This is a genomic window from Microbacterium sp. 2MCAF23, assembly GCF_052115565.1.
Classification (GTDB): Bacteria; Actinomycetota; Actinomycetes; order Actinomycetales; family Microbacteriaceae; genus Microbacterium.
Genome location: NZ_JBFRGY010000008.1, coordinates 1 through 56,993, shown reverse-complemented (window position 1 = coordinate 56,993; position 56,993 = coordinate 1). Strand labels below are relative to the sequence as shown.

The window sequence follows — 56,993 nt, the reverse complement described above, 5'->3', positions numbered from 1 at the left end:
CCCCGAGCACCGACACGGGACACAGCACATGCAAGACGAGTTGAGGCTCCGCGAGAGCATCATCCGTGAACCTGGCACTCCTGCACAGTTGTGGGACTTTCTTGTCGCCGACGAGCTCAAGTCCTTGACGGACGAGATCAACGAGATCGCGGCGGAGCTGGATGTCGACCCGAACCTGTTCTTCTCCTCGGGCCTCCTCGGCAGGACGGGGCCCGAGTCGGTGCATGCGTTTATCGCAGCGTTGCCGTCCGCGTTCACGTGGGCGACACTGCGCTACCGGAAGCACCGCGACCTGACTCATCCTTGGGAGCAGCACGACTGGACGGACGTCTCGGCCCTCTCCGTAGCCGCTCCATACTGTGACGTGGTGATCACCGAACGCCGCTGGGCGCACATGATCGAGGCGACCGGCCTCGCGAAGCGACACGGGACGAGAGCGGGGCACGGGATCGCTGCACTTGAAGCCGTGCTCGCCACGCTCACATAAGTGCCTCGGTCCCGCCGCCCGCCTGGTGCTTCACACCTCTGCGTACCGTGGGGTCGTGTACGAATCGTGGGCGTCCAGTGAGGCCAACCGCAAGACCATGCAGGGAAACCGCGGGCGCGACACCACGGCCGAGTTGGCCGTGCGCAGGCTCGTGCACGGGGCTGGGCTGCGCTATCGAGTGAGCGCTCGTCCGGAGCGGAACCTCCGCAGGACAACGGATCTGCTCTTCACACGAGGGCGAGTCGGCGCGCCGACGCGGGACACTCGTTATGTCGGCCGCTCCTTCTATTGTTGTTGAGAACCCACCGTGGTGTCAGCGGTGAACCACGCCCTCCTGCTATGTGACTTGGCGCCACTCAGCTGGATGCAGAACTGAACTAGATCTTGGAATCTGAAGGAGAACGCCCACCCATGGCAGGCCAGCCTCCCACCTTCCGATTCGTCGACCTGTTCGCTGGGCTCGGTGGTTTTCACGTGGCACTACGGGGGCTCGGGGGCGAGGGCGTGTTCGCTGCGGAGTGGGAGTCGGGACTGAACGCTCTCTACGAGACCAATTTCGGCATTGCGCCGTGGTCGGACGTGAACGAGCTGGACACGGATGAGGTGATCGCCGAGCACGTTCCCGACCATGAGGTTCTCACCGCAGGTTTCCCATGCCAGCCGTTCTCCAAGTCAGGTAAGCAGCAGGGCTTCGAGCACACTCTGCAAGGTCATTTGTTCTTCAAGGTGCACGATATCCTGCGCGTGAAGAGGCCAGGTCGCTTCATTCTGGAGAACGTCCCGAATATCCTCAGCCACGATGGTGGTGAGACGAAGGCGACCATCATTAAGATGCTCGTCGATCTTGGATACGAGGTCGACATCCGGCGGTTGTCGCCACACCAGTTCGGCATCCCGCAGGTGCGCGAGCGGGCGTACTTTGTCGGAGCACTGATCTCCGAGGGCGGGCTAATCGGGTTCGAGTGGCCAGACGAGAGCAAGGAAGAGACCACCATTGCCACCGCTCTTGACCCCGAGGCGCCGCCCGTTCGCGAGGTGCCCGAGAGGACGCAGGACGCGATCGACATGTGGCGGGACTTCCTGCTTCGTGCGCCGAAGGACATCAAGCTCCCATCCTTCCCGATCTGGTCGATGGAGTTCCGCGCGAGTTACCCCTATGAGGAGATGACACCGCCGCGGGCGTGGTCCCTGCGGCGACCAGGAAAGCTCGATGAGTTCACGGGATCGTTCGGATTCCCGCTCGAAGGACTGAACATTGCCGGGCAGAAGCTGCTGATACCAAGCCACTCCCGGCGTGACGGGGACGTTGAGTTTCCTGGCTGGAAGCGGGCCTTCATTCGGCAGAATCGTGGGTTCTACTCGGACAACCGCAGATGGATCGACCCGTGGCTTGATGAGTGGCGGCCATGGGAGTTCCCGTCCAGCTTCCAGAAGTTCGAATGGAACGCGCAGGGCGGCGTGCGGGACATCGACGAGTACGTCATACAGGTCCGAGCTTCCGGCGTCCGTGTGAAGCGGCCCACGACCGCGCCGGCTCTGATCGCGATGACGCAGACGCAAGTACCGATCTTAGGAGCGAAGATCTCCGGCACCGGCGCTCGGCGCTACATGACCCCGGCAGAATGCGCGAGGTTGCAGAGCCTCGGCGGCATCACCCTTCCTGCAAGCGACGTTGCTGCGTACAAAGCGCTCGGCAACGCCGTCAACGCGAAGGTCGTCCGCAAGATCGCAGAGCCGCTCCTCAAGGCGCTGACCTCGCGCGAGACACCATCTGACATCACAAGGCCCGGAATCACCGTCGCTCGTGAGGCTGCCTAACGGCAGTTCCAGACAGCATTGAGAAGGAAGCGCCACGAATGAGTCTGAACGTCGCAGAGGCCGCCGAGGACGGACCCGAGGAGAGCCCGCGCGTGCAGGCGCAGGATCGCATCGCGGAAGCACTTGCGGAGCTGTCGGACGTGACCGACACCCCGGAAGGAGTGCAGGCTTGCGCCAGCTTCTCATCTGCCGACGTGGACTTCGGGTCCGACGCCTGGATATCGCGATTGGCCGACGTGCAAGGGTGGCTGCACTTCGATGACGATCTTTCCGATGCCGACCTCGCGGCGTTCGTCCTCAGCCTCGCAGCCAACCTCAGCTTTGTCCCGCCGGCTCAAGGGATCGAGGAGGCCGGCGGGGCCACGCGGCTGACCAGCGAGGCGTTGGAGCGCCTCGCTGCGCGAGCCGAGGCAGCGACCCGACTCAAGGACGAGTTCATAGCAGAGCTCAACTCCGACGGTGTTACTCAATCGTCCGCTACCGCCTCCTGGGCAGATCGCTGGGAAGCCGAGGGGGGTGACGAGGAAGCCATCTCCCCGGAGCCCGTCACGGCCAAGGCCGACGTGTGGCACATCTTCCAACTGACGAAGAAGAAGCTGAACCTCACGCCTTCCTACCAGCGAGGGGACGTGTGGCGCACGGGGGATCGACAGAAGCTGATCGAGTCGATCCTCCGCGGGATTCCCCTGCCTTCGATCATCCTGCTTCGGAAGGGCGGCGCTGCTCCCGATGATGTTGTGGACGGCAAGCAGCGCCTGACCGCGATTCTGCGCTTTGTGGGCAAGCATCCCGAAGCGCTCGCGAGGGTCGTTGAGGCTGACAAGGCGAAGCCTGAAGCCGGGTTTCGCGACAAGTTCGAGAACGACTACCCCAAATTCCGCTTGGCCTGGAAGAGGTATATGGGCGAACCGCTCACGGCAAAGCTTGAAGACGACTACTACTTCCCATTCCGGCTGCGAAACGACAAGAACGGGGTGCTCGTCGGCAAAGACTTGGAGCCTCTACGCGGGAAGTACTACACCCAGATCAAGGGACACACCATCCACGTCGCCGACCAGGAGGTGACTGTCGAGGAACTCTTCGAAGGCGCCCCCGACTACAAGGTGCCCGTTATCGAGTACACGAAGGCGAGTCAGCGGCAGATTCACGAGGTCTTCAACCTCTACAACAAACAAGGCATGCACCTGAACGCCGAGGAGATCCGCAACGCAGTGTTCCATGATGTTGAACTGACGCGCGCGATCCTCGTCGCGGCTGGTGACGCCAGCAGCCGTGCCAACATCGCAGAGATCGCCCCGTCGCTCCTCGACGTTCCGGGCGTCGGTGAGCTCGGCAAAACGCTGGCAGACTACGGGTTCGGTGAGGCTCGCTACCGTCGAACGAAGGTGCTCGGATGGATAATCGCGACGCTCGTGAACGACTCGGGAGGCAAGCTTCTTCCCTCTACCGCACGCCACACTGACGACCTCCTCAAGCGCGTGCAGGACGACGGCTCACATGCGTTGCGGGCCTCCTCTCGTCTCTCCGACCTTTTCGGACTCGTGACGACGGCTACCAGTCTGCACGCGGCTTACGACGAGCTCTGGCCGGACAAGTTTCGCGGCGATGGGAAAAGCAGCCGATGGCAGGACTTGCAGTTGGTCGGGTCGCTCGTCGGCGTCGCGATTGCCACCGCCGGTGCGCCGGAAGATATCGAGGAACGTCTCGAGACCAACGCCGCGACGATCCGGCAAGCGGCGCTGAACGAGTGGACGCGTCCCGAGAAGACTCAGACCCGCACCCAGTGGGACTTCATCGCTCGCATCGCCGCCGGCGTTGTTGAGAAGCTCGGGATAGACATCGAGTCAGCCTCCGAAGCGATCCGTGCACGGTTCGGCTCATCAGGCGTTGAGTCATTGCTCGCATCGCGTATCCCACCGAAGGGTGCGTGACCGATCAACGTGGAACGGGTGCACTTCGATGCGCCGTCTGGCGCGGAAGAGACATGGTGGAGCCGGTACTCTGACGAGCTTGGGCAGATGACCTCGACCGCGCGAGGAGTGCTTCAGACCGATTGCGCCTACATCGTCGAGCGAGGAATGCTCGGTGCGGAGCCGCCGGACGCCGCAACGTGGCCCGAGAGCCGGACGCGTACGGGGCTGGTCATGGGCTCAGTGCAGTCCGGCAAGACAGCCTCGATGTTCGGCGTGACCGCGCTGGCGCTCGACCAAGGTATCGACATCGTGGTGATCCTTGCGGGGACACGCCTGTCGCTGTGGCGTCAAACCTACGAACGCATGGTCGAACAGCTCGATGCGGGGGAGGACGGAGTCGCGAAAGCGCGCCGGCGGCTGCTCTGTCCGCCTCCGGGAGTCGTGCTTTCCGGGGCGCCCGCGACACTGAACAGCACCTATCGACTCCCTTCCGCGCAGGTGAGACGCAAGCTGTCGCAGAGACAGCCGATGATCGTCGTCGCGATGAAGCAGACCGATCATCTCTACGCGCTCGGACGCGAGCTGCGTCAGAGCGTGTTCGGCGAGGTCGCGCGACTAGACCGTGCCGTGCACATGCTCGTCCTCGACGATGAAGCGGATGACGGCTCTGTGCTCGACGCCGTCGTAGAGCAATCCCAAGGACCCCTTTCGCCTGCCCTCAAACAGATTCCCCGCGCGATCGCCGACCTATGGGAGCCGCGATCGAGCGGAGCGCCGGACAACTTCTTCGCCACCTACGTCGGGTACACGGCGACCCCGCAGGCGAACCTGCTGCAAGAGGACCACAATCCGCTCGCCCCGCGAGACTTCGTGATCTCGCTTCGGACGCCGCTCGATGTCGGCCAGCCCGCAGACCTCGGCGACCTGGACGCCCCGCGCTCGTCGACATACCCAGAACCGAACGGCGTCGACAACTACTACACGGGCGGCGAGGTCTACTACGACCGCGGCGCCGGGGCCGGCCTCTGTCGTGAGCTATCGGAACGAGCCGACGACGATCTCGCAGATTCCATCCGCGCCTTCCTTGTCGCCGGTGCGATCAGGTTGCACTGGGCCTCGACTACTGGCCCCATAATGATGGGGCCACACTCGATCAGAGGCGCCGACTTCCCCCGGAGAGATGATGTGAAAGTGGCTTCGCCGCCCACCCACTCGATGCTGCTCCACCCCTCCGCAGACATCGGCGCTCACTTCGCAGCCGCGGAGGATGTGCTCATTTGGGCTGGCGTGCCAGACCGCACCACGGCGCGCAGTCTGATCGAGTCCGGCAATGCACTCCTCCCGCACAGCCTCATTGTGAAGATGCGCGGTGAGGAGCCCCTCTGGGAGGCATGGATCGACCGCTACCGATCATCGTCGAGCGCGATCGCTACCGAGTTCAACGTGATGAACCCTCGACCCATCCCCGACTGGCCGACCGTGTTCCACATCCTGGAGACCGAGGTCATCCCGGGCACGCGCGTGTCCGTCGTCAACAGCGACCCCAGCGCGGACGACCGGCCCGAGTACAGGCCAGTCTTCGACGAGACCACCCGGCGTTGGCGCGCGGCCCCGGACCTCTCGACGATCTTCGTCTCCGGCAACGTGATGGCGCGCGGGCTGACACTGGAGGGGATGACAACGGCGCTTTTCCGACGCAGCTCGGCTAACCCCGTGGCCGACACCCAGATGCAGATGCAGCGATGGTTCGGCTACCGCGGAGAGTACATCGAGTTGTGCCGCATGTTCGCCACACGGCAGCAGATCGACCTGTTCGGCGCCTACCACGATGTCGACGAGGCGCTCCGTGAAGGCATCGCGGCGAAGATGGCTGGCGCCGCGCCTTCCCCGGTCGTCCTGCATGGCATGGGTTTTCTGGCCACCGGAAAGATCGCCAGTATCGGCCGCGTGCCGCTGTGTCCGAGCGCAAAGCCGTTCATCACGCTGATCAACGACGGTCAGCAGCCCGATCCGAACGCTCAGCTTGTCGCTGAGGTCTTCTCCGGCCCCTCCTCTGACGTGTCGGTCGGGCGCACCGTGCGCGGACGTGCGCTTGACGGCACATTGTCGCTCTCAGATGCTGCCGACCTGCTCGACGGCCTCTCGTTTGACTCCTATGCCCCTGGCGACGAAAGCCGCCTGGCAGAGTTGTGGCAGCAAGTCCAGACCCGCGTGGACGCAACCCTGCCGCTGCCCGCTGGGACGCAGTTCTACAACGCCCCAAGCCCCATCGACGGGACACCCTCGGACGCCCGCTTCGAATGCCCGTATGCCATCGCCGCGTACCTCCGCTTGTGGGAGGCGTGCCTCACCCGTGCCGTCAGAGGCCTTTTCGTCACAGGAGTCCCGTCCGGCCGATGGGCGATGGCCGACCTGCGTGCCAAGACGCTGCATCAGCCCCGGTTCTCTGTTGGTATCCGATACGGTGACGGCGACAGAATCACCGAAGGACCGCTCTCCGGTCTCGGCTTCAGCATCCGTGCCACCCAGAAAGGCCTGAACGCTCAGGGGAACCTTGATACGACCTGGGGCACGAACGACCCGAACGCGGGCCCACTCGACTACCGCGGCGACGAGTTCTTCGACTACTACCATCGCGGCGAAGCCCTTCCCGCAACGGCTGGGACGATATCCTGGCGCCCACAAGGGTCGCACGGGCAGATTCTCTTCTACGTCAACAAGCGGCCGGGCCAACCGCATCCTGCAGTCGCTGTCGGAGTGTGCATCCCCGCTGGCGGTCCGGAGCAGTTCGCCGCGACGCGAGCCGGCTCGCTGATCGCAGTGTGAGGAAGACGCGATGACCAATTACGAAGATGCGCGGCAGCGGATCGAACGCATCCCGGTGTCCCCGGAGGCCGGGTCACGGAACGTCGAATGGATCACCCTGGCCGAGATCATCGGGGTGGCTCGTGACACCGAGGGCAAGGTGGAACTCCTCCTTCGCGGCGCCGAGCTCGTGCCGGTCTCCAGAACCGTCAAGGACGCTTCCGAGCATCGAACGATCTACAAGGACGACGGGACGACATTCGAAGCCACGCGCCTGGTCTTCCCCGCACTAACGCACTTCGACCAGGTAGCGGCGTTCATCTGCATCGAACTCCTGCGGAACGAGCAGATAGCGATCTCCCGCGTGCGTTCGCCCTCACCGAGCCGATCATCGAGCTCGCCATCAAGAACCTCACGATCTCAAGCCAGGCGCTCCTCGGACTTGCAGGCGAGCTGCTTCTCTTGGAGGCGCTATGCCGCCGAGCCGATGACGCTCGCGTGGCAGAGATCATCGCTGGTTGGCGCGGCTGGCAGCGATCCTCACGCGACTTCGTCCTTGGCGGCACGGGGATCGAGGTCAAGACCACGACAGGCAACGCTTCATCACACCTCGTTGAGGGCGTGCATCAGGTCGAACGCGACGAGGAAGGCGACGAACACCGACTGTTCCTGCTGAGCATCGGTCTCCAGCGAGCCGAGAGCGACGCGAGCAACAGCTTCACAGTCCCCAGCCTCGTTGAGCGCATCACCATGCGCATGGCCGATACCGGAGCATCGTCTCCGGTTATCGAGCGTTTCATCGCCCACGTTGCCGAGTATGGCGCGAGCTCGTGGATCGGTTACAACCACACCACGCAAGCAGCCGATCCGACGTACTCGATCCCGTTTCTTACGACCTTCTTCCGCGCCTACGACATGGATGACACTGCGATCGGTGTCCTGCGTCGTCACGACGTTGCCGCGTTTCGACACGTCGCGGACGATTCGGTGAGATTTCGGGTGAACCTCTCCGCTAATGGTCCGATCAGCGCCGGGAACCCCGTCGAGGGGGCAAATCAGGTGGCCAAGATGATACTTGGGCTCTGACATGCATGCCTACCACGAGATGCCAGCGCCCCTCTATATGCTCCGAATGTGACCCTTCCCGAGTTCTCCCCACCACCAAAGGTGGCTTTGGTCGCGCCGCTACGGCGTGGGACCTCCGGGTCAGCGGCGTTTCTCGGATTGGCATCGGACGGCCAGCAATACTGGGTCAAGCCGCCGAGCAACCCGCAAGGCTCCCGGACACTGGTCGCTGAAGCGGTCGCCTACGGCATCGGGAGACTCATCGGGGCTCCAGTTCCTGCCAACTCGCTCATCGAGATCCCGGGAGCCTTCAACTGGGAGTATGCAGAGGGGCATCGTCTGCGCGGGGGTACCGGGCATGGCTCGTTGAACGTCGAGGACGTGGTCGTCGCCGAGGAATGGGGCACCTATTCGCGGCTGGACGACAACCGGCGCCGACAGGCTCACATTCTCGCCTTATGGGACCTCTGCATGGGCGACGACCCGCAGTGGCTGCACCAGACCACAGAGGAGTACAGCATCTGGTCGTTCGACCATGGCTTTTGGCTCGCTGGCGAGTCCGACTGGACGATCGACGCCTTGAAGAAGATCGCCACGACGCCGTGGCAGTTCGACCTGGACCCGGGCGTTGCGTCCGCGAGCGGACTGCGTGAAGCGGCCGACCGGATCGACGGTCTCAGCCTGGCGATGATCCAGGCTGTCGCCAGGAGCGTTCCGTTAGAGTGGGAGACCACACCGCAGGAACTGTCGGAGCTGGCGTCCATACTGTTCCTACGCACAGAGGGCGTGGCCGAGCGACTGCGCGTTGCCGCTAACCAGAGCCGACACTCCTAGGGAGGTGCCTCGTGAGCTACCAGTACTGGATCATTCGATTCGTCCCGAACATCGCACGGGGCGAGTTCACCAACGTCGGTCTCGTCTGCGGCCGAGACGGCGGCGACTGGGCTGTCGGCTTCGACCCGCGGTACGTCCGAAATCACGGCAACCTCAGTTCCGACCTGCGCGAACTCACCAACTGGATCACGTGGTTCCGCCGTACCGTCGAGCACCATGGCAGCGTAGGGTTCGGCGAGCAGTCGGTCAGTAGCGGCTGGATCGCGCAACTGCGCTCTCGTCAAGCCAACTCCGTCCAGTTCTCCGAGCCTGCCCCCATCGATGTCGAGTCGGCACGTGCAGGGGTGGAGATGCTTTTCCCGCACCTCGTGGAGCGCGAGCCCATCCGCAGACGCAGGGGCCTGACACGGCAATCCCTCCGCGCGGACGTGCGAGACGCTCTCGTTTTCGAAGGCGGTCTGGCGATCGGCCAGGACTTGTTTGTTCAGCCGAAGGTGCGGATCGGGAAGCAACGGGGGAGCTTCGACCTCTTGCGCTCCGATCGGCAGACCAACACTTTGACCAATGTGTGGGCGTTCAACGTCGCGTCGCTTGAACCGCTCGATCGTGAGATCCAGTCCTGGAACTACCTGGTGAGCCGGCTGCGCACCGATGGAGCGAACTTGCAAATCAGCGGTTCGCGTACCGCGACGCTGCCAGCGGACGCCCCTATCGACGTCGTCTACGACCCGCCGACCTCCGACCGCGAACGGCAGTGGCGCTCTGACATCTTCGAGGCCGCACAAGAGGCGTGGCAGTTGAACAACATCACGGCTCACTCCGTGGACGAGTTCCATGCGCGCGTCGCGGTGCTCGCCGGCCGGTAACTGTAGGCCCTCGGAAGCCCCGGAAGTGAAAGCAATCACGCGACCAACAGCCCGCGAGCCCGGCAATGTGACTGACGGAGCGCATTCGTGACTGCTCCTTGCATCCGTTCGTGGTGAGCGAGATGAGATCAATCGTGGTCGTGGACGGTGGCTTCGCTCTCGCCGGGTATCACGACGGGGACGAGAGTGAGGTGGACCAGCTGCGCACGGTCGTGCTGCGCAGCCATGTGCGCGGCCCGCAGTTCGCCCGCGCCCGAGCTCACTTCAGCGACGAACCGCTCGTGGCTGGTGATCGTCGTCCACGCCTTCACGATCGTGGCAGAGATGTCCACGCGGTCTCGGATGAACAGCACCAACGCGACCCGGGTGGCACGCCACACCGTGTAGCGATCGAGGAGCTGACTCAGTGCCTTCGCGAACTGGCTGCGGCCGGCCCAGAACTTGCACTCCCCGATGAACGCTTCTCGGCCATCCCACGTCATGTGGATGTCCGTCTTGCCAGCACCGACGAACGTCTCCCCGGTCACCTGCCCCGCCCAATTCGCATTGAGAACGAATAACAGCACGTCCCGGATGGACTCCTCGTCAGCGCCCGCCAACTTGTTCGCAGTGGCGGGCAGCCGTTCCAGAGCGTTGCCGAACGCCGCGATCTGGGCGATCAGTGCATCGGCGACACTCTCGGCGAGCCCATGCCTGCTGCCCTCGTCTCGTGCCAAGACCTCAATCCGGCTCATCGTGAGGGCGCGGGGATGCATCGGGATGTCAACGGCAAGGGATCCATCCACGCGATTGAGGGGGATTGCCAGCGCCTGGCTCACCGAATGAAGTGCCCGGTACCTGTACAACCGGGGTGCCAGAATCTCGCCGACAGCCGCGCGAACGGCAGCACGGTGCGCCTCTAGGTCCGCTTGCGAGTCTGCTATCGCCTGCCCGAGCGCATTGAACCACGCGTCCCGAAAGCTCGCGATCTCGGTACTCAACGTGGCAGCGTCCTTGACGTTACCGGCGAGCTCGAGGTGGATCTCCATCCACCATTCCCCGACCGAAGACTCGTCCCAGTCTGAAGCCCCCGTGCCGTGTCCACCGTGCGAGACACCCTTCAGGGCCTGCGCGGCCCCGAGCACTCTCATCTCTGCGGTGATTCGCAGAACTGGGGCCGCGTCGGGATTGGAATCGTCGGGGTACTCGTGTGTCTTGAACGCGAACGAGTCCCACACCGGCTCGACGAAGCCGGCAGCATGCCGCTCGACGATGGTGTCCACGAGTTGCCCGAGCTCGACACTCAGCAGCGCATCGTTCCCGACGTTGCGCGCGGCTTCCTTCGCCCGCTCCAACCGTTCGTCATACCGAGTCTCATACCCCGAGATCGGATTCTTGCGCTGATACATGTACCCATTCTGGAACCTGCCGGTGTCGAGCAAGGACGCCAACCCCCGGAGCGGGCCGAACCCTTGCCCGCTGCTAGCGTTCGGTATGGCTAAAGGGAACACGGATCTGGACGATCGAGAAGTGCGCGCCGCGCAGTCAATGCGGGCTGTGTATGGCGCGGACTGGATGGTCGTGCCGAGGGATGTCAAGGGTGCAGCCCCGGGGACGCACGACTTCGATCTCACCGATGGTTTGACGACTGTTGCGGTGGAGGTCTCCACGATCGCCGACGGTGCCGTTGTCGGCGACTCCGCTGGGTGGTCGCAGCACTTCCCGGACGCGGCGTGGAACATCGATGGGCTTGATCAGGGATGGGTGATCACCGTACAGGCGAGCGGGAACGCGCGAAAGACGAAGCAGTTGCTGGGGGCGTGGCTCACCGATCTCGAGAGTCGGAACGAGCACGCGGTGTGGAGTGACAGCTGGCAGCAGCATGCTTTCACGCCCCAAGGGCATTGTCCGCCGGGGTTTGCCACGCTCCATGGCATGGCTAGTGTCGGCGTTACCTCCGCACACGTCGAGGCATCACTGCCCGCCGGTGTGTGCACGCTCCTCATCGTCGACGATGGCTTCACCTGGAGCCCGTCAGATGACGACTACATCTCGGATTTTGTATCAGAGCAGCTCGCTGGCCCGCATGCGTCGGACGTCGAGAAGGTCGGTCGCGCGACCGCCGACCGCCGCGCAGTGTTCCTCTGGCTCCATGCACAGAGTCACTTCGATGTCGTTCGCCGGCTGGACAACGACCTTTTCGGCGGCACTCTCACCGGCACCGGGCCCCTCGACGAGGTCTGGATCGGCCGACACTTCGTCGACGAGAGCGTCAGCCTATGGGTTTGGCGTGCGAGCGGGGGATGGGCTCAATTCCATCTCGCCGCCACCGACCTCGTCGACATCGGCGCCGCATCGGAGGGGCACTATCGGGACCCGGGCGGGGACGCCAATGGCGTCCCCGATGGCGAGGTCCAGCCCCCGTAACTCTTGCCGAAGAACGCGAAGCCCAGCTGCGGCGGCAGCCCCTTCGGGCCGGGCTTCTTCTTCCACGAGAAGTGGACCAATCAGGTGACCAACATCCTGCAAACATGGCAACTCCCGAGGTTCTCTGACATCCCGTGAAAACGGAAAACCCTGGGTCAACGGCGGCAAATGGCACATACAGGGCACCTGGGGGTCAAGGGGTCGCAGGTTCAAATCCTGTCAGCCCGACAAAAGACGAGAGGCTCGATCCGTGAGGATCGGGCCTCTCGTCGTCTCCTGAACGACGTGGTCGCTCGCGGTGCTGTCCTCGTGCGACCCGTCGGAGGCGGCGTCCCGTCTCTGAGACGACGATCGCCGGCGTCGACCGAGATGTGGACCTGTGCGGTCGTTTCGCCGCCGCTTGGGGGCGCGCTGCGTCAACACAAGAGGAGGGCGCGGCCGGAGCCGCACCCTCCCGGGACGGACGCCGCGTCCTGGTCGTCGTCACGCCTTCCGGTCGAGCGTTGCTCTCGGGTGGAGGCCTTCCTGGCCGAACACACGGTGGGCGAAGCGTCGGGCGATCTCCTCATAGAGCGCGGTGTCGGGGTGCAGGGAGTCGGGAAGAGGGTGACGGTCCACATCTGCCGGGCCGTAGAGGGTGAGCCCGTCCAGGTAGGAGATGTTCTCGCCCGCTTGGCGACGGACCTCGACGACATGCTCGATGTGCCGGCGGGACTCCGCAAGAGTCAGCGCGCCCCTGCCGATGTCGGCGGGGTCGCCCGCGGTGAAGCAGCGGATGCCTCCGTCATCGAAGAACTCCACGTCGCTGGGTCCCGGGATCTCGTCGCTGCCAGGCCACAGGATCGATGAGCACAGGACGATCGGGGTGTTCGGATGACCGGCCCGGATCCGATCGATGAAGCCGTGCAGCGCAGGGGCGAAGGTGCGCTGATCCATCGATCGCGCGCCCACGATGTTGACGCCCACCTTCAGCGAGATGATGTCCGCGGGCGCGGCGGCGATGGCGTCCGCGACGAACGGGTCGAGCATGCACTGGCCGCCGAAGCCCAGGTTGATGACGTCGAGGTCGGTGAGCTCCGCAGCGAAGACCGGCCAGACGCTTGTGGGCAGATCGGCCTCCGCGCAATGACTGATCGAGCTTCCGTGATGCAGCCAGACCGGGCGATCACTCGGGGGAGCGGGCAGCACGGGGGAATCCCCGACGATGTCGACGAGGTCGACGGTCATGCCTTGGGGGAGGAACACCGTCACGACCTTCGGCCCGGCGGGAAGGGGCGCGAGCTCGACGGTCGAGGTCTCGCTGTGTGCGATCACGGTGGCTTCGTCGGCAGCAGGCGAGATGTGCATCGTCTGCGTATCGGGCGCCTGAGCGACCGCCACCGTCGTCCCCTCGACCTGTGCGACGAAGACGTCGCCCGGACGTTCGGCCTCGCCGATCCGGATCCGCGTGCAGCGGACGCCGAGCGTCAACCGTGTGGCTTCCGTATGGACCCGCAGCCGCACTCCGCTCGCGTTCGACGCCATGGCGCGCAGGATCTCTCCGGCCGGAGGGAAGTGGCTCCACTGGCTCACAGGTATCCGCACCGGGCGGACGCCGTCCGCGGTTTCGATGAGATCGAGGTGGCCCTCCACGCGCACGGTCCCGCTCGGAAGCGAGACGGTCGTTCCATGGCCTGCGCTGGTCATCTCGTCTCCGTCCGGTGGGTGTTCGCCTCGATGAACTCGGTCGTCCGCGAGAGCACGATCTCCCGCTGGGGCACCTGTGCCCAGCCGTGGTCCGCTCCGTCCACGACGATGAGGTCGGCCTGGTCGCCGTAGATCTCGAGGTAGCGCTCTGCGTACGCAACGGGGACGAAGTCCTCCGCGCCGTGGAGCAGGCGCACGGGCCCGGTGTAACCGGAGGCGCGACCGTAGACATCGAAGGACACCGCATCGTCACGCATCGCCGGGCCCAGTCGCATGCCGAGGAAGTCGAAGTACCCGTCGGTGTCGAGCGCGTCGAGCGACCGGCCCTGCAGTGTGCCGCCGCGGATCTCGTCCGCGAACACTGCCGCCGTGGACCACATCGTCAGGGAACGCAACGGCAGTTCGGTCTCTGCGGCCAGGACCGAGGCGATCACCGCGCCGAGGCTCATTCCGACGAGATGGAGGTTGTCGGAATCGACCGTGTCGAGGCCGGCGATCGTTGCCAGGGCCTGGTGCGCGTGGCGGACGTCCAGCGACACGGAGGTGTCGTAGAACTCGCCGTCGCTCTCGCCGTGGCCTGCGCGGTCATAGGCGATGGAAGCGACTCCGACGGCTGCGAGGCGCCTCGCGAGCGCGACGAACGCCGACGAGAACTCCATGTGCGATGCCCCGAAGCCGTGAAAGAGGATCGCGGTGGGGAACGGGCCAGGACCCGCCGGCAGATACTGCGCTCCGCGGAGGGTGATTCCGTCGACCTGGGTCTGGAACGGGGCGATCGTCGTCATGCGGACTCCTTCTGGACGGGCTGCTGGTGCCGGCGGGTCATGCTGTCGTCGCCTCTGTCCTGACCGCCGACGTGACGAGCTCGGACTCGAGGTCGAACTCGTTGCGCGTGTTCCTTCGGAATCCGAGCCACCCGATGAGGAACCCGGCTCCTGCGAGCACCGACACCCCGATGTACAGCATGCTCGGGTTGAGCAGGACGAGCGTCGGCGTCACGACATTGAGTGCGGCGGTGGCGAACCGGGAGACCGCGTAGATCGTGCCCTGCGCGGTGGCGCGGAGCATCGTCGGGAACGACTCCTGCGTCCAGACCTTCATGATCGTCTCGAAGCAGAACGCTCCGAAGAACACGGTCGCGACGGTGGCGATGATGATCGACGGGAGGGTGAAGTTCAGGATGACCGGAAGCAGGTTCGCGGCGACCACGCCGATCGCCCCGATCACGTAGTACGACATCCGCAGCCTGGTGTCCACCACGGCCATGAACCACAGCGCGCCGACGACGGCGGCGGGCATGGCGAGGATCGTCCAGGAGTTGTACTCGGCGATCGAGGAGTGGGAGACGTTGACGGCGACGAAGGTGCCGAAGCTGCCGGCCACGCTCGTCGCCATCGCGGCGAGCGTGTAGTAACCGACCAGCGTCAGGAACGGGCGGCGGTAGGCGGCGCGCCCGAAGTCACGGAGACGTCCGCGCTCGGCGCGCACCGTGTGGACGCCCGCGCGGCGCTCGTCCCGTGCGACGAGCCATGCCGTCGACTCGGGGATGGTGAGCCGCAGCCCCAGCACGACGAGGGCGATCGCCGCGAAGACGCCGAAGACGATCAGTCCGCCGCGAGGCCCGGCTGCGCCGAAATTGATCGCGAGGAGCACCGCCAGAAGGATCCCGAACCCGCCGAGCAGATTGGAGAAGACCAGGATCTTGCCGCGATTGCGATCCTGAGCCGCTTCGGCGATCGTCGCGAGGGCAACGGGCAGGTCGGCGCCCACGCCGATCCCGATCAGGGCGATGCCGATCACGAGCATCGGCAGACCGAGGCCGAGCAGCGGTGCGGCGGCGCCGAGCACGATGACGGCCATCGTCAGCAGGAAGACCGTGCGCCGCCCCCAGCGGTCGCCGAGCCGGCCGCCGAGGAGGGAGCCGATCGCGACGCCTGCCGTCAGGATGCCGGTGAGCAGGCCCACGTCGTTCGGCGTGAGTCCCGGCTGTCCGGGAGCGGGCGCCTGGAAGAGGACCAGAGCGATCGGGATCCCCGTCGTCACGCCGGTGTCGACGAATGTGGCCATGCCGCAGACGAATCCGACCCACCATGCGCTCAGGGAGCCTCTGTCGGATCTTGATGTGAACATGCGATTACTCCTTCGTAGCCGGGCGGCGGTCTCGCTCCTCGCAGATCCGCGTCACGTCATAGTGCTATACGGGTATAGCACCTGTCAATTCTTGATCAAGCGCGGCGCGTGAGGAGGTCAGCCGAGCCGAGAAGGAGCCGAGACGGATGCCCCCCGGACAAGGGGCATCGGCACGCGGACAGGAAGAGAGGGCCGAGCATCTTGCAGCAGCATCTCAGCCGCGATCCTGCCGAGTTCCTCATAGGGCAGCGCCACAGATGTCAACCGGGGGAGCACTGCCTGGGTCAACGGGCTGCCATCGAAGCCGATGACCGAGACGTCGTGCGGAACCCGCAGCCCTGCATCCGAGAGCGCGTGATAGGCGCCGACGGCGAGGGCGTCATTGGCGCAGATCAGCGCGGTCGGGACTCTGCCGGCGCTGAGGGTGCGCGTCACGGCCGCACGTCCGTTCTCGACGTCCCAATCGGTCTCGATCGGCATCGTGCCGGCGAGGGCGGTCCCGGCCTTGCGCAGCCTCGTCTCTATTCCGTCCAGCCGCTCGGTGAGCGCGAGCGGGCTCCAGCCGTTCCACACCGCGGCTCCGGTGAATCCCGGGGGGAAGGATCCGACGAACCAGATCGCGTCGCGATGGCCGGCGTCGAGAAGTACGGATGCCGCCGTCTCACCCGCAGCGCGCTCGTCCGGGATCACCGCGGCGACGTCGGAGGATACGCAGTTCAGCAACACGAGCGGCGCGTTCCGGGTGAGCGGGGGAAGGTCGACGTGCCGGGTGAACATCGATGCGTACAGGAACCCGTCGACGTCCCGGTCCAGGAGGTTCTGCAGGAGTTTGGCCTCGACCTCCGGGTCGCCCTGCGTGTCGACGGTGTAGAGCAGGGTGTTCGCGGCGCGCAGAGTCTGCAGCGCCCCGCGCACCATCGCATTCGCGAACGATGTCGTGCCGATGAAATCCGAGATGAGAGCGACCGTGCCGGACTTCCCGGTGCGGAGTGTCTTCGCCGTGGTGTTGGGGCTGTAGCCGAGCTCTTCGGCCGCGAGCCTGACGCGCGCCGACGTCTCCTCGGAGATGCGCAGATCCGTTCGGCCGTTGAGGGCGAAGGAGGCCGCCGATCTCGACACGCCGGCGCGGCGGGCCACCTCGGTCAGCGTGACGCGCCGCGTACCGCCCTGGCCGTGACCGCTTGAGACCATGTGCCCCTCCTCGTCTCTTCAGGATAGGGCTGAGCCGAGTGAGGAGCGGTCGTCGCCCCTTCCGCCGTCCCCGCCGCGGTGGGACCATGGATCATGGCGACGGATGCCGGCGATGGCGCCGCCGACGCGGCACTGGCGCGCCGGCTGCAGATCCTCGCGACCGAGCACTGGGGGCTTCTCGCCGCGCGCAGCACGGCGCAGAGCGAAGTGCTCACCCGGATCACGATCTACCTGACGCTCGTCTCCGCGGGGCTGGTCACGATCGGACTCCTCGGCCAGGCGTCGCACTTCGCGGACTGGTTCCCTGCGGCCGCTCTCGTGATCCTCGGCTTCCTCGCCGCCGTCGGGCTGCTGACGCTGATGCGGGTGCTCGTGGTCTCGGAGGAGGACTTCATGTACGTCACAGCGATGAACCGGATCCGTGCCGGCTACGCGGACGTGGATCCGGCCGCCGCCGCCTACTTCCTCGCATCGACGCACGACGACGAACTCGGCATGCGGGTGACCTACTCGTTCTTCCGGCATCGCAGCGGAATCGAGCAGATCCTGGGCTCATCGTTGATGCTGAGCGTGCTCGTGAACGCGACCGTGACCGGGATGTTCGTCGGGGGCGTGTGCACGACGCTCGGCGCACCCACGGCTGTCGCGGTCGTGGCCGGCGTGCTGATCGGGCTCTGCGTGGTGGCGCTGGCCGTCTGGTACGCCGGCTTCCGCTACGTCTCGGCCTGGCGCCAGTACGCCCCGCTCAGCCCGAGCGAGGCGCCGCCTCCGCACTGGGGTCCAGGGATCCCGGACCGCCTGCCCGGCGGGTACCCGCGAGGTGCGGCATCCCCACAGCGGGAATGAGCCTCGCCGGCCACGGACGGACGGCGTCAATCCGGTGTTCCGCGTGGGCGCAACGGGCATAGTGTTCTCGCATGACCGACGTCGCACTGATCACAGGAACCTCCTCTGGCATGGGGCTGCATGCCGCGATCGAACTCGCGCGCAGGGGGCTGCATGTGGTGGCGACGATGCGCGATGTGGGCCGCGCCGGGGAGCTGCAGGATGCGGCGGCGGCGGCCGCCGGCGTCGACGTCGAGGTGCGCGCGCTCGACGTCGTGGATCACGCTGCTGCTGCGAGGCTCGTCGCCGAGATCGAGGCCGAACACGGCGGGATCCACGTGCTGGTGAACAACGCCGGCCGGGGCAGCGTCGCCACCGCCGAGCAACTGAGCATGCAGCAGGTGCAGGACCAGCTCGACGTCAACTACCTGGCCCCGGTGAACCTCACCAAGCTGGTGCTGCCGGGCATGCGCGAGCGTGGCAGCGGGCGCATCCTCACCGTCACGAGCGTGGGCGGCACCGTCGGGCAACCGTTCGCCGACGCGTACTGCGGCGCGAAGTTCGCGGTCGAGGGGTTCATGCAGTCCCTCGCCGTGGTCGCCGAGCGCTTCGGCGTCCGCGTCAGTGTCATCGAGCCCGCGGCCGTCGCCAGCTCTTTTGTCGCGAACGTCGTCCGGTCCGACGAAGGCGGACCCTACGCATCTCTTCTCGCGGCCTACATCGCGCGCTCTTCGGGTGCGTTCGCGAATGCGCAGACCGCAGAATCGGCCGGTGCCGTGATCGCCGCGGCCGTGATGTCGGACGAGTATCGCTTCCGCTGGCAGAGCTCGGAGGGGGCGACCGCGTTCGTCGGCGTCTCGCTCGCCGACCTCGACGGCGAACGTGTGCTGGGCTTCACCCGCCCCTGGATCGCGGCCGGCTGACCCGCTGGGTTGACCCGCCGGGCTGACCCGCTGGGACGGTTCGGCCTGCCGCGGCTTTATTGGTCGCGCGGCGGTGCGGGCGAGCCTCACTGGCGCAGGACTCGATAGGGTGGCGCGGTGATGAGCGCTCAGGATCAGGGTGACGCGGTGCGGATCGCGAATCCCGCGGGCCCGCCGTGGCGCGAGCCCGGCATGCCCGCACTGCTGGCGATGACGACGTTCGCCTTCGCGGGATTCGCGGTGATGCTGCCGGTCGCGCCCCTGCACATGGTCGCACTCGGAGGTGACGAGTTCCTCGCAGGACTCGTCAACGCAGTGCTCATGGCGGCCACGATCCTCACCCAGCTCGTTGTGGAGCGGATGCGGTCCTGGATCGGGTGGCGGATCAGTCTCGCGCTCGCGTGTCTGCTGCTCGGACTGCCGGCGCTCGGCGAGATCGTCGCGACGACGCCGGGGCAGGTCCTCGTCCTCGCCGCCGTGCGCGGGATCGGGTTCGGCATCGTCACGGTGAGCGGATCCTCTGCGGTCGGCACACTGTTCCCGCCCGAGCGACGCGGACGCGCGATCGGCGCCTACGGGCTCGCGGTCGCCGGCGCCCAGCTCGTGCTCACCCCGGTCGCACCGTGGATCGCGGACGAGGCGGGCCTGCCGGTCGCCTTGGCGGTCGCGGCGCTGCCGCTCGTCGGGATCCCGTTCGCTATCGCCGCCGGCGCCGCGATCGCGAAGCATGCACGGGCGGTGGCAACGGCCGACATCCAGGACGCAGAACGACCGAGCCCGGCGCCGCACGAGAGCCGGAGCGAGGACCGTCGGGCACTGGTGCGGCTCGTACCGCCCATCCTCGCGTTGACCGCCGTCACCTGTGCGGGCGGGGCGATCACCACGTTCACGCCGCAGTTCGTGCCCGATGCGGTGCTCACCGTCGTTTCCCTGTTCCTCTACACCGCGGCCGCGACGTTCGCGCGCTGGTTCGTCGGGGGTCTCGCCGACCGGTACGGCGCAGATCGCTTCATCCTTCCGGGACTCGCGATCGCGGCGCTGGGGCTCGCCGCCATCGCGGCTGCGATCTCCGGCATCGTCGGGCTCGCCGGCCCGATCCTGCTCATCGTCGGCGCGGTCCTCGTGGGCACGTCGTTCGGCATCATGCAGAACGTGACCCTGGTTCGGGCGTTCGAGCTCGCCGGAGAGCATGCGAGAGGGGTCGCCAGCACCGCGTGGAACGTCGCGTTCGACGCCGGCACCGGCGTCGGCGCACTCGCGATCGGCGCTCTGGCCGCTGGAGCCTCGTTCACGCTCTCCTTCGTCGCGTTGACCGCCGTGTGCGTGGTGGCCGGATTCGCTGTGCTGCTCGCAGGCCGGCGCCCGGCGAGGGACGCGGTCGGCGCGAGCGACTGAACCGCGGACGCGAACTCACAGCAGCTGCATAGCTTCGCGGGACCAAAACCGCCGCGATCGTGGTTCTTCCTTATGACGCCGCAGCCAGCGGCGCCAGAGGAGGAGCATCACGATGAATCCCACCGACTACCGCAGGACCGATGAGGCGCTGAACGCGCTCACCGCGCACCAGTACGCGGTGACGCAGGAGGGCGGCACCGAGCCGCCGTTCCGCAACGCCTACTGGAACAACCATGATCCGGGCGTCTACGTCGACGTCGTCTCGGGACAGCCGCTGTTCTCGTCGACGGACAAGTTCGACAGTGGGACGGGCTGGCCGAGCTTCACTCGGCCGATCGATGCGGACGCCGTCACCACCAAGACCGACCGCACCTTCGGCATGGTGCGCACCGAGGCGATCTCGGCCGCAGCCGGCAGCCACCTCGGCCACGTGTTCGATGACGGCCCGCGCGATGCGGGCGGGCTGAGATACTGCATGAACTCGGCATCTCTCCGGTTCATCCCCGCCGCCGAGCTCGAGGAGCAGGGCTACGGCGCGTACCGTGGACTGTTCGAGACCACCCCGCAGACCCCAGAGGAGAACGCATCATGACCAGCGGACCCGCCGATACCGGATCCATCGCCCGCGTCCCGGGCGCCGAGACCGCCGTGCTCGCCGGCGGCTGCTTCTGGGGCATGGAGGATCTCATCCGCCGCCAGCCCGGAGTGCTCAGCACGCGCGTCGGCTACACCGGCGGCAGCAACGAGCACGCCACCTACCGCAACCACCCGGGGCATGCCGAGGCGGTGGAGATCGTCTTCGACCCGTCGAAGACCACGTACCGCGACATCCTCGCGTTCTTCTTCCAGATCCACGATCCGTCGACCCTGAACCGCCAGGGCAACGACATCGGCACGAGCTACCGATCGGCGATCTTCCCGCTCAGCCCTGAGCAGGAGCGGGTCGCCCGTGACACGATCGCCGACGTCGACGCCTCCGGCCTGTGGCCGGCCAAGGCCGTGACGACGATCGAGCCCGAGGGCCCGTTCTGGGAGGCCGAGCCCGAGCACCAGGACTACCTGGTGCGGTACCCCGACGGCTACACGTGCCACTTCCCGCGCGCCGGCTGGGTGCTGCCGCGTCGGGACGAGGCCGTCGCGCAGTAAGCGCCACCCCACTCTACGGGCCCGTCGGATCGCTCCGGCGGGCCCGAAGTCGTCTGAGCGACTGCGGCCGTGGCGAGGATCCGGTCTGTCCGAAGGATCCGGTCCGGTTCAGCCGGAACGACCGTCGCGTTCGGCCCGGGCGCGAAGGAGCCGATCCTGCCAGTCCGCGGGGACGCGCTCGGCCGGGCCCGGTGCGGATTGGTCCTCGGGGTAGCTCCGCGGCGGGGCGAGTTCCGGACCGTCGACCATCTGCGACGTGCGATAGTCCCAGAACCAGTCCTCGCCGGGCTCGTAGCTCTGGATGAAGCGGTGGCCGGTCCCGGTCGCATGCGCGGTGGCGTGCTGGCCGAGGGAGTCATCGCAGCAGCCCACGTGCCCGCACTGCACGCAACGACGCAGGTGGAACCACCACCCTCCGTCCCGCTCGCATTCCACGCAGCCTGGGCCTGATGGCGGCCGCCGTGTGTCGATTCCCTGGATCATGTCCCACCTCCGGGTGCGGATCAGCGGATGAGGTTGCCTTCGGCGTCGCGCGGGCGCACCGGGTGCTCGCTGAGGATGGAGAGCCGATTGAACATGTTGATGGTCAGCGCGACCCATTCCGCGGCCGCGAAGACGTCATCGCCCAGCAGCCCGCGGGCGGCGGCGAGATCGGCCTCCGCCTCCTCGCCGAGCGGCATCCGGGTCGCAGCCTCGGCGATCGCCAGCATGGCCTTCTCCCGCTTGGTGAAGAGGTCGGATTCGCGCCAGGCGGGCAGCACATCGAGCTTCTGCTGGGTGATGCCGGCGCCGCGCGCCTCTCGTGCGTGCAGGTCGAGGCAGAACGCGCACGCGTTGATCTGCGACGCGCGCACCTTGATGAACTCGGCCTCGGCGGTGCTGAGCCCGTGCGCTGCCGTCGCTCTCGCGACGGCGTCCGAGTACTCGGACGCGGCCTTCCACGCATCGGGGATCGCCTTGTCCAGGTAGGGGCGCATGCTGTTCCTCTCGGGCGTTCTGTTCGACGAGTTCACCGTATCGTGCAGCGCGACCTCTGCCCCACGGCGCCGGCGACGCCGCCGGTGCCCCGGCTACTCGTAGCGGAGCGACTCGACGGGATCCTGGCGCGCAGCCCGTGCCGCGGGGAGCGTGCCGGCGAGGAAAGCGATCACCATCACCAGCAGGATCACCGACACGATGGATCTCGCGTCGAACGCCACGAGCTGCAGTCCGGACAGATCCGACAGGAGCGTGCGCCCCAGGATCCGGCTCACAACGCTGCCGACCAGCATCCCGCCGAGGACGCCCAGCGCGCTGCCGAGGAAGCCGATGAACGTCGCCTCCAGGCTGAAGAGCCCGAACACGCGACCCGAACCCATGCCCATCGCCTTCATCAGGCCGATCTCGCGGGTCCGTTCCTGCACCGACATGTAGAGGGTGTTGATGATGCCGAAGCTCGCGGCGAGCAGCGCGATGATCGCGAAGGCGTTCAGGACCAGCACGATCCCGTCGATCACCGCCTTGAAAGTGCCGAGCTGTTGCGCGACCGTCGTCGAACTGAAGCCGGCTGTTGTGAGACGCTGCTGCAGTGCAGTCACCTGCGCGGGGGAGGACGAGGGTGCGAACCAGGCCCTGGCCTGTGTGTAACGGTTCTGCTGATCCGCGTGCACGCCCGTCTGCTGGGCGTCGTAGAGCGCGCCGGTCAGCGCATCATTCGGCAGCATGCTCGCGGCGCCCCCGGTCAGGCTGAACGTCGATTCGGAGACGCCGGAGGCCGTCGCCTCGATCGTGTGCCGGGTGCGGGTCGCATCGGTCACCGCGAGCGTCACGGTCTTGCCGACGGCGTCGGCGGCGCTCGAGAAGCCGAGCGGAGTGACGAAGTCGGTGGGCAGCGCGAGCTGCAGATCGCTGCTCGCATCACTCGGCGCAGAACCGGCTGCGAGCTTCACGGTCTGCCCGGCGACGAGACCGCCGGCGCTGATCACGTACTTCTTGCCGTCACCGAACTGCACGTAGTCGACCGAGACCGCGCGGACCGGCTTCACCGCGGTCACGCCCTTCACGCTCGCGAGTGCGTCCAGGTCACTCTGCGTCAGCACGGCGACGGTGCTGACGCCACCCCTCCCGCCACCCGTCGTCGCCGTGTTCGGGTCGTACTCCCTCGGGGCCGTGCTGCCGGGTGCGGTGCCGGCGTCGACCTTCTTGGTGACCGTCAGCACATCGCTCGCACCGAAGCCGGAGACGGTGTCGTCGATGTACTTGTTGATGCCGGTGCCGAGGCCGTTGGTGATGGTCAGAGTGAACGCGCCCACGAAGATCGCGAGGATCGTGAGCGTGGTGCGCGTCTTCGAGCGGAAGGTGCTCGAGATCGCGGTGCCGATGAGGTCGAGCGTCTTCATGCCGCCGTCTCCTCGATCAGCCCGTCCTTGATGTGCACGCGCCGGTCGCACCTCGCGGCGAGGTCCTCGTCGTGGGTGACGATCACCAGCGTGATCCCGTGGTCTCGGTTCAGGGCGAACAGGATGTCCTCGACGACAGCTCCGGTCACCGAGTCGAGGTTGCCCGTGGGCTCGTCGGCGAAGATGATGCGCGGGTCGTTCACCAGCGCACGGGCGATGACGGTGCGCTGCTTCTGACCGCCGGAGAGGTTCACCGCCTTGTTCCTGGCCTTGTCGGCGAGATCGAGCTGCGCCAGCGCGGCCATGCCGCGGCGCTTCCGCTCGCCCGCACCGATGCCGGCGATCTTCAGCGGCAGCACGACGTTCTCGAGAACGCTCTGATTCGGGGTCAGGAAGAACTGCTGGAAGACGAACCCGAAGGTCTTGTTGCGGATCCGGTTCAGCGCCGCCCCCTTCAACATCGCCGTGTCCTGGCCGCTCAGCGCTATGGCCCCCGAACTCGGTTCATCCATCAGCGCCATCAGGTGCATGAGCGTCGACTTGCCGGATCCGCTCTTGCCGATGATCGCGATGCTCTCGCCGGCCGCGATGTCCAGGCTCACCCCCTTCAGCGCGTCGAAACGACCGCTTCCTCGGCCGTAGGACTTGTGCACGTCGCGCACGGAGAGCACCGGCGCCGATGGTGCGGGGATCGTGGGGGCAGGACTCGTCATTCGCGCTCCAGGACTCGGTGGCGGATCCGCCGCGTTCAGCCTCGCTGATCGCCGGGGACCTCGCATCGTCTCACGGGATGAAGTGCGCGTACTCCGCACGCGGTATGCCGATGCTGCTGAGGCGGGGTCAGGCGTCCAGGAGCTTCTCCGACTGGTCCACGACGCCCAGCGCCGCCGCCTGGGCGGCATCCGGATCCTGGTTGCGGATCGCGTGGAACAGCGCCTCGTGTCGGTCGGCGATCGTCGCCACGATCGCCATGGACCCTGGCGCGTTCGCGGTGACCGCGTTGAGCAACGAGGAGTCGAAGCTGACATATATCCCGGCGAGCAGCTCGTTGTGCGCGGCCATGGCGATGGCGAGATGGAACGCGACATCGTGCTGGATGAACACGTCCTGGTCGTCTCGGCGGGCAGCCGCATTCCTTGCGATGAGTTCGGTCTCGATGACCGTCAGATCGGCGGCGCTCCGGTTCTGCGCCGCCTCCCGGGCCGCGAGCACGTCGAGGGCACGGCGCACGCGCATGACCTCCAGGGCGTCGGCGTCGCGGAGGGTGCGACGCAGCGCCACCTCCGTGGGATCGCGTGCGATCACATAGGTGCCGTCGCCCTGTCGGCTCTCGAGGAGGCCGAGCTGCGCAAGAGCGCGCACGCCCTCGCGGACGGAGGGGCGACTGACGCCGAACTGGGCGACGAGCTCGGCCTCGCTGGGGATGCGCTGGCCGATTCCCCAGGTGCCGGCAGCGATCTCGGTCTGGAGGCGCTCGACGACGGTGTCGACCAGTGAACGGCGTTGGATCGGTTCCACGGTTCCATTGTGGGCCATGTTGGCCGTATGGTTGTCAGACGTCAGATAACCTGATGAATATCCACACGATGACCCCCGATCATCCGAGCCGGCGAAGACGCCGGACGAGGAGCAGGAGCACGATGGCAGCTGGTCCCGAGCGCAGTCCGCTCGTCGCGGCGGGTCTGGTCGACGCGCACATCCATCCGGACAAGACATCCTGGGGCGACCGGTGGATGACACGACGGCCGGCCGCGACGCTCGACGAGCTGATCCGCAACAACATCCTCGCCCTCTCGGAGTACGGCAAGAGCGTCGAGGACCGCGCCCACGCGCTGATGTCCCACGCGCTGCGCAACGGCACCCTGGCGATGCGCGCCCACGTCGATGTGGGCACCGCCGTAGGCCTCGCCCACGTCGAGGGGGTACGAGCGGCGGCCGAGCGGATCGGTCCGGATCTCACCGTGCAGATCGTCTGCTTCCCGCAGTTCGGCCTGCTCACCGATCCGGGCTCGCTCGACCTCATGTCGGCGTCCCTGGATGCGGGAGCGGACATCGTCGGGGGCATCGACCCGCTCGGCCGCGACGGCGATGTCGCCGGCCACCTCGACGCCGTGTTCGGGCTCTCCGCGCGTTCCGGGCGCGACCTCGACATCCACCTGCACGACGGGGGAGAGGAAGGCCTGGCGCAGATCCGCGAGATCGCCGCCCGCACCCGCGCCGCGAGCATGCAGGGCCGCGTCACGGTCAGCCATGCCTTCGCGCTGTGCGACGACACGCTCCCCTCGCTACGCGCCACGCTGGACGATGTCGCCGATGCCCGCCTCTGGATCACCACCTGCGCGCTGGGACCGGATCCCGTGCCCGACCTCGACCTGTTCGAATCCCATGGCGTGCAGCTCGCCGCGGGGTCGGACGGTGTGCGAGACAGCTGGAGCCCGTACGGCACCGGGAGCATGGTGGACCGCGCTCATCTGCTCGGCTACCGGACCGGAGCCATCACCGACGCCGATCTCGAGCGGTGCTACCGGATCGCCTCGACAGAGGGCGGTCGGATGCTCGGCATCCCGGACCTGGCCCTCGACACGGACGCCACGAGCGCCACCCGTCTCGAGTTCGACGCCCCGACCATCGCCCAGCTCGTGGTCGACCGACCTGCACCTCTCCGTGTCATCAGGCACGGCCGGGTGCTCTGACGCATCCCCCTCCATCCGCAACACCTCACCCGCAACCCGAAAACACAGGAGTTTCTCGTGGTCCTTCGCAAGACAGCACTCGGCGCCGCCGCCGTCGTGGCGGTCGCCGCTCTGGCTCTGGCCGGCTGCACCGGCACCCCCAAGGGGCAGACGTCCGGCCCGTCCGAGCTCTCGCTCGATCTCACCAAGCTCGCCACAACCACGCCCGCCGGCACCGAACCGGTGGACCAGCTGAAGTGGAATCTCCCGTACGAACCCTCGTCGATCGATCCGATCTTCACCTGGAACTATGCGGAGAACACCGTCACCGCGAACCTCTGCGAGAGCCTGATGCGGATCAAGCCGGACCTGTCCATCGAGCCGGGCCTGGCCAGCAAGGTCGAGACTCCTGACGACACCACGCTGGTGTACACGATCCGCGATGGCGTGACGTTCTGGGATGGCAACCTGCTGACGGCGGAGGACGTGGCCTACTCGCTGCAGCGCCAGATCGGCCCCGACACCAAGAGCTACTGGTCCGACTACTTCCACAACGTCGCATCGGCGACCGTCACCGGTCCGCTCCAGGTCACCGTCAAGCTCTCCAAGCCCGACGTGCTCTTCGCCCAGGCGATGAGCTCCGCCGCCGGCGCCATCGTGGAGAAGGCCGTTGTCGAAGCCGACGGACAGGCGTTCGGCACGCCGAAGGGCAACCTGCAGTGCACCGGCCCGTTCAAGGTCGGCGCTTGGAACTCCGGCAAGAGCCTCACGCTCGAGCGCAACGACGCCTACTGGGATACGTCGGTGAAGCCGAAGGTGAAGGAGATCTCGTTCAGCTTCATCGCCGACGAGTCCACCGCCATCAACGCCCTGCGCACCGGCGACGTGGACGGCCAGTTCTTCTACCTGCCGCCGGCCGGTCTGTCTCAGCTGCAGAAGAGCGACAAGGTGACCACCACGTTCGGCAAGTCCTTCGTGTTCTGGACGCTCGCGGCGATCAACAAGGACGGCGCGATGGGTGACGAGAAGATCCGTCAGGCGCTGTCGCTCGCGATCGATCGCAGCGCACTCACGAAGGTCGTCTTCCAGGGCGCGGGCATCCCGGCGCCGACGATCGCCGGCCCCGACATGTGGGGCTACGGCAAGGACGAGTTCTCCGCCGCGTACAAGAAGTTCGACGTGAAGCCTGATCTGGAGAAGGCGAAGAAGCTGGTCGAGGAGGCCGGCTCGCCGAAGACGCCGATCGTCCTCGCGGTGCAGGGCAGCTCGGCCGTGCACGAGCAGACCGCCAGTGTCATCCAGGCCGCGGGACAGGCGATCGGTCTGAACGTGCAGACGAAGGTGATCCCGGTCGAGCAGTTCGGCAACCTCTACTTCGACCCCACCGCGCGCAAGGGCCTGGACGGCTTCTTCACGACCAACTACGGCGACTTCGCGGATCCGCTCGGGGTGTACAGCTTCTTCGAGTCGACCAACTCCCACGACTACATCCAGTGGAACGGCGCCGACGGCCAGATCGCCAAGGCTCTGCAGACCACGGACGACGCCGAGCGGGCCAAGCTCGTCGTCGACATCCAGGAGAAGGTCACCCAGGGTCTGCCCTGGATCCCGCTCGCGTACGAGCCGACCACGATGATCCAGAACAAGCGGATCTCCGGCGCCGTGCCGTCTTTCGCCTACCTGTACTCACCGTGGGCGGTCGCGATCGGCGGGACGAAGTAGTCCCATGTCCTTCGCGTCCTTCCTGCTGAGGCGCATCGGGGGGCTGCTCCTGGTACTCCTGGTGACCTCGTTCCTCGTGTTCGGGTTGCTGTACCTGGCCCCGGGCAGCCCCCTCGCCTTCATCCTCGGTCCGCGCGGCGGCAGCGCCGCACAGATCGCCGCCGTCACGGCGCAGTACCACCTGAACGACCCCTTCGTCGTGCGCTACATCGCCTGGCTGGGCGATGTGCTGCACGGCGATCTGGGCCGCTCGATCGTGTACCGCCAGCCCGTGTCGGATCTGCTGGCCTCGCGTGCGGGGACGACGACGGCGCTCGTCGCCCTCGCCGCGGTCATCATCGCGGTCGTGGGCATCCTGGCCGGCACCGTCGCCGCCCTGCGCGGCGGGTGGGTGGACCAGGTCGTCTCGACCCTGTCCGCCGTCGGCCTGTCCACGCCCGTGTTCGTGGTCGGCGTTGCGCTGATCAGCCTGTTCGCGGTCGGCCTCGGCTGGTTCCCCACCTTCGGTGTGGGATCCGGCGGGTTCGACACGCTCTGGCACCTGTTCCTGCCTGCCATCGCACTGAGCGTGGCCAGCGCCGCCTACCTGGCCCGCATCACGCGGGCCGCGGTCAACGAGGAGCGCGGACGTGAGCACGTGCAGACCGCGACCGTCCGGGGGCTCTCGCAGGGACTGATCGTGCGCCGCCACGTGCTGCGCAACGCGCTGATCCCGATCACGACCGTGCTCGGCCTCACGATCGCGACGCTCATCGCGGGCGCCGTGGTGGTGGAGAACGTGTTCGCCCTGGACGGCCTGGGATCGCTGCTGGTCAAGGCGATCCTGCAGCGCGACTTCGCCGTGGTGCAGGCGGTCGTGCTGGTGCTGGTCGTGGCCTTCGTCGTCGTCAACGCGATCGTGGACGTGCTGTACACGTTCATCGATCCGCGCATCACCCTGGGGAGCAAGCGATGAGCGCCGGAACGACGACCGCCATCGCGGTGGCGAAGGATGCCTCGGTGCGTCGGGGGGACAGCCTGCTGCGTCGCGTGTGGGATCGTCTCGGCGTCATCGGCTCGATCGCGGTGGTGCTGCTCACTGTCATCGTGCTCGCCGCCGTGTTCGCCCCCTGGGTGGCGCCGGCGGATCCGAACGCGCCCGACCTGCTCGCCGCGCTCGCGGGCCCGAGCGCCGGTCATCTGCTCGGCGCCGACGCCCTCGGCCGCGACATCCTGTCCCGGCTGATGTTCGGCGCGCAGGTGACCCTCGCTGGCCCCGGACTCGTGATCCTGCTCTCCACGATCGTCGGCACGGTGCTGGCGCTCGTGGCAGCGTGGTGCGGCGGTCGTGTCGATGCGGTGATCGTGTGGGTGCTGGACATCCTGTTCGCGGTGCCGGGGATCGTGTTCGGTCTCATCGCCGTCGCGATCTGGGGGCCGAGCCTGTTCACGGTCGTGTGCGGCCTCGCCATCGCCTACGTGCCGTACGCGGCCCGCGTGGTGCGCGGCGCCGCGCTGCGCGAGCGCAACCTGCCCTACGTGTCTGCCGCCTGGCTGCAGGGCCACTCGGGGTTCGGGATCACCACGACCCAGATCCTGCGCAACGTGCAGCCGATCGTGATCGCCCAGGCGGTCTCGTCGCTCGGCTTCGCGGTGATCGACCTCGCCGCCGTGTCCTTCCTCGGACTCGGTGTGCAGCCTCCCACCGCGGACCTCGGCCTGATGGTCAAGAGCGGGTTCGATTCGACACTGCGCGGGTACCCGGGCGAAGCGATCGCAGCGGGCACTCTCATCGTCCTCATCGTCTGGTGCGTCACCGTCATCGGCGACCGCCTCGTCACCAACGCAAGGAGCATGTGATGGCGCAACCGCTTCTCCGGCTCGAGGACGTCAAGGCCACCCTGCGCCTGCGTCGCAGCCAGCAGACGCTGCTCAACGGGGTCTCGTTCGAGATCGGCGAGGGCGAGGCCCTGGGGCTGGTCGGGGAGTCCGGATCCGGCAAATCACTCACCACGCGGGCGATCACGCGCATGCTGGATCCGGCGTTCCGGGTGTCCGGGACGATCGAGTTCGCGGGCGCCTCCGTGCTGGGCATGTCCGCCGCCGCTCTCCGCCGCTATCGGCAGACCGACGTCGGGATGATCTTTCAGGATCCGCGTGCGCACGTGAACCCCGTGCACACGGTGGGGGACTTCCTCACCGAGGTGCTCGTGCGTGACAGGGGCATGGACCGGAGAGATGCCGAACGTCGAGCGGTGGCGCTCCTCGATGAGGTCGGCGTGCGAAACGCCGAAGCACGCCTGCGGCAGTATCCGCACGAGCTGTCCGGGGGCCTGCTGCAGCGCGTGATGATCGCGAGCGTGCTGCTGGCCGAGCCGCGGATGATCCTGGCGGACGAGCCGACGACGGCGCTGGACGTCACAGCCCAGTCGGATGTGATGGCCATCCTGGACGAGCAGCGCAAGGCGCGCGGGCTCGCTCTGCTGTTCATCACGCACGATCTGGAGCTCGCGGCGGCCTGCTGCGATCGGCTCGCCGTGATGTATGCCGGCGAGATCGTCGAGCAGGGGCCGCACGTGTACGAGGATCCGCAGCATCCGTACACGGTCGAGCTGCTGGGCGCGCGCCCGAGCATCGAGGAGCGGGTGGCGCGACTTCCCGTCCTCACCTACAACCGAGAGATCCACGAGCAGCGGAAGGCCTTCGCATGAGTGCCGGCGCAGAACCGATCATCGTCGCGAAGAACCTCCGCAAGGTCTTCCCGGCCCCGCGCGGTGCGAGGGGCGGGCCGATCGTCGCGGTCGACGACGTCTCGTTCGAGCTGCGGCCGGACGAGTGCCTGGCGATCGTGGGCGAGTCCGGTTCGGGCAAGACCACCGTGGCCCGCATGCTCGTGGGCCTGGAGTCGGTCACCGCCGGTGAGCTCACGGTGCGCGGCGAGTCCCGGACCAGGGGCGTGCGACGCCTCGCCGACCGGCGACGCTGGGCGCGCGAGGTGCAGTACGTGTTCCAGGATCCGTACTCGTCGCTCAACGGCCGGCAGCGGATCGTCGACATCATCTCCTCTTCGGTGGCTCTGCACGGGACAGCGAAGACCGCGACGCCGCGCAGCGCCGCGCAGGCGATCCTGGAGAGTGTCGGGCTCGGCGGGGGGTTCTGGGCGAAGTTCCCGCACCAGCTCTCCGGCGGGCAGCGGCAGCGCGTCGCGATCGCGCGGGCGCTCGCCGCGGATCCCGGTGTGATCGTGCTCGACGAGGCGGTGGCAGCCCTGGACGTGTCGATCCAGGCGCAGATCCTGAACCTGCTCGCCGACATCAAGGCCGAGCGCAGGATCAGCTACCTGTTCATCTCGCACGACCTCGCCGTGGTCAACCAGATCTCGGACCGCATGATCGTGATGGAGCAGGGCGTCGTGGTCGATCAGGGCGTCACCGCCGAGATCCTCGCCGATCCTGTGCAGCCGTACACCAGGGCCCTGCGCGCCGCGGTGCCCCGACCCGGCTGGAAGCCCGTGCGCAGGGAGCGGCTCGCATCATGACTCGTCGCCCGGTCCGGTGGCTCTGGGGCGCCGGACCGGGCGACGATCTCGAGAGGGGGTTCCCGGTCGGTCGTCGGGGTCCGGTCTCGGCGGAGATTAGGATCCGACCATGCCCGCCTATTTCGAGCGCGTCGACGCGTCCGCCTTCCGCCCGACGGCCGCCGTCGAGGGCGCGTGGAGCACCCAGGAGCAGCACATCGCCCCGGCACTCGGGCTCATCGCACACGCGATCGAACGGGACCACGCCGACCGTCGGGGCGGGGACCTGCAGCTCGGACGGATCTCGTACGACATCCTCGGCACGATCCCGATCGAGCGCATCGAGCTCGACGTCCGGATCCTGCGTCCCGGCCGCACGATCGAGCTCGTGGAAGCCGTGCTGAGTCACGACGGGCGTCCCGCGGTCATCGCGCGTGCATGGTTCATGCAGGCCGCAGACACCCGCGCGTTCGCCGGCAGCACGCTCCCCTCGATGCCGGACCGCGACGAGCTCGACCCGTGGGAGATGAGCGATCACTGGCAGGGAGGAGCTGTCCGCAGCGTGGACTTCCATCGTGGACAGCGGCAGCCGGGGCACGCGTGGGCCTGGCTGAGGCCGCAGATCCCGCTGCTGCAAGGAGAACCGGTCGGGCCGATCTCGCGGCTGCTGGGCATGGTCGACTTCGCCAACGGACTGACGCTGCGCCTGGCGCCGACGCAGGTCGCGTTCCCGAACGTCGATCTCACCTGCCACCTCTTCGCCGAGCCCGAGGGGGAGTGGATCGGGTTCGACACGACGGTCTCGATCGGTCCGACGGGGCTGGGCCTGACCGACACCGTGCTGCACGATGAGCGAGGCCCGGTCGGGACGGTGCAGCAGATCCTGACCGTGCGCCCGCTGCGCGGCTGACTCAGGCGGGCGCCACGGGCTGGCGCAGGATCGTGCGGCGCTTCTCAGGAGCAACCCGGCGGGCGTCGCTCAGATAGACCTCGTGGTGCAGGCCTGCCAATCGCAGGCCCTGCTCCGGGATCACCTCGTCATGCATCCGTGCGAGGAGCGGCGCCTCGTCATCGAAGGATCCGATGTGCAGAGTCTGCAGGCAGAGCCCCTCCGACAACGGGAGTATGCGCAGGTCGCCGAGCCGCACCGGCGCCCTCTTCGTGCGGACGTCGGCGATCACAGCCTCCACGAGTGCATCCTCGATCCATTCGGGGATGAGGATCAGCATCGTCCAGTCCCAGCGTGACTTGTCCCGCGCCGTGGTGAACGCATCCATCTCGTCCGCCCACCACAGCCCCTCCAGCGGCGGGACGACGTGATCCCGGTCGAGCTCGCGCTTGCTGGCGAACTTGAGCGCGTACGCGACCGGATACAACGTCTCGAGCGCCTCGGCGTAGGCAGAAGCCGTGTTCGGATCCCCATGGCCGTCGATCGCGAGATAGCGGCTCGGCGGCAGATCGAGGAGGCGGAAGTCGCCGGCGCGAGCGCGATAGCCGTCCAGGCTCTTGGTGAGATCGACCTTGGTCACCGTCGTCATGGGGTGATTGCAGCACGAAGCACCGACATCGCGATGACGGAGTGAGACAGGATCGCATCCGGCGTGCGGGAACGGGCATACCGTTGAGGGTGGGCCCGAACGCTGTGCCCGCGGCAACGACAGAGAGAAGCACGATGAGCACCCCCGGTCTGGAAGAGGACGTCACCGAGAAGTTCAAGGGAGCATTCCGGCATCACCCCGCCGGGGTCGCGCTGGTGACGGGGATCGCCCCGGACGGCCCCGTGGGCCTCACGCTGTCGAGTGTCGCCTCGGTGAGCGCCGACCCCGCGGTGCTCGTCTTCTCCGTCACGCGCGCGACCGGAAGCGCAGGCGGGATCCTCTCCGCTCCCAGTGTGCTCGTGCACTTCCTCGTCGCCGGGCAGGAGCCCATCGCCGACGCGTTCGCCCGGTCAGGCGAGCCGCGCTTCACCCCGGAGCAGGGATTCCGGACGCTGCCGACGGGCGAGCCGTTCCTGCCATCGGCCAGGGTCGCGGTGCGCGGCACCATCCGGGAGACGCACCCGGTCGGGCCGTCGGCGCTCGTGCTGCTCGACGTGCTCGACGTGATCGAGGGCACCCCCGGTGCGCCGTTGCTGTATGTCGACCGGCACTACGACAGTCTCGTCTCCGCGAGCGCGCAGGCGCCGGCACCACAGAGCTGAGAGCGTCTGCCCGCGCCGAGCCGCTTGCCCCTGCGGCTGTTCTGAACGAAGGTGGAGCCATGGCCGTGACCCTGATCCTCCCGCTGTCCGCGCCGCTCGGCGTCGGGCGCATCGTGGCCGTGGACGAGGAGTCCCGTGCCGTGCGGATCCGCGACCTGACCACCGGTGTCGTCTACCGCGTGCCCGGATCCGTCCTGCCCGAGCTCGGGGCACTGCCCTGGCGCGGCCGGGTGGAGGCGTGCACGGTGCTGGCGACGGAGGAAGGCGTGGTCACGGAGCTCGTGCTCGACGCCGTCCCGGGCGGCGCGGTCGATCTCCGCGGATCCGCGATCGCGCTCGAAGGCGCCTCGGCCGCGGCCGCGGCCGCGAAGGCCCAGGCCGCCGTCTGGGGCGGCACCGACCGTCCGCCGCAGGAGGAGACGCCCCGCTTCTGGTGAGGGCGGGCGCGGGCACCCGTCTCGTTCGGGAGCTCCGGGGCTCGATCCGCGCTCATTGGAAGTCCCGGGAATGAAGCGTCACGCCCACCGCGAGCTGTTCGAACGCGTCGGCCAGCAGATTGGTGACGCCCTCGGGAGAGCGCTCCAGGACGCCGCGCACGATCAGCGCGGGTGACTCCCGGGCGATCCGGCGGTAGCGCAGCCACACGCCCTGGGTGCAGATGACGTTCACCAGACCGTGCTCGTCCTCGAGGTTGAGGAAGGTCACGCCGCCCGCCGTGGACGGGCGCTGCCGGTGGGTCACGAGGCCCGCCGTCTCGACCCGCCGGCCGTTCTCGTGGGTGCGCAGCGCGGAGGAGGTCAGCACGCCGCGCGCGTCGAGCTCCGCGCGGAAGTGCGCGAGCGGGTGGTCATCGGTGGACACCCCGGTCGCCCAGAGGTCGGCGGTGAGGATCTCGTAGCTGGTCTGGTCGCCGAACAGCGGCGGCTGCACGGCGACCACCGTGTCGGGCAGATAGCGGGCGCGATCCTCCGCCGCGGAGCCGGCCAGCCAGATCGCCTCCCTGCGCTGCAGCCCGAGGGAGTCGAAGGCCCCGGCGGTGGCGAGGGCCTCCACCTGGGAGGCGGTGAGGTCGGTGCGGCGCACGAGATCGTTCAGGTCCCGGTACGGACCGTGGGACACGCGAGCGGCAACGATCCGCTCTGCCGTCTTCTCGCCGATCCCGGTGACGCCGGCAAGCCCCAGCCGCACGGCGAAGCGGCCGTCCCTGCGGTGCGCGAGGGTCTCGTCGGGGGCTTTCGGGTCGAACGGCGCAGCCTTCACACCGGGAGGCCGCGCGGGGAGCTGATGCGCGCAGGCATCCAGGCCGGTGCGCCCGGTCGCCGCCGGATCCACAGGCTCCAGGGTCTCCGTCGCCCCGGAGCGCCGGATGTCGGGCCGGCGCACTTCGACCTCGTGCCGGCGGGCGTCGCCGGTGAGGGTCGCTGCCGAGTAGAACCCCATGGGCTGAGAGCGCAGCAGGCCCGCGAGGAACGCGGCGGGGTAGTGCAGCTTGAGCCAGGAGCTCGCGTACACGAGCAGCGCGAACGAGAGCGAGTGCGACTCCGCGAAGCCGAAGTCGGAGAACGCCTGGATCTGCGCGTAGATGCGGTCCGAGGTCTCCTCGTCCAGCCCGTGCCGGCGCATGCCGGCGTACAGGCTCTCCCGGATCCGGTCGATCTTCTCCAGTCCCCGCTTGGATCCCATCGCGCGGCGCAGCGTGTCGGCCTCGTCCGCGCTGCAGTCGCCGAGCGCGGTGGCCATCTGGATGAGCTGCTCCTGGAACACCGGGATCCCCAGGGTCCGTTTCAGGATCGGTTCCAGCTTCGGGTGCGCGTACGTCACATCTTCCTGGCCGAGCTTGCGACGAACGAAGGGGTGCACCGCGCCGCCCTGGATGGGGCCGGGGCGGATGAGCGCGATCTGGATCGCGAGCTCGTAGAACTCCCGCGGTTGCAGGCGGGGAAGCAGTCCCATCTGCGCCCGGGACTCGACCTGGAACACCCCGATCGTGTCGGCGCGGCAGAGCATGTCGTAGACCGCGGGCTCCTCCTTCGGCAGGGTGTCCAGCGTCCACTCCTCGCCGGTGGCGTCGCGGACCAGGTCGAAGCAGTGCCGCAGCGCGGAGAGCATCCCGAGCCCGAGCAGATCGAACTTCACCAGCCCCATCCAGGCCGCCGCGTCCTTGTCCCATTGGATGACGGTGCGCTTCTCCATCCGCGCATGCTCGACAGGAACGACCTCGCCGACCGGGCGCCGGGTGAGCACCATGCCGCCGGAGTGGATCCCCAGGTGCCGGGGCGCGCGCAGCAGCTCATCGGCATAGGCGACCACCTGCTCGGGGATGTCGTGGTCGGGGGCGGGGCTCAGATCCAGTCCCCAGCGCTCCACCTGGCGCGACCAGGCGTCCTGCTGCCCCGGGGAGTGCCCGAGCGCACGGGCCATGTCGCGCACTGCGTTCTTCGGCCGGTACTGGATCACGTTCGCGACCTGCGCCGCGTTCTCCCGGCCGTACTCCTCGTACACCCACTGGATGATCTCCTCGCGCCGCCCGGAGTCGAAGTCGACGTCGATGTCGGGCTCCTCGGTGCGGGTCGTGGCGAGGAAGCGCTCGAAGGGCAGGCCGTACAGGATCGGATCCACCGCGGTGATGCCGAGCAGATAGCAGACCACGCTCGCCGCGGCCGACCCGCGGCCCTGGCAGAGGATCCCGCGATCCTTCGCCTCCTTCACGATCCCGTGCACGATCAGGAAGTAGCCCGGGAAGTCCTTCTCCTCGATCACGTTCAACTCCCGCTCGATGCGGCTCTTCCCCTCGTCGGTGAGCTCTTTCGGGGTGCCGTCGGGATAGGCCGAGGGCACGGCCGCCCAGACCAGCGCCCGCAGGTGACTCATCGGGGTCTCACCCGGGGGGACGCTCATCGTGGGCAGCGCAGGCTTGGCGCGGCGCAGCGGGAAGGCACAGGCCTCGGCGATCTCGAGGCCCGCCGCGATCGCCCCCGGGTAGCGGGCGAAGCGCGCCGTCATCTCCGCCCCCGAGCGCAGATGCGCCGTACCGTGCGCGGGCAGCCAGCCCTCGAGCTCCCGCATGCTGCGGGTGGCGCGCACGGCCGCGATCGCCTCGGCGAGCTGGGCACGTTCCGGCGCGGCGTAGTGCACGTTGTTCGTCGCGACCATGGGCAGGCCGTGCCGGAGCGCGAGGGCGGCGAGGGCGTCGTTGCGCCGGCTGTCGAGCGGATCGCCATGATCGATGAGCTCGACGGCGACCCTGTCGGTGCCGAACAGATCGACGAGGGTGAGCAGGGCTCGCTCCGCGCCCTCCGGTCCCTCCCGCTCCAGGGCGCTGCGGACGCTGCCCTTGCGGCAGCCGGTGAGGATCGTCCAGTGCCCCTCGGCGCGGTTCGCCAGCGACTCGATCTCATAGAACGGCCGCCCCTTCTCGCCCCCGCGCAGCTGCGCCTCGGTGATCGCGGCGGAGAGGCGGTGGTAGCCCTCTGCGCCACGGGCCAGCACGAGCAGGTGCTCGCCGAGCGGATCCTCCAGGCCGCGGCGCTCCGGCGGCGGCCGCAGCCCCGCGCTCCCGCGCGGTCCGTGCGCGTCGGGGCCGCGTGGGTCGGAGGAGGGGAGCGACAGCTCCGCCCCGAACACGGTCTGCAACGGCGGTCCGGAGGGCTCGGCGCCCTCTGGACCGCCCGTCGTCTTCTTCTCCGGGTCCGCCAGGGACGCAGCGGCCTCGGCGAAGCTCGCGGCGCCGTAGAAACCATCGTGGTCGGTGATCGCGAGAGCCGTGAGGCCGAGCCGCTGCGCCTCGGCGATGAGGTCTTCGGGGGAGGAAGCTCCATCGAGGAAGGAGTACGAGGAGTGCGCGTGCAGCTCGGCGTACGGGATTGCGTTCTTCGGACGCTCGATCCCGTCCAGCCGGATGGGCGGGCGCTTGTGCATGCGGGAGGGCGCGTCGATCGCGATCTGCTGATGCAGAGGGGCGGCATCATGGGGAGCCTTGCCGCTGAGGGTGCGCTCCAGCGCGGCCCACGACATGTCGGGGTTGTGGAAGCCCATCAGTGATACCTCCCCTCGGCCCACCACTGATCGCCCTGATGAAGCACCAGCCAGGCACGCTCCTGCTCGTCGACGAGCTGCAGGCGCTCGCCGCGGAACGAGCCCGCGGGATCCCCGCGCCGATCCCGCACCGGCCAGGGGCCAGCCCAGGACAGCACCGCACACGCGTCGACGGCCGCCGGCTCGGCGGTGAGCAGACCGCGCCCGTCGATGTCGACCGCGCTGCCGTCAGCGGCGGTCACCGCGATCGGCCGCGGTGGGACGAACACCTCGGCCGGCAGCGGATCCGGCAGCTGCCCGGGCCAGGGCTGATCCGCGGGCCGGGACGGCACCACTCGCTCGCCCCAGGGCGTGAGCTGCTGCCGGTCGGAGACGAGGCGTCCGCCGGCTACGACGGCGGTGACCACGCCCTCGTGGCCGAGCAGGGTCTGCACGCGGGAGACCGCGTGGTGCAGACGCTCGTCGGTGCCGGATCCGAACAGACCCGGCTGATGGTGCGCGGCGTCGTCGACGGCGACGGGGGCGATCCGCACCCGCACGATGCCCCGGAACCGATGCGCCTCATCGTCGTCGCCGGTGGCGGCGGTCTCGGCGGCCAGCGACTCCAGCTGCCAGCGCACCCGGTCGACCAGGTCTGGGGCCTCGAAGCAGGTGGGATGCAGCCAGGTGCGCGAGGTCACCTGCTCGTCGTCGTCGGTGAGGTCGATGCGCACCTCGGTGCACACCAGCGAGGCCTTCGCGAGGGCGAGGATCACGGCGTCGGCGCTCTGCCGGACGGCGAACGCGATCTGGTCGGACTGCCCCAGGGGGGACTCGAACTCGACCTCCGACACGAGCTCCGGATCCGGTGGGCGCGGCACGACGGGGCGGGAGTCCGCGCCCGCCGCCAGGGCGTGCAGACGCGCTCCATGTTCGCCGAAACGTGCGCGCAGCCGTTCCGCACCGAGGGCGGTGAGCTCGCCGAGGGTGCGTACGCCGAGGCGGAGCAGCAGCGCGGTCACCTCCGGATCCTGCAGGGCCTGCACGGGCAGCGGGGCGAGGAAAGCAGCGGAGGCGCCTGCACCGACTACGAGCACCGGATCCGCGCCGCGCGCCGCGAGCTCGGCGGTGAACGGCCCGTCCGCGATCCCGATCCGCACCTCGGGGTGCCCCTCTTCCTCGAGGCGGGCGTGCAGAGCGCGCGCCGCCTCGACCTCTCCGCCGTGGAAGCGCGCGACACCGCGGGCCCGGAGCAGCGCGAGCCCCGGCCGGAGCAGCTGCGCCCCCGGGGCCTGCTCCTCGATCAGACGCAGGACGGGCAGGAACGCCCGTTCGTCCCTGGCCGGATCCGCGGGCAGGATGCGCAGGTTCGGCAGCAGTCCCTGTGCCTCTCTGCGGCGCTGTCCGATCCGCACGCCGTGGGCGCGTGCCGCCGCGCTGCAGGCGATGACCCTGTTCGCATGCAGGATCGCCGCGGGCTCGCTGGCTTCGGCGCCCAGGGCTGCGCGCAGCGGCCAGTCCGGGAACCACAGCACGATCACCCGGACCGGCTCCCGTGTCGCGCCGCTCATCCCGCCACCGCCAGGAGCGCGGGTGCGTCGGCGAGCGGACGCGGGGCGACGTGCATGGACGGGAGCGGGATGAGGCGGGGTGCCGTGGGCGCGACGGCCTCGACCATGCCGTGCATCCCCGGCAGGCGCACCCGCACGCTCTGCGGCGCAGGGGAGCGCCGGGTGCGCGCGGTGACCGTCACCTCGCACTCCTCCAGGGCGCCCCAACCGGATCCGAGCCCACGCCAGTGCGGGTCATGCACCTGGAGGGAGCCTTCGCTCTGCGGCCAGACGAGAGGGGCGCCGGCGGCCCCGGAGACGACCAGCAGCGTGCAGCCGCGATCGCGGAGCCTGGCGCTCAGCCGGCTCAGCTCCGCATCCCGCACCGCGGAGGAGGGGCGGATCGCGATGAGCGGGATCACCTCGCTCAGCGCCGAGACCACGGAGAGCCAGCGCGGCCCAGGGGCGGGGACGAGGAGGAGGCGGTCCAGATCCACGCCATGCCCGGCCAGCGCCTCCACGCCCAGGGTGGGCATGCCGACGGCCGCGCACCATGCACCGGTGCGCGAGGCGCCGGCGAGCAGCGCCCCGATGAGCCCGGGGGAGGGGGAGAGCGCATACGTCGTGCCGACCTGCAGGCCCCCTTCGGGGAGGATCGGCTCGAGGGGAGGGGGCACCGGGATCAGCGGCAGGTCGCTCCGGCGGCGCTGCATGCGGGTGATCTCGCGGCGCAGTCTCAGCACATCCTCGGCGCGGGTGTCGGCGTCGGGGGCGATCATGGAAGCGAGCGTCATCCCCATGACTCCATTCTCGAAGATCTCTTCTAATACTGCAACAGCAGAGACGACGATAACTCGTACATCCGACATGGATGCCGAGAGCGGGAGAAGGGGCGGGACGGATCCGTCCGCCGTCAGGCAGACAGCGATCCGCATCGTCACACGACGGGGTGAGCCTCCTGGCGCACGTCCTCGTGCAGGTGCGCGATGCGCAGCGAGTCGTCCGCCTGGCGCAGCAGCACGGCGGTGTTGCGCGACAGCTCGGGGGAGATAGCGGCGCCGTGCTCGTCGATCCCGTCCACCCGCAGCCACCAGGTCGCGACGAGGACGCCACCGACCGCGCGCACGCGGAGATCCTCGATGGTCAGAGAGGTCTCCGTCCAGGCCGGTGCGCTCTGATCCTCCGCGGCGCCTCTGCGTCGGCCGCGGAGGGTCGCGAGTTCCTCGAGTCCTGTCACCAGGGGTTCGGAGGCGGAGTCGAAGATCGTCACGTCCTCCGCCAGCAGAGCGTCGATCGCCGCGGAGTCGCCGCGCAGATAGTCGTCGTACATCCCCGTCAGCAGGCGATGCACATCGTCATGCGGCAGGGGATGGGCGCTCTCATTCATCGCGGCGAGGCTATCAGCTTGCGCAGCACAGCCCGCCTGTCAAGCCGTTGACCCTCGCTCAGCGCGAAGGTAGACAGGAGGCTTCGACCACACGGTGCGGAGGAGAGATCCCATGCGAGTGACAGCGGCGATGCAGTCCCTGATCCGGACGATCGGGAAGACCAAGGGACTCGATCCCGCGGCGGAGAAACTGAGCGGCTGGGTCGACGCCGCCACCCGCTCCACGCCTGTGAAGAACGCGCTCTCCGGATCCTGGCTGGGCCATCAGGTCCATCCGATGCTCACGGATCTGCCGATCGGAGCATGGGGTGCGGCCACGGTGCTCGATCTCACCGGGGCGGACCCGGCGGCGTCCCGCCGCCTCGTCGGCCTCGGCATCCTCGCCTCCGCGCCGACGGCGGCGGCGGGCGCCTCCGACTGGTCGGCCCTGCACGGCCCCGCGAAACGGGTCGGGCTGATCCATGCCGCCGCGAACGCGACGGCCTCCGTGCTGCAGATCACGTCCTGGCTCGTGCGCCGGCGCGGCCACCACGGCGCGGGTGCGGCGCTCAGCCTGCTCGGGCTCGGCCTCACCCTGGGATCGTCGTACCTGGGCGGGCATCTCTCCTTCGTCCGCGGCGCCGGTGTGAACCATACGGCGTTCCAAGGCTCGGTGCGGCGCTGGACCGACGTGGGCGCCGACGCCGATCTCGCCGAGGGCGCCCGGTCACGGGTGCTGGTGGGCGGCGTTCCGGTGCTGCTCATCCGTGTGAACAGCGATCTGCACGCGATCTCCGCCGTCTGCAGTCACGAGGGCGGCCCACTCGACGAGGGCAAGCTCGGGGCGGACGGCTGCATCACCTGCCCGTGGCACGGCAGCAGGTTCCGCATCGAAGACGGCTCGGTGCAGCGAGGCCCCGCGAGCGTGCCGCAGCCGCGCTGGGAGGCGAAGGTCGAGGACGGGCGGATCCTGCTCCGCTCTGCCTGACCGGAGTCGCGCCGACGTTCTGGGCGGAGTTGTCCACAGCCCGCTCACGGGCATCGCGCCGATCTTCTACCGTCGGGGTGTGGATCTCACCGCTGTCGTCGTCGTGCTGGCGCATCTCGTGCTGCTCGGGATCGGGGTCTGGCTGATCGCCATCGACATCGCGACGCACCGGCTCCCCGACCGGATCGTGCTGCCGACGCTCGCGGGCGCCCTCCTGCTCGCGCTCGCCGGAGCGGTGTTCGCGGACGCGGGCGCGCGACTGCTCGGCGCGCTGTGGGGGATGCTGATCCTCGGCGGCTTCTATGCGCTGCTGCGGATGCTGAGCCGTGAGGGCATGGGCGGCGGAGACGTGAAACTCGCCGCACTCATCGGGGTGGTCCTGGGCTGGCACGGGTGGCAGGCGCTCCTCATCGGCGCGACGGCGGCCTTCGTGCTGGGCGCCGTGCACGCGCTCGGGCTCATCGTGCTCCGCCGGGCGACCGGCTCGACGCACATCGCGTTCGGGCCGTGGATGATCGTGGGCGGAGCACTCGGTGTGGCCGTGGCATGAGAACCTCTCGCGACCCCCGCGTGAACAACGCCGCACGAGGATCGCATCCGACGGGTGGCCGGGGATTAGGGTGAGCACATGGCACTCGCACGGCTTCACGGCGGCCCGCTGGACGGGCAGATCATCCCTCTCGGATCGGCGGACGACGAGATCGCCGTCCCCTACAGCGAGACGCTGCTCGTCTACAACCGGCGTGGCGAGCCGACGCACACCGGCGAGCACGACGGCCCGACCGAGTACCAGTACTGGTACCAGGGATCCCAGGACGACCTCAATCCCTCGGATGTCTGAGCCGTCCCGCACCGTCGAGGTCGAGCGCAAGTACGACGTCGACGACAGCACTCCGCTGCCGTCGTGGGATGCGGTCCCCGGTGTGGACCTCGTGACCGAGGGCGAGGCCCGCGCTCTGGACGCCCGCTACTTCGACACGGCCGCGGGCGACCTCGCCCGCGCCGGCGTCGCCCTGCGGCGGCGCACCGGAGGGCCGGACGAGGGATGGCATGTGAAGGGTCCCCGCAGCGGCGACGGCCGCGTCGAGCTCGGCTGGCCGCTCGGCGAGGGGGACGAGATGCCGTCCGCGGTCGCGGAGATCATCGCCCAGTGGACGACGCATCCCGTCCTCCCGCTCGCACGTATCGAGAACGCCCGCACCGCCTACCTGCTCATCGGTCGCGGCGGCGTGGTGGCCGAGTTCGTGGACGATCGCGTCCGCGGCACCGACCTGCGTCGGGGCGGTCAGCGGGAATGGCGCGAGTGGGAGATGGAGCTGGGCCCCGCGGCTCCGGCAGACGAAGAAGGCCGGCTGGCTTTCTTCCGGGCCGTGGAGCAGGCGGTCATCGCCGCTGGCGGCCGGAAGTCGCCCTCCGGATCCAAGCTCGGTCGCGCCCTCGGGTTCTGAGCGGAAGCGTGGCAGTTCTCCGGATCCGCTGAGACCTTCGTCGCCCGATCCGGGCGGTGTCGCAGAGTCCGAGCGGGATCCGCAAGACCCTTCCCGCGACGCGGACAGCATGCTTGAGTGGCACCATGAGCAGCCCCGCGGTGCTGAGGTCCCTGCAGACGGTCGTCCCGGACACGGTCCTTCATCAGAGCGAGGTGCGCGACGTCTTCGCCGCGCAACCGGGCCTGAGTCGGCTGGCCCGCCGCATCGTCACAGCCTCGTTCGACGGATCAGGCATCGACACCCGCCGCACCGTGCTCAGCGAGCTCACGCTGGCCGAGACGGACGCGGATCCGGTCTTCTTCGACCGCACCACCGGCGACCTGCTCTCCCCGGGCACCGGAACCCGCAACGACGTCTACGTCCGCGAAGCGACGCGGTTGTTCGTCGCTGCCGCCCGCGCCGCCCTCGACGCCGACCCCGAGATCGCCGCCGCCGACATCACGCACGTGGTCACGGTCTCCTGCACGGGCTTCCATGCCCCGGGCCCGGAGTACGAGATCGTGCGAGCGCTGGGTCTTCCGGAATCGGTGCAGCGCTACCACCTCGGCTTCATGGGCTGCTACGCCTCGATGCCGGCGCTGCGGGTGGCGAGCCAGTTCTGCGCCGCGGATCCGGACGCCGTGGTGCTGGTGGTCAGCGTCGAGCTGTGCACCCTGCACCTGCGTTCCTCGGAGAACCCAGACCTGATCGTCGCCTCCTCCCTGTTCGCCGACGGGGCGGCGGCCGGCATCGTCACGGCACGTCCGTCCGCCGCCGCCGGGCTGCGCCTGGACCGGTTCCACACCGCGATCGCCCCGCAGGGGGAGAAGGACATGGCGTGGACCATCGGGGACCACGGCTTCGAGATGATCCTCTCCACCGCGGTGCCGCAGATCATCGGAGAGACGATCATCGATGCGCTGCGTCCGCTGTACGCGGGGGAGCTGGAAGCGTCGTTCCAGGACGGCAGGATCGGCGAGGAGGTGCGGCACTGGGCCATCCATCCGGGCGGACGCAGCATCCTCGACCGTGTCCAGGACCGCCTCGCTCTCAGCGACGTGCAGCTGCACCCCGCCAGGGAGACGCTGCGGACGCACGGGAACATGTCCAGTGCGACGATCCTGTTCGTGCTGCGGCGGATCCTGGAGGAGGAGGGTGCGCACCACGGCGAACGCGTCTCGGCGATGGCTTTCGGGCCCGGCCTGACCGCGGAGAGCGCGCTGATGACGGTCGTCGGCGCCGAGGGCGATGGGCGCTGACTTGTCCGCACGCGCCGTCGGCCTGCGCGAGCTGATGGACGACCCGCGGGCGGATCCGCAGACACTGGAACGCACCTACCGACGCTTCGGCGCGGTGAACGCCGTGGTGTCCCGCGTCGGTGCGCTGTATCGGCGCGACATCCGGCCGCGGGCCAGGGCAGGGCGGGTGCGGATCCTGGACGTCGGCGCGGGAGGCGGGGACCTCTGCCGCGCGCTCGCGGCGCGGCTCGCCCGAGACCGGCTCGCCGCCGAGATCATCGCGTTGGATGCCGACGAGCGGGCCACGGCCTGGGCGGCCGCGCAGGACGATGATGCCGGGGTGGTCTACCGGTGCGCGTTCGTCGCCGACCTGGTCAGGGCCGGAGAGTCCTACGACATCGTGGTGTCCAACCACATGCTGCACCACCTGGACCCGGCGGAGCTGCAGCAGATGCTCGCCGACACCGCGTACCTCGCCGGTGGGGCAGGGCTCGTGGTGCATCGAGACATCGCGCGCAGTCGTGCCGCGTACATCCTGTTCGCGGCGGGGACATGGCCCTTCGCCGGGAATCTGCTCGCGGGATCCTTCATCCGCGCCGATGGGCTGACCAGCATCCGCCGGTCCTACACGCCCGCCGAACTCGCGGCCGTCGCCCCGGCGGGCTGGATCGTGCGGCGCGGGCTGCCCGCGCGGCTGGAACTGCGGCGTGAGCCGGGCGATGTCCGATCCTGACGGGCCGCTGGTCAGGACCACGCTGCACGATCATGAGGTCGTGATCGTCGGCGCCGGTCCTGTCGGGCTGCTGCTGGCCTGCCTGCTCGCCCAGGACGGCGCCGACGTGTTGGTCTGCGAACGCCGCCGCGGCGACGACCTGCGCAGCCGGGCGATCGGGATCCATCCGCCCGGCCTGGAGCTGCTCGACCGCGCAGGCGTGGGCGAGGCGGTCCGAGCCGAGGCCCTGACGCTCGAAGGCGGCGACGTGCTCAGCCGCGGTCGGATCCTGGCGGCCCTGACCTTCCCCGAGTCGCGCCGCGTGCGCGTGCTCCCGCAGCAGCGCACCCACGCCCTGCTGCGGGATCGGCTGGAAACGCTGTCCGCCGGGACTCTGCGCTTCGGCTGCACCGCCGGTGCCGTCCGGGACGAGGGCGACTTCGTGCGGCTGGCGGTCGACCGGCCGGCCGGCCGCCTGGAGATCACCGCAGCGTTCGTGGTGCTCGCGGACGGCGTGCACAGCGCCCTGCGCCGAGAGCTCGGCCTGGGCTGGCGGCGCCGCCCGGGGCGCGCCGCGTACGCGATGGCGGACGTGCCCGATCTCGCGGGAGACGCCCGCGCGCGGCTGCACTGCGAGCCCGGCGGGCTCGTGGAGTCGTTCCCGCTGCCGGGCGGGATGCGGCGGTGGGTGCTGCGATCCGACAGCGTGCACACGGCGGCGGAGTTGCGTGCGGCGATCGCAACGCGGATCGGGCAGGATCCGGAGATCAGCGACGACACCCCGCCGACCCGTTTTGTCGCGACCCAGCACCTGGCGCGCACGTTCGTCCGCGGTCGCGTTGCGCTGCTGGGCGACGCCGCGCACGAGATCAGCCCGATCGGCGGCCAGGGGATGAACCTCGGCTGGGTGAACGCCGGTCGGCTGGCCGCGGCGCTGCGCGCGGCGCTGACCGAGGGCGGGGCTGACCTCGGCGACTACGCACGTCGCGCGGCCCGATCCGCCCGCACGGCCCAGCGGCGCAGCGCGTTCTACATGTCGATGGGCGCCCCCGCGCAGGGCGTTCCGCTCGGGGCGAGGGAGACGCTCATCCGGACCCTGGGCTCCGCGCCGCTGCGTCCGTGGGCGGCCGGCCTGGTGACGATGCGCGGCCTCTGACCACACCGAGCGGAGACGACAGAGGGCCGGTCACGCGCATGGCGTGACCGGCCCTCTGTCCGATCGGATCCGATCAGAGGTTGATCATGTGGCCCGCGAGGCCGTGGAACGCCTCCTGCAGCGCCTCCGACAGCGTCGGGTGCGTGTGCACGTTGCGAGCGGCCTCGAGCGCCGTGAGGTCCCACTTCTGCGCGAGGGTCAGCTCGGGCAGGAGCTCGGACACGTCGGGGCCGATCAGGTGGCCGCCGATGAGCTCGAGGTGCTCCGCGTCCGCGATCAGCTTGACGAAACCGACCGGCTCGCCCAGGCCGTTCGCCTTGCCGTTCGCGCTGAACGGGAACTTCGCGACCTTGATCTCGCGACCCTCGGCCCTGGCCTGCTCCTCGGTGAGGCCGAAGCTGGCCACCTGCGGCTGGCAGAACGTGGCGCGCGGCATCATGCGGTAGTCGCCCAGGGTCATCGTCTCGGCCTTGCCGATGGTCTCGGCGGCGACGACGGCCTGCGCCTCGGCGACGTGCGCGAGCTGCAGCTTGGCGGTGACGTCGCCGATCGCGTAGATGCCCTCGACGTTGGTGCGCATGTGGTCGTCGATGTCGATCGCGCCGCGCTCGGTGAGCTTGACGCCCGTGTTCTCCAGGCCGTAGCCGTCGACGTTCGGAGCGAAACCGACCGACATGAGGACCTTGCCGGCGGTGATCTCGCCGGGCTGGCCGTCGCGGGTCTCGTAGGTGACGTGCACGGACGAGCCGTTGTCGGTGACGGTCTTCACCGCGGTCGAGGTGAGGATGTCGACGCCGAGCTTCTTGTACTGCTTCTGGATCTCCTTGGAGACCTCGACGTCCTCGTTGGGCAGCGCCCTGTCGAGGAACTCGATGATGGTGACCTTCACGCCGTAGTTGGTCAGCACGTAGCCGAACTCCATGCCGATCGCGCCGGCGCCGACGATGACGATCGACTCGGGCAGGTCGCGGGTGAGGATCTGTTCCTCGAAGGTGACGACGTTGTCGCTCAGCTGCACGCCCGGCAGTAGGCGGACGGTGGATCCGGTCGCGATGATGGCGTTGTCGAACGTGACCTCTTCGGTCGTGCCGTCGGACTTGGCCACGGAGATCGCCTTCGGGCCCGTGAAGGTGCCGCGGCCGTCGTACTCGACGACCTTGTTCTTCTTCATCAGGAAGTGGATGCCCTTGACATGGGTGTCCGCGACCTTGCGGCTACGGTCGAATGCGGCGCCGAAGTCGAAGTGCACGTCACCCGAGATGCCGAAGAACTCGGCCTTGTGGTTGAACGTGTGCGCGATCTCCGCGTTCTTCAGGAGTGACTTCGAGGGGATGCACCCCACGTTGAGGCAGATGCCGCCCCAGTACTTCTCCTCGATGATGGCGGTGGAAAGGCCGAGCTGGGCGCTGCGGACGGCGGCGACGTAGCCGCCGGGGCCAGCGCCGAGGATGACGACGTCGTAGTGTGGCATGCTCCCAGCCTATCGCCCGCGCGAGCGGGCTCGGGCAGGTGAGACAGCCCCGGATCCGGCTCCCGGGGGCCGCGCGCTTCCGATAGGCTGGAACGCCAGAGGAGGGGGAGAAACAGTGACTGAGAACGACGTTCCCGAAGGCGCCGTCCGCCGCGGCGGTGAGCCCCTGCACGACACCACGCAGACGTTCGGGCACGACTCCGACCTGTCGTTCGTCCCGTTCGGCGCCGAGCTGACCGAGGTCGAGCAGGCGGCGATCGCCGCGCTCCCCTCGGGTTCCGCGCTGCTGCTGGTCCGTTCCGGCGCGCTCGCCGGTGCCCGCTATCTGCTCGACACGGCGGTGGCGACGGTCGGACGTCATCCTGAGGCGGACATCTTCTTCGATGACGTCACGGTCTCCCGGCGGCATGCGGAGGTCATCCGCACCGGCACCGCGTTCGAGATCGTCGATCAGCGTTCGCTGAACGGCACGTACGTGAACGGCGAGCGGGTCGATCGCAGCGAACTGCGAAACGGCTACGAGGTGCGCGTCGGCAAGTTCCGGCTGAACTTCTTCGCCTCACCCGTGGATCTCGCGCAGGCGAACGACTGATGGCGGCGTCGGCCGCCGAGCGTTCTGCCCCCACCGGGTTGCTGAGCATCGGCCAGGTGCTCGCACGTCTCACGCCGGAGTTCCCCGACGTGCGCGCCTCCAAGCTCCGGTTCCTGGAGGAGAAGGGGATCGTCAACCCCGTGCGCACCGCGTCCGGGTACCGCAAGTTCTCCGCCGCCGACCTGGAGCGGATCCGCATCGCGCTCACGCTCCAGCGCGACCAGTACCTGCCGCTCAAGGTCATCCGCGAGCACCTCGACGCGCTCGACGAGTCCGGCGGCTCGCCGGAGCTGCCCGCGTCGATCGTGCAGGGTCCGCGCCGGTACCGCCGCGACGAGCTGGTGCACGCGGCGGGTGCGTCGCACGCTCTCCTCGGCGACGCGGTGTCGAGCGGCATGCTTCCGGCTGCCGAGACCTACCCCGAGTCTGCGGTGTCGCTGCTGCGCGCGCTGGCGGCACTGGACGGCCACGGCATCGGGCCGCGCCACCTGAGGCCGCTGCGGCAGAGCGCCGAGCGTGACATCGCCCTGGTCCAGTCGGCGCTGTCCGCGCTGCTGCGCCGGACCGACACCCCGTCGCGGGCGCGGGCCAGCGAGATGGCCCCCGAACTGGCGTCCCGCCTGGACGAGGTGCGTTCGCTCCTGGTCAAAGACGGCATCGGCCGGCTGCTGTCGTAACGAACTGATTGCGACACACCCCCTCGTCGGGACGGATGTCGTTGTCGGGGGGTCCACGCTGTTCTAGCGTGGAGTCATCGACTTTCAGGTTGTGGTTGAAGGATGCTGTGCCTTCAGGATGAGGAGGATGCCATGAGCGCCGAGGAACGGGGCGATGCACCGTCGTTCGGAGACGATCTCCTCTTCACCGACGGACTTCCCGCGATGGACGACGAGGTCGGCTACCGCGGCGCCGTGGCCGCCCGTGCGGCCGGTATCACGTACCGACAGCTGGACTACTGGGCGCGCACCGAGCTGGTGGTCCCGACCGTCCGCGGCGCGAGCGGGTCCGGATCCCAGCGCCTATACGGCTTCCGCGACATCCTCGTGCTCAAACTCGTCAAGGAGCTGCTCAACACCGGCATCTCGCTGCAGCAGATCCGCACCGCCGTCGATCAGCTCCGGGCCGCCGGCATCCGCGATCTGGCTGGCACCACCCTCATGAGCGATGGCGCCTCCGTCTACCTGTGCACCTCGAACGATGAGGTCATCGACCTCCTGAGCCGAGGCCAGGGCGTCTTCGGCATCGCCGTGGGCAAGGTCTTCCACGAGGTCGAGGCGACGCTGGTCGAGTTCGATGCGCTCGTCGCCGAGCCGGCGGACGACCTGGCCGCGCGCCGCGCCCGTCGCACCGCCTGACCGCACGGGAACAGCAACGGAAAGAGCCGGCCCCCTCGGGGACCGGCTCTCGTCGTATCGGGGCTCTTGCGAACCGCCGAGTCCGCTCAGACGCGGGTGTCGTCGGGCAGGGCGATGCGCCCGGTGCGGATCACCCTGTCCAGCAGTGTGTCGAAGTCGGCGGCGAGTTCCTGCGCGGAGTCGCCGGGCCAGATGTGCAGCGGCTTCGCGGCGCCCTGCGCCTGCTGCAGCGAGGTGCGCTCCGGCAGCTGCGGCGAGAGCACGAGCGGGCCGAACATGTCGCGCAGCTCCTTGATGCGGAACTGGTGCTCGATGGACTGCGGGCGCACGCGGTTGACCACGATGCCCAGCGGCTGCAGCCGGGGGGAGAGGCCGCGGCGGATCTCCTCGATCGCGCGCAGGGCGCGGTCCGCGGCGGCGACCGAGAACAGCCCCGGCTCGGTGACCACCATGACGCGATCGCTCGCGGCCCACGCGGTGCGGGTGAGCGCGTTCAGCGACGGGGCGCAGTCGATCAGCACGAGGTCGTAGTCGGCCTCGACGGCGGCCAGCGCCTCCTCGAGCTTCCACACGTCGCGCACGCTCGGGTGCGGGCCGTCGAAGTTGATCGCCGACGGGCTGCCGATGAGCACGTCGATCGTCCCGGGGTGCACCTTCGCCCAGCCGGAGGATGTGATGGCCTGGCGGACCACCTTCTCCTTGGGGTTGGCCAGGACGTCGGCGATGTTGAGCCGGCCGGCGACCTGGATGTCCATGCCGGTGGAGACGTCGGACTGCGGGTCGAGATCGACCACGAGGGTCCGGACGCCGCGGGCGAACGCCGCCGAAGCGAGGCCGAGGGTCACGGTCGTCTTTCCGACACCGCCCTTGAGGGAACTGACGCTGAGTACGTGCACGGACACCACGTTACCTTCCTCTAGGCTGAGGACACACTCAGCCCCCGATGCGCGTCGCTGCGCCCCCAGTGTTCGAGGTGCCATGTTCCAGAAGATCCTTGTGGCCAATCGTGGAGAGATCGCGATCCGGGCCTTCAGAGCCGCGTTCGAGGTGGGGGCGAAGACGGTCGCCGTCTTCCCCTGGGAGGATCGCGGATCCATCCACCGCCAGAAGGCGGATGAGTCGTATCAGATCGGGGAGGTCGGGCACCCGGTGCGGGCCTACCTCGACGTCGAGGAGATCATCCGCGTCGCGCGGGAGTGCGGCGCCGACGCGATCTACCCCGGCTACGGCTTCCTCTCGGAGAACCCGGAGCTCGCGGCACGCGCCGCCGAGAACGGGATCGCCTTCATCGGCCCGCCGGCGCACGTGCTGGAGATGGCCGGCAACAAGGTGACCGCGAAGCAGCATGCGGTCGCAGCCGGCGTGCCGGTGCTGCGTTCGACCGACGCGTCCGACGACGTCGACGAGCTCGTCGGACAGGCTGCCGACATCGGCTTCCCGATCTTCGTCAAGGCCGTGGCCGGCGGCGGCGGACGCGGCATGCGGCGGGTCGAGTCGATCGGGGAGCTGGCGCCGGCGCTGGCCGAGGCCATGCGCGAGGCCGGGAGCGCCTTCGGTGACGCGCGAGTGTTCCTCGAGCAGGCGGTGCAACGGCCCCGGCACATCGAGGTGCAGGTGCTCGCGGACGGCACGGGGCACACGGTGCATCTGTTCGAGCGCGACTGCTCGGTGCAGCGTCGTCACCAGAAGGTGATCGAGATCGCTCCGGCTCCGAACCTCGATGACGGAATCCGCACGGCTCTGCACGGCTACGCCGTCGCCTTCGCGAAGTCCATCGGCTACGAGAACGCGGGCACGGTCGAGTTCCTGCTGGAGACGGCAGGGGAGCGCGCGGGTGAAGTCGTGTTCATCGAGATGAACCCGCGGATCCAGGTCGAGCACACCGTGACCGAAGAAGTCACGGACGTCGACCTCGTGCAGTCGCAGATCCGGATCGCCGCCGGGGAGACGCTGGCGGATCTGGGCCTGGACCAGGACAGCATCCAGCTGCGCGGCGCCGCGCTGCAGTGCCGGATCACCACGGAGGACCCGGCTCAGGGATTCCGTCCCGACACCGGCCGGATCACGACCTACCGCTCGCCCGGCGGTGCCGGCATCCGCCTCGACGGCGGCACCACGGCCGCCGGCTCGCAGATCAGCCCGCACTTCGACTCGATGCTCGCGAAGCTGACCTGCCGTGGCAGGGACTTCCCTGCGGCGGTGGCCCGGGCGAAGCGCGCTCTTGCCGAGTTCCGGATCCGTGGCGTCGCGACGAACATCCCGTTCCTGCGCGCCGTGCTCGACGACCCGGAGTTCGTCGCCGGAGACGTGTCGACGCTCTTCATCGAAGAGCGGCCTGAGCTGCTCACGACCAACCCCTCGAGGGACCGGGCCACGCGTCTGCTGAACTGGCTCGGCGACGTCACGGTGAACAGGCCGTACGGCCAGAAGCCGTTGTCGCCCTCGCCCGGGAGCAAGCTCCCGAAGATCGATCTGAGCGTCGAGCCGCCCGCAGGAGCCCGCGAGCGTCTGCTCCGGCTGGGACCGGCCGGGTTCGCCCGCGCGCTGCGCGAGCAGACCGCGCTCGCCGTGACGGAGACGACCTACCGCGACGCGCACCAGTCGCTGCTCGCGACGCGGGTGCGCACCCGGGATCTGGTGCGAGTCGGCCCGCACGCGGCGCGCATGACGCCGCAGTTGCTCTCGATCGAGGCATGGGGCGGCGCGACCTACGACGTCGCGCTGCGCTTCCTCGCGGAGGACCCGTGGGAGCGCCTGGAGGCGCTGCGGAAGGCGATCCCCAACATCCCGCTGCAAATGCTGCTGCGCGGGCGCAACACGGTCGGGTACACGCCGCGGCCGGTCGAGGTGACGAACGCGTTCGTGCGCGAGGCCGCGACGACCGGGATCGACGTCTTCCGCATCTTCGACGCGCTCAACGACGTGTCGCAGATGCGGCCCGCGATCGACGCGGTGCTGGAGACCGGCACCGCGGTCGCCGAGGTGGCGCTCTGCTACACCGGCGATCTGCTGGACCCCGCGGAGCAGCTCTACACCCTGGACTACTACCTGCGCCTCGCGGAGCAGATCGTGGACTCCGGCGCGCACATCCTCGCGATCAAGGACATGGCGGGCCTCCTCCGCCCCGCGGCGGCGGCGCGCCTCGTGTCCGCGCTGCGCGAGCGGTTCGACCTGCCCGTCCAGGTGCACACGCACGACACCGCCGGCGGGCAGCTCGCGACGCTGCTGGCCGCCAGTGCGGCGGGAGCGGACGCCGTGGACGCCGCGGCGGCGCCGATGTCCGGCACGACCAGCCAGCCGTCGCTGTCGGCCCTCGTGGCGGCTCTCGCGCACACCGAGCGCGACACCGGGCTGGATCTGCAGGCGATCGGCGACCTGGAGCCGTACTGGGAGGGCGTGCGCCAGCTCTACCGCCCCTTCGAGTCGGGACTGGCCGCACCCACGGGCCGCGTGTACCACCACGAGATCCCCGGAGGGCAGCTGTCCAACCTGCGCCAGCAGGCCATCGCCCTGGGCCTCGCGGACGACTTCGAGCGCATCGAGGACATGTACGCGGCGGCGGACCGGATCCTCGGCCGGATCCCCAAGGTGACCCCCTCGTCGAAGGTCGTCGGTGATCTCGCCCTGGCTCTCGTCGCGGCAGGAGCGGACCCCGCGGACTTCGAGCAGAATCCGCAGAACTACGACATCCCCGACTCCGTGATCGGCTTCATGGCCGGCGAGCTGGGCGATCTGCCCGGCGGATGGCCGGAGCCGTTCCGCACGAAGGTGCTGGCGGGGCGGAAGGTCTCGATCGACGTGGTCCCGATCTCCGAAGACGAGCAGCGCGCACTCGACGGAGAGAGCCTGGAACGGCGGCAGACGCTGAACCGTGTGCTCTTCCCCGGGCCGGCCGCGGAGTTCGAGCGCAATCGCGCGGCATTCGGAGACCTGTCCGCGCTGGGCACGCCCGATTACCTCTACGGCCTCGTGCCTGGTGAGGAGCATGTCGCGGAGATCGACCCCGGGGTGCAGCTCTATGTGGGGCTCGAGGCGATCGGCGAAGCGGACGAGAAGGGCTTCCGCACGGTCATGACCACGCTGAACGGCCAGCTCCGGCCGGTGTTCGTGCGGGATCGCTCCCTCAAGGTCGATGTGCGTGAGGTCGAGAAGGCGGACACCTCCAAGCCGGGTCAGGTGGCTGCCCCGTTCTCGGGCGTGGTGACGCTGAAGGCCGAGGCAGGACAGGCGGTGAGCGCCGGCGAGGCGATCGCCTCCATCGAGGCGATGAAGATGGAGGCGGCGATCACGGCACCCGTGGACGGCGTCGTGGAGCGCCTTGCGATCGGCGCCACCCAGCAGGTCGACGCCGGCGATCTCCTGGTCGTGATCCGCCCGTCGCACACCGACTGAGAGCCGCGGAGGGCGTCCGCGATGGACGCCCTCCGGCCCGGTCCGCCGCGTGGGGGCGCGGCGATGTGCACTAACCTTGGGCGTTGTGATGCGCGCCGACAGGGCGTATCACGGGGGAGAAGCATCATGAGCACAGAACGCAGGAATACACAGAACGAAGAGGCCGAGGACGCTCTCGGCGTCCTCGACAGCACCGGCGCCATCGGCACGGCGGACATCGGGCTGCTCGGCGAGTCGACCGCACAGGTCCCCGTCGCGCTGCCGGTCCCGGACGACGATGATCTCGTCGACGACGACGTCACCGATGGCGAGGCGTTCGCCGACCTCGTGCTCGACGCCGATCCCGCCGACCTCGTCCGAGGGGACGACGGCATCGGGAGGATCCATCAGGGCGCAGGCATCTCGGACATCGTGATCGAGATCCCGGCGGTCGCGGCCGAGGAGGTCGTGGTCGCTGAGCTCGTCGAAGATGCAACGGCGCGGGACCATGACGTCGCCGGCGGGGTCGAGGGCGATGCCTCCGGGTCCGCGGATCCGTCGCCGCAGGCGGCGGCCTCCGACGAGCCCGCGGTGCAGGAGGACGCGCCTGCCGAGGAAGCAGCTGTCGAGGACGTGGCTGCCGAGGAAACGGTCGTGGGTCCGATCGACGACCAGGTCGATGCCCCGGACTTCGACACCGCCTTCGACGGCACCGCCTTCGACGGGATCGCCGAGGACGTGAACGCCGGCGAGGTCGAGTTTCCGGTCGACGATGATGCGGAGGCGGTCGAGGTGGGCGAGCATGCCGAGCCTGTCGCCGACGTCGAAGCCGAGGAGGACACCGGCGCCGTCGCCGAAGACGGCATCGACGACGTCGCAGAGGACGACGCCCACGCTGTCGCTGACCACGAAAGCTCCGTCGAGCCCGTTGTCGCGTCGGTCGTGCCGGCGGAGCTGGTGCTCCACGCCGTGGACGGGACGAGCCCCGCGCCGGTCCGGGCGCTCGATGTGAACACCGCGCCGACCGTCGCTGCGGCGGCGACGGAGGAGGAGATCATGACCGACGACCACGCTCGCGCGTCCGAGCCCGACCTCACCTCGCGTCGGCTGGATCAGCTCGGCGACCGGGAGCGGGAGAGCGCGGACCTGCTCACTGCCGACCGGTTGCTGGATGCGAGCAGGCTCGCGGGCCCGGAGCCGGAAGGGCTGTGGAGCCACCTGCTCTACACGGTGTCCGGCCGCCGTATCAACCTCGGCGACGGCAAGCGCGCCCAGCAGCGCAAGGCGCTGAGCGCGCGCATCGCCTCGCCGCTGTCCGGGACGGCCCGGTTCGTTCCGGTGCTGAGCCGAAAGGGCGGCGTCGGCAAGACCACGGTGACGGCGCTGCTCGGTATGGCACTCGCCGATGCGCGGGAGGACAGGGTCATCGCCGTCGACGCGAACCCCGACCGCGGCACCCTCGCCGATCGCATCGCGCGCACCAACAGCAAGACCGTGCGTGACCTGGTGCGCATCCACGATCAGGTCACCGGCTATCACGACATCTCCGCCGTGGTATCGCGAGACGCCACCCGCCTCGATGTGCTGGCATCGGACGCCGATCCCCGGGTCTCCGAGGCGTTCAATGACGAGGACTACGACCAGGTCGCCTCGGTCGCGGCGCACTACTACTCGCTCGTGCTCACCGACACCGGCACCGGCATCGTCCATTCGGTGATGGGCGCGATCCTGGATCGCGCGGACACGCTCGTGATCGTCGCCGGACTCAGCGTCGACGAGGCGCGGCTCGCATCCGAGACGCTCACCTGGCTCGAGGCGAACGGCTATGCCGCCAAGGTCCGCGAGGCTGTCGTGGTGCTCAACCAGTCCACTCCGGGGACCCCTATGGTGCGTCTGGGCGAGCTGGAGGCGCATTTCCGCACTCGAGTCGCGCACGTGCTGCGCCTCCCGTACGACGCCCGCATCGCGGCGGGAAGCGCGATCACCTTCGCAGCGCTGCAGCCGGAGACGCGCCAGGCGGCGCGGGAGCTGGCCGCGATCGTGGTCGAGGGCCTGAGGGCGCAGGCGGCCTGATGGCGGTCCGTGAGATCCGGCTGTTCGGAGACCCCGTGCTGCGCACGGTGTGCGCCGAGATCGGCACCATCGACGACGGCGTGCGCGCTCTCGTCGCCGACCTGGTCGACAGCGTCGAGCTCCCCGGGCGCGCCGGGGTCGCCGCCCCTCAGATCGGCGTGGCGCTGCGTGCGTTCAGCTACAACATCGACGGCGACATCGGCTACGTGCTGAATCCCGTGCTGGTCGAGGTGCGCGGCGACCCGGTGCCCACCGGCGAGGGCTGCCTGTCCGTGCCCGGCCTCTGGCACGACGCGCTGCGCCATCCGTGGGCGCGCGTCGAGGGGATCGACCTCGACGGCGAGCCCGTGGTGCTGGAGGGGGAGGGGCTCCTCGCCCAGGCTCTGCAGCACGAGACCGACCACCTGGACGGCAAGGTGTACCTCTCCCGGCTGGATCCGGAGACCCGCAAGATCGCCATGCGCGAGGTGCGCGAGAGCTCCTGGTTCTGAGAGCACCTGGTTCTGAACGCATGAGGAAGGGCCCCGGGAATGAACTGACCCCCGGGAGTTGGACTGAGAAATCAGTTTCGACTCCTGGGGGTCAGTTCTTTGCATCCGAGGAGTTCACTTTCTGAGGCGCAGCGGTTGGCGGCGGTAGCGTCGTTTGAAGAGGGTCTCGCTGACAGGGCGGTATCGACC

The 56,993-nt window shown here is 68.7% G+C and carries 52 protein-coding genes (1 of these 52 running past the window's edge); 35 read left to right on the top strand and 17 right to left on the bottom strand.

The genetic code is table 11. From position 1 onward, the window contains the following. The 7 genes from AB4078_RS09895 to AB4078_RS09865 all read left to right on the top strand — a co-directional run. Positions 1–487, top strand: partial view of a hypothetical protein gene (locus AB4078_RS09895; protein ID WP_441976988.1) — the final stretch only. The gene continues 560 nt to the left of window position 1, outside the view; the window shows 487 of its 1,047 coding nt (coding positions 561–1,047); its start codon lies off the left edge, out of view; it ends in the stop codon at positions 485–487. Positions 488–898: 411 nt separating this feature from the next. After that, on the top strand, positions 899–2,305 hold the full coding sequence (gene dcm / locus AB4078_RS09890) for a DNA (cytosine-5-)-methyltransferase (protein WP_441976987.1): 1,407 nt from the start codon (positions 899–901) through the stop codon (positions 2,303–2,305). A 38-nt stretch (positions 2,306–2,343) separates the two neighbouring features. Continuing rightward, the gene (locus AB4078_RS09885) at positions 2,344–4,236 is read left to right on the top strand and encodes a DUF262 domain-containing protein (RefSeq protein WP_441976986.1); all 1,893 of its coding nucleotides are present in this window, start codon (positions 2,344–2,346) and stop codon (positions 4,234–4,236) included. Between the two features lie 87 nt (positions 4,237–4,323). After that, positions 4,324–7,044 carry a Z1 domain-containing protein gene (locus AB4078_RS09880; RefSeq protein WP_441976985.1) on the top strand — a complete coding sequence of 907 codons (2,721 nt, stop codon included), beginning with the start codon at positions 4,324–4,326 and terminating at the stop codon, positions 7,042–7,044. Between the two features lie 237 nt (positions 7,045–7,281). Further along, positions 7,282–8,109 carry a PD-(D/E)XK motif protein gene (locus tag AB4078_RS09875; RefSeq protein ID WP_441977076.1) on the top strand — a complete coding sequence of 276 codons (828 nt, stop codon included), beginning with the start codon at positions 7,282–7,284 and terminating at the stop codon, positions 8,107–8,109. 48 nt (positions 8,110–8,157) lie between these two features. Beyond that, positions 8,158–8,922, top strand: coding sequence for a hypothetical protein (locus AB4078_RS09870; RefSeq protein WP_441976984.1), 765 nt, complete (start codon positions 8,158–8,160; stop codon positions 8,920–8,922). A gap of 11 nt (positions 8,923–8,933) precedes the next feature. Continuing rightward, the gene (locus tag AB4078_RS09865; protein ID WP_441976983.1) at positions 8,934–9,788 is read left to right on the top strand and encodes a DUF3037 domain-containing protein; all 855 of its coding nucleotides are present in this window, start codon (positions 8,934–8,936) and stop codon (positions 9,786–9,788) included. 128 nt (positions 9,789–9,916) lie between these two features. Here the strand turns inward: AB4078_RS09865 and AB4078_RS09860 are convergent, their stop codons facing one another. Beyond that, positions 9,917–11,176: a hypothetical protein gene (locus AB4078_RS09860; protein ID WP_441976982.1), complete on the bottom strand. Its 1,260-nt coding sequence runs from the start codon at positions 11,174–11,176 to the stop codon at positions 9,917–9,919. 85 nt (positions 11,177–11,261) lie between these two features. Between AB4078_RS09860 and AB4078_RS09855 the strand changes: the two genes are divergently transcribed. Next, positions 11,262–12,194 carry a hypothetical protein gene (locus AB4078_RS09855; protein WP_441976981.1) on the top strand — a complete coding sequence of 311 codons (933 nt, stop codon included), beginning with the start codon at positions 11,262–11,264 and terminating at the stop codon, positions 12,192–12,194. Positions 12,195–12,677: 483 nt separating this feature from the next. Here the strand turns inward: AB4078_RS09855 and AB4078_RS09850 are convergent, their stop codons facing one another. The 4 genes from AB4078_RS09850 to AB4078_RS09835 form a co-directional block, all read right to left on the bottom strand. Next, complete coding sequence (locus AB4078_RS09850) at positions 12,678–13,880, bottom strand: SGNH/GDSL hydrolase family protein (protein ID WP_441976980.1); 1,203 nt, start codon at positions 13,878–13,880, stop codon at positions 12,678–12,680. Next, positions 13,877–14,665 carry an alpha/beta hydrolase gene (locus AB4078_RS09845; RefSeq protein WP_441976979.1) on the bottom strand — a complete coding sequence of 263 codons (789 nt, stop codon included), beginning with the start codon at positions 14,663–14,665 and terminating at the stop codon, positions 13,877–13,879. The genes AB4078_RS09850 and AB4078_RS09845 overlap by 4 nt, the downstream gene beginning before the upstream one ends. A 37-nt stretch (positions 14,666–14,702) precedes the next feature. Continuing rightward, the gene (locus AB4078_RS09840) at positions 14,703–15,947 is read right to left on the bottom strand and encodes an MFS transporter (RefSeq protein ID WP_441976978.1); all 1,245 of its coding nucleotides are present in this window, start codon (positions 15,945–15,947) and stop codon (positions 14,703–14,705) included. 180 nt (positions 15,948–16,127) lie between these two features. Next, positions 16,128–17,201 (bottom strand): LacI family DNA-binding transcriptional regulator, encoded by a 1,074-nt coding sequence (locus tag AB4078_RS09835; RefSeq protein ID WP_441976977.1) that lies wholly within the window; start codon positions 17,199–17,201, stop codon positions 16,128–16,130. Between the two features lie 93 nt (positions 17,202–17,294). On the opposite strand from AB4078_RS09835, the gene AB4078_RS09830 reads away from it, so the two are divergent. From AB4078_RS09830 to msrA, 5 genes are all read left to right on the top strand, one after another. Beyond that, positions 17,295–18,047 (top strand): hypothetical protein, encoded by a 753-nt coding sequence (locus AB4078_RS09830; protein ID WP_441976976.1) that lies wholly within the window; start codon positions 17,295–17,297, stop codon positions 18,045–18,047. Between the two features lie 71 nt (positions 18,048–18,118). Next, the gene (locus tag AB4078_RS09825; RefSeq protein ID WP_441976975.1) at positions 18,119–18,949 is read left to right on the top strand and encodes an SDR family NAD(P)-dependent oxidoreductase; all 831 of its coding nucleotides are present in this window, start codon (positions 18,119–18,121) and stop codon (positions 18,947–18,949) included. Positions 18,950–19,069: 120 nt separating this feature from the next. Continuing rightward, positions 19,070–20,344 carry an MFS transporter gene (locus AB4078_RS09820; RefSeq protein ID WP_441976974.1) on the top strand — a complete coding sequence of 425 codons (1,275 nt, stop codon included), beginning with the start codon at positions 19,070–19,072 and terminating at the stop codon, positions 20,342–20,344. A gap of 112 nt (positions 20,345–20,456) precedes the next feature. Beyond that, positions 20,457–20,936: a peptide-methionine (R)-S-oxide reductase MsrB gene (msrB, locus tag AB4078_RS09815; RefSeq protein WP_441976973.1), complete on the top strand. Its 480-nt coding sequence runs from the start codon at positions 20,457–20,459 to the stop codon at positions 20,934–20,936. Next, the gene (gene msrA / locus AB4078_RS09810; protein WP_440731389.1) at positions 20,933–21,490 is read left to right on the top strand and encodes a peptide-methionine (S)-S-oxide reductase MsrA; all 558 of its coding nucleotides are present in this window, start codon (positions 20,933–20,935) and stop codon (positions 21,488–21,490) included. Before msrB ends, msrA begins: the two co-directional genes overlap by 4 nt. Before the next feature lie 108 nt (positions 21,491–21,598). On the opposite strand, the gene AB4078_RS09805 is transcribed toward msrA, so the two are convergent. The 5 genes from AB4078_RS09805 to AB4078_RS09785 form a co-directional block, all read right to left on the bottom strand. Then, complete coding sequence (locus AB4078_RS09805) at positions 21,599–21,973, bottom strand: UBP-type zinc finger domain-containing protein (RefSeq protein ID WP_441976972.1); 375 nt, start codon at positions 21,971–21,973, stop codon at positions 21,599–21,601. A gap of 20 nt (positions 21,974–21,993) precedes the next feature. Further along, a complete protein-coding gene (locus tag AB4078_RS09800; protein WP_441976971.1) occupies positions 21,994–22,467 on the bottom strand; it encodes a carboxymuconolactone decarboxylase family protein in 474 nt (157 codons plus the stop codon). 93 nt (positions 22,468–22,560) lie between these two features. After that, entirely contained in the window at positions 22,561–23,868 is a 1,308-nt protein-coding gene (locus AB4078_RS09795; protein ID WP_441976970.1) for an ABC transporter permease, read from the bottom strand. Further along, on the bottom strand, positions 23,865–24,581 hold the full coding sequence (locus AB4078_RS09790) for an ABC transporter ATP-binding protein (RefSeq protein WP_440731393.1): 717 nt from the start codon (positions 24,579–24,581) through the stop codon (positions 23,865–23,867). Before AB4078_RS09790 ends, AB4078_RS09795 begins: the two co-directional genes overlap by 4 nt. Positions 24,582–24,708: 127 nt before the next feature. After that, entirely contained in the window at positions 24,709–25,386 is a 678-nt protein-coding gene (locus tag AB4078_RS09785) for a FadR/GntR family transcriptional regulator (RefSeq protein WP_441976969.1), read from the bottom strand. 122 nt (positions 25,387–25,508) lie between these two features. Between AB4078_RS09785 and AB4078_RS09780 the strand changes: the two genes are divergently transcribed. The 7 genes from AB4078_RS09780 (at position 25,509) to AB4078_RS09750 (ending at position 32,668) form a co-directional block, all read left to right on the top strand. Next, a complete protein-coding gene (locus AB4078_RS09780) occupies positions 25,509–26,561 on the top strand; it encodes an amidohydrolase family protein (RefSeq protein WP_441976968.1) in 1,053 nt (350 codons plus the stop codon). Between the two features lie 57 nt (positions 26,562–26,618). Then, on the top strand, positions 26,619–28,262 hold the full coding sequence (locus AB4078_RS09775) for an ABC transporter substrate-binding protein (RefSeq protein ID WP_441976967.1): 1,644 nt from the start codon (positions 26,619–26,621) through the stop codon (positions 28,260–28,262). A 4-nt stretch (positions 28,263–28,266) separates the two neighbouring features. After that, positions 28,267–29,217, top strand: coding sequence for an ABC transporter permease (locus AB4078_RS09770; RefSeq protein ID WP_441976966.1), 951 nt, complete (start codon positions 28,267–28,269; stop codon positions 29,215–29,217). After that, positions 29,214–30,101, top strand: a complete 888-nt coding sequence (locus tag AB4078_RS09765) for an ABC transporter permease (protein ID WP_441976965.1) — start codon at positions 29,214–29,216, stop codon at positions 30,099–30,101. The genes AB4078_RS09770 and AB4078_RS09765 overlap by 4 nt, the downstream gene beginning before the upstream one ends. Beyond that, on the top strand, positions 30,101–30,952 hold the full coding sequence (locus AB4078_RS09760; RefSeq protein ID WP_441976964.1) for an ABC transporter ATP-binding protein: 852 nt from the start codon (positions 30,101–30,103) through the stop codon (positions 30,950–30,952). The genes AB4078_RS09765 and AB4078_RS09760 overlap by 1 nt, the downstream gene beginning before the upstream one ends. Next, on the top strand, positions 30,949–31,779 hold the full coding sequence (locus tag AB4078_RS09755; protein ID WP_441976963.1) for an ATP-binding cassette domain-containing protein: 831 nt from the start codon (positions 30,949–30,951) through the stop codon (positions 31,777–31,779). Before AB4078_RS09760 ends, AB4078_RS09755 begins: the two co-directional genes overlap by 4 nt. 109 nt (positions 31,780–31,888) lie before the next feature. After that, positions 31,889–32,668: a thioesterase family protein gene (locus AB4078_RS09750; protein WP_441976962.1), complete on the top strand. Its 780-nt coding sequence runs from the start codon at positions 31,889–31,891 to the stop codon at positions 32,666–32,668. A 1-nt stretch (position 32,669) separates the two neighbouring features. On the opposite strand, the gene AB4078_RS09745 is transcribed toward AB4078_RS09750, so the two are convergent. Further along, positions 32,670–33,296 (bottom strand): GyrI-like domain-containing protein, encoded by a 627-nt coding sequence (locus AB4078_RS09745; RefSeq protein WP_441976961.1) that lies wholly within the window; start codon positions 33,294–33,296, stop codon positions 32,670–32,672. A gap of 134 nt (positions 33,297–33,430) precedes the next feature. Between AB4078_RS09745 and AB4078_RS09740 the strand changes: the two genes are divergently transcribed. Together AB4078_RS09740 and AB4078_RS09735 are read left to right on the top strand one after the other, a co-directional pair. Next, positions 33,431–33,958, top strand: a complete 528-nt coding sequence (locus tag AB4078_RS09740) for a flavin reductase family protein (RefSeq protein WP_441976960.1) — start codon at positions 33,431–33,433, stop codon at positions 33,956–33,958. A 59-nt stretch (positions 33,959–34,017) separates the two neighbouring features. Continuing rightward, positions 34,018–34,395, top strand: coding sequence for a hypothetical protein (locus AB4078_RS09735; RefSeq protein WP_441976959.1), 378 nt, complete (start codon positions 34,018–34,020; stop codon positions 34,393–34,395). A 52-nt stretch (positions 34,396–34,447) separates the two neighbouring features. On the opposite strand, the gene AB4078_RS09730 is transcribed toward AB4078_RS09735, so the two are convergent. From AB4078_RS09730 to AB4078_RS09715, 4 genes are all read right to left on the bottom strand, one after another. Then, the gene (locus AB4078_RS09730) at positions 34,448–37,993 is read right to left on the bottom strand and encodes an error-prone DNA polymerase (protein WP_441976958.1); all 3,546 of its coding nucleotides are present in this window, start codon (positions 37,991–37,993) and stop codon (positions 34,448–34,450) included. After that, positions 37,993–39,543, bottom strand: coding sequence for a DNA polymerase Y family protein (locus AB4078_RS09725; RefSeq protein WP_441976957.1), 1,551 nt, complete (start codon positions 39,541–39,543; stop codon positions 37,993–37,995). The genes AB4078_RS09730 and AB4078_RS09725 overlap by 1 nt, the downstream gene beginning before the upstream one ends. Further along, on the bottom strand, positions 39,540–40,322 hold the full coding sequence (locus AB4078_RS09720) for a hypothetical protein (protein ID WP_441976956.1): 783 nt from the start codon (positions 40,320–40,322) through the stop codon (positions 39,540–39,542). The genes AB4078_RS09725 and AB4078_RS09720 overlap by 4 nt, the downstream gene beginning before the upstream one ends. Before the next feature lie 137 nt (positions 40,323–40,459). Beyond that, positions 40,460–40,909, bottom strand: coding sequence for a YybH family protein (locus tag AB4078_RS09715; protein WP_441976955.1), 450 nt, complete (start codon positions 40,907–40,909; stop codon positions 40,460–40,462). A 112-nt stretch (positions 40,910–41,021) separates the two neighbouring features. Here AB4078_RS09715 and AB4078_RS09710 point away from each other — a divergent pair, with 112 nt between their 5' ends. The 7 genes from AB4078_RS09710 to AB4078_RS09680 all read left to right on the top strand — a co-directional run bounded on the left by AB4078_RS09710 (position 41,022) and on the right by AB4078_RS09680 (position 46,451). Continuing rightward, positions 41,022–41,876, top strand: coding sequence for a Rieske 2Fe-2S domain-containing protein (locus AB4078_RS09710; protein ID WP_441976954.1), 855 nt, complete (start codon positions 41,022–41,024; stop codon positions 41,874–41,876). A gap of 79 nt (positions 41,877–41,955) precedes the next feature. Beyond that, positions 41,956–42,426 carry a prepilin peptidase gene (locus tag AB4078_RS09705; protein WP_441976953.1) on the top strand — a complete coding sequence of 157 codons (471 nt, stop codon included), beginning with the start codon at positions 41,956–41,958 and terminating at the stop codon, positions 42,424–42,426. Between the two features lie 78 nt (positions 42,427–42,504). Then, entirely contained in the window at positions 42,505–42,717 is a 213-nt protein-coding gene (locus AB4078_RS09700; RefSeq protein ID WP_440731411.1) for a response regulator, read from the top strand. Beyond that, positions 42,710–43,324: a CYTH domain-containing protein gene (locus AB4078_RS09695; RefSeq protein ID WP_441976952.1), complete on the top strand. Its 615-nt coding sequence runs from the start codon at positions 42,710–42,712 to the stop codon at positions 43,322–43,324. Before AB4078_RS09700 ends, AB4078_RS09695 begins: the two co-directional genes overlap by 8 nt. 125 nt (positions 43,325–43,449) lie before the next feature. Continuing rightward, the gene (locus AB4078_RS09690) at positions 43,450–44,604 is read left to right on the top strand and encodes a type III polyketide synthase (protein WP_441976951.1); all 1,155 of its coding nucleotides are present in this window, start codon (positions 43,450–43,452) and stop codon (positions 44,602–44,604) included. Position 44,605: 1 nt separating this feature from the next. Further along, a complete protein-coding gene (locus tag AB4078_RS09685) occupies positions 44,606–45,316 on the top strand; it encodes a methyltransferase domain-containing protein (RefSeq protein ID WP_441976950.1) in 711 nt (236 codons plus the stop codon). Beyond that, the gene (locus AB4078_RS09680; RefSeq protein WP_441976949.1) at positions 45,303–46,451 is read left to right on the top strand and encodes an FAD-dependent oxidoreductase; all 1,149 of its coding nucleotides are present in this window, start codon (positions 45,303–45,305) and stop codon (positions 46,449–46,451) included. The genes AB4078_RS09685 and AB4078_RS09680 overlap by 14 nt, the downstream gene beginning before the upstream one ends. A 73-nt stretch (positions 46,452–46,524) precedes the next feature. Here the strand turns inward: AB4078_RS09680 and lpdA are convergent, their stop codons facing one another. Continuing rightward, positions 46,525–47,922, bottom strand: a complete 1,398-nt coding sequence (gene lpdA / locus AB4078_RS09675) for a dihydrolipoyl dehydrogenase (RefSeq protein ID WP_441976948.1) — start codon at positions 47,920–47,922, stop codon at positions 46,525–46,527. Positions 47,923–48,037: 115 nt separating this feature from the next. On the opposite strand from lpdA, the gene AB4078_RS09670 reads away from it, so the two are divergent. From AB4078_RS09670 to AB4078_RS09660, 3 genes are all read left to right on the top strand, one after another. Next, positions 48,038–48,514 (top strand): FHA domain-containing protein, encoded by a 477-nt coding sequence (locus AB4078_RS09670; RefSeq protein WP_440731417.1) that lies wholly within the window; start codon positions 48,038–48,040, stop codon positions 48,512–48,514. Next, positions 48,514–49,191 carry a transcriptional regulator FtsR gene (ftsR, locus tag AB4078_RS09665; RefSeq protein ID WP_440731418.1) on the top strand — a complete coding sequence of 226 codons (678 nt, stop codon included), beginning with the start codon at positions 48,514–48,516 and terminating at the stop codon, positions 49,189–49,191. Before AB4078_RS09670 ends, ftsR begins: the two co-directional genes overlap by 1 nt. Before the next feature lie 132 nt (positions 49,192–49,323). Then, complete coding sequence (locus AB4078_RS09660; RefSeq protein ID WP_440731419.1) at positions 49,324–49,869, top strand: MerR family transcriptional regulator; 546 nt, start codon at positions 49,324–49,326, stop codon at positions 49,867–49,869. An 86-nt stretch (positions 49,870–49,955) separates the two neighbouring features. On the opposite strand, the gene AB4078_RS09655 is transcribed toward AB4078_RS09660, so the two are convergent. Beyond that, positions 49,956–50,765: a ParA family protein gene (locus AB4078_RS09655; RefSeq protein WP_045252454.1), complete on the bottom strand. Its 810-nt coding sequence runs from the start codon at positions 50,763–50,765 to the stop codon at positions 49,956–49,958. A gap of 82 nt (positions 50,766–50,847) precedes the next feature. Here AB4078_RS09655 and AB4078_RS09650 point away from each other — a divergent pair, with 82 nt between their 5' ends. The 3 genes from AB4078_RS09650 to AB4078_RS09640 all read left to right on the top strand — a co-directional run bounded on the left by AB4078_RS09650 (position 50,848) and on the right by AB4078_RS09640 (position 56,804). Further along, positions 50,848–54,261 carry a pyruvate carboxylase gene (locus tag AB4078_RS09650; protein WP_441976947.1) on the top strand — a complete coding sequence of 1,138 codons (3,414 nt, stop codon included), beginning with the start codon at positions 50,848–50,850 and terminating at the stop codon, positions 54,259–54,261. A 126-nt stretch (positions 54,262–54,387) separates the two neighbouring features. Then, on the top strand, positions 54,388–56,313 hold the full coding sequence (locus tag AB4078_RS09645) for a nucleotide-binding protein (RefSeq protein ID WP_441976946.1): 1,926 nt from the start codon (positions 54,388–54,390) through the stop codon (positions 56,311–56,313). Then, complete coding sequence (locus tag AB4078_RS09640) at positions 56,313–56,804, top strand: peptide deformylase (RefSeq protein WP_440731422.1); 492 nt, start codon at positions 56,313–56,315, stop codon at positions 56,802–56,804. Before AB4078_RS09645 ends, AB4078_RS09640 begins: the two co-directional genes overlap by 1 nt. Positions 56,805–56,993: the final 189 nt, after the last annotated feature.

Coding starts and splice junctions, on each gene's coding strand:
- dcm (WP_441976987.1), top strand. CDS start 899: ATGGCAGGCCAGCCTCCCACCTTCCGATTCGTCGACCTGTTCGCTGGG.
- AB4078_RS09885 (WP_441976986.1), top strand. CDS start 2,344: ATGAGTCTGAACGTCGCAGAGGCCGCCGAGGACGGACCCGAGGAGAGC.
- AB4078_RS09880 (WP_441976985.1), top strand. CDS start 4,324: ATGACCTCGACCGCGCGAGGAGTGCTTCAGACCGATTGCGCCTACATC.
- AB4078_RS09860 (WP_441976982.1), bottom strand. CDS start 11,176: ATGTATCAGCGCAAGAATCCGATCTCGGGGTATGAGACTCGGTATGAC.
- AB4078_RS09855 (WP_441976981.1), top strand. CDS start 11,262: ATGGCTAAAGGGAACACGGATCTGGACGATCGAGAAGTGCGCGCCGCG.
- AB4078_RS09850 (WP_441976980.1), bottom strand. CDS start 13,880: ATGACCAGCGCAGGCCATGGAACGACCGTCTCGCTTCCGAGCGGGACC.
- AB4078_RS09845 (WP_441976979.1), bottom strand. CDS start 14,665: ATGACGACGATCGCCCCGTTCCAGACCCAGGTCGACGGAATCACCCTC.
- AB4078_RS09840 (WP_441976978.1), bottom strand. CDS start 15,947: ATGGCCACATTCGTCGACACCGGCGTGACGACGGGGATCCCGATCGCT.
- AB4078_RS09835 (WP_441976977.1), bottom strand. CDS start 17,201: ATGGTCTCAAGCGGTCACGGCCAGGGCGGTACGCGGCGCGTCACGCTG.
- AB4078_RS09830 (WP_441976976.1), top strand. CDS start 17,295: ATGGCGACGGATGCCGGCGATGGCGCCGCCGACGCGGCACTGGCGCGC.
- AB4078_RS09825 (WP_441976975.1), top strand. CDS start 18,119: ATGACCGACGTCGCACTGATCACAGGAACCTCCTCTGGCATGGGGCTG.
- AB4078_RS09820 (WP_441976974.1), top strand. CDS start 19,070: ATGAGCGCTCAGGATCAGGGTGACGCGGTGCGGATCGCGAATCCCGCG.
- msrB (WP_441976973.1), top strand. CDS start 20,457: ATGAATCCCACCGACTACCGCAGGACCGATGAGGCGCTGAACGCGCTC.
- msrA (WP_440731389.1), top strand. CDS start 20,933: ATGACCAGCGGACCCGCCGATACCGGATCCATCGCCCGCGTCCCGGGC.
- AB4078_RS09805 (WP_441976972.1), bottom strand. CDS start 21,973: ATGATCCAGGGAATCGACACACGGCGGCCGCCATCAGGCCCAGGCTGC.
- AB4078_RS09800 (WP_441976971.1), bottom strand. CDS start 22,467: ATGCGCCCCTACCTGGACAAGGCGATCCCCGATGCGTGGAAGGCCGCG.
- AB4078_RS09795 (WP_441976970.1), bottom strand. CDS start 23,868: ATGAAGACGCTCGACCTCATCGGCACCGCGATCTCGAGCACCTTCCGC.
- AB4078_RS09790 (WP_440731393.1), bottom strand. CDS start 24,581: ATGACGAGTCCTGCCCCCACGATCCCCGCACCATCGGCGCCGGTGCTC.
- AB4078_RS09780 (WP_441976968.1), top strand. CDS start 25,509: ATGGCAGCTGGTCCCGAGCGCAGTCCGCTCGTCGCGGCGGGTCTGGTC.
- AB4078_RS09770 (WP_441976966.1), top strand. CDS start 28,267: ATGTCCTTCGCGTCCTTCCTGCTGAGGCGCATCGGGGGGCTGCTCCTG.
- AB4078_RS09765 (WP_441976965.1), top strand. CDS start 29,214: ATGAGCGCCGGAACGACGACCGCCATCGCGGTGGCGAAGGATGCCTCG.
- AB4078_RS09760 (WP_441976964.1), top strand. CDS start 30,101: ATGGCGCAACCGCTTCTCCGGCTCGAGGACGTCAAGGCCACCCTGCGC.
- AB4078_RS09755 (WP_441976963.1), top strand. CDS start 30,949: ATGAGTGCCGGCGCAGAACCGATCATCGTCGCGAAGAACCTCCGCAAG.
- AB4078_RS09750 (WP_441976962.1), top strand. CDS start 31,889: ATGCCCGCCTATTTCGAGCGCGTCGACGCGTCCGCCTTCCGCCCGACG.
- AB4078_RS09745 (WP_441976961.1), bottom strand. CDS start 33,296: ATGACGACGGTGACCAAGGTCGATCTCACCAAGAGCCTGGACGGCTAT.
- AB4078_RS09740 (WP_441976960.1), top strand. CDS start 33,431: ATGAGCACCCCCGGTCTGGAAGAGGACGTCACCGAGAAGTTCAAGGGA.
- AB4078_RS09735 (WP_441976959.1), top strand. CDS start 34,018: ATGGCCGTGACCCTGATCCTCCCGCTGTCCGCGCCGCTCGGCGTCGGG.
- AB4078_RS09730 (WP_441976958.1), bottom strand. CDS start 37,993: ATGGGCTTCCACAACCCCGACATGTCGTGGGCCGCGCTGGAGCGCACC.
- AB4078_RS09725 (WP_441976957.1), bottom strand. CDS start 39,543: ATGAGCGGCGCGACACGGGAGCCGGTCCGGGTGATCGTGCTGTGGTTC.
- AB4078_RS09720 (WP_441976956.1), bottom strand. CDS start 40,322: ATGGGGATGACGCTCGCTTCCATGATCGCCCCCGACGCCGACACCCGC.
- AB4078_RS09715 (WP_441976955.1), bottom strand. CDS start 40,909: ATGAATGAGAGCGCCCATCCCCTGCCGCATGACGATGTGCATCGCCTG.
- AB4078_RS09710 (WP_441976954.1), top strand. CDS start 41,022: ATGCGAGTGACAGCGGCGATGCAGTCCCTGATCCGGACGATCGGGAAG.
- AB4078_RS09700 (WP_440731411.1), top strand. CDS start 42,505: ATGGCACTCGCACGGCTTCACGGCGGCCCGCTGGACGGGCAGATCATC.
- AB4078_RS09695 (WP_441976952.1), top strand. CDS start 42,710: ATGTCTGAGCCGTCCCGCACCGTCGAGGTCGAGCGCAAGTACGACGTC.
- AB4078_RS09690 (WP_441976951.1), top strand. CDS start 43,450: ATGAGCAGCCCCGCGGTGCTGAGGTCCCTGCAGACGGTCGTCCCGGAC.
- AB4078_RS09680 (WP_441976949.1), top strand. CDS start 45,303: ATGTCCGATCCTGACGGGCCGCTGGTCAGGACCACGCTGCACGATCAT.
- lpdA (WP_441976948.1), bottom strand. CDS start 47,922: ATGCCACACTACGACGTCGTCATCCTCGGCGCTGGCCCCGGCGGCTAC.
- ftsR (WP_440731418.1), top strand. CDS start 48,514: ATGGCGGCGTCGGCCGCCGAGCGTTCTGCCCCCACCGGGTTGCTGAGC.
- AB4078_RS09660 (WP_440731419.1), top strand. CDS start 49,324: ATGAGCGCCGAGGAACGGGGCGATGCACCGTCGTTCGGAGACGATCTC.
- AB4078_RS09650 (WP_441976947.1), top strand. CDS start 50,848: ATGTTCCAGAAGATCCTTGTGGCCAATCGTGGAGAGATCGCGATCCGG.
- AB4078_RS09645 (WP_441976946.1), top strand. CDS start 54,388: ATGAGCACAGAACGCAGGAATACACAGAACGAAGAGGCCGAGGACGCT.
- AB4078_RS09640 (WP_440731422.1), top strand. CDS start 56,313: ATGGCGGTCCGTGAGATCCGGCTGTTCGGAGACCCCGTGCTGCGCACG.